At 57.6% G+C, this 54,637-nt stretch carries 60 protein-coding genes and 1 tRNA gene (1 of these 61 cut by a window edge); 20 read left to right on the forward strand and 41 right to left on the reverse strand.

The annotated features are described in order from the left end of the window. The 11 genes from B9Z33_RS00005 to B9Z33_RS00055 form a co-directional block, all read right to left on the reverse strand. Window positions 1–190 (reverse strand): hypothetical protein (locus B9Z33_RS00005; RefSeq protein ID WP_146183802.1); only part of this gene is annotated, 190 nt, incomplete at its 3' end. 190 nt (window positions 191–380) lie between these two features. After that, window positions 381–2,195 carry an aspartate--tRNA ligase gene (aspS, locus tag B9Z33_RS00010; protein WP_108285026.1) on the reverse strand — a complete coding sequence of 605 codons (1,815 nt, stop codon included), beginning with the start codon at window positions 2,193–2,195 and terminating at the stop codon, window positions 381–383. Window positions 2,196–2,248: 53 nt separating this feature from the next. Then, on the reverse strand, window positions 2,249–2,923 hold the full coding sequence (locus B9Z33_RS00015; RefSeq protein WP_108285027.1) for a DUF502 domain-containing protein: 675 nt from the start codon (window positions 2,921–2,923) through the stop codon (window positions 2,249–2,251). Window positions 2,924–2,945: 22 nt separating this feature from the next. Then, window positions 2,946–3,281, reverse strand: coding sequence for an FmdB family zinc ribbon protein (locus B9Z33_RS00020; RefSeq protein ID WP_108285028.1), 336 nt, complete (start codon window positions 3,279–3,281; stop codon window positions 2,946–2,948). 86 nt (window positions 3,282–3,367) lie between these two features. Next, entirely contained in the window at window positions 3,368–4,813 is a 1,446-nt protein-coding gene (locus tag B9Z33_RS00025) for a sodium:solute symporter family protein (RefSeq protein ID WP_108286034.1), read from the reverse strand. A 41-nt stretch (window positions 4,814–4,854) separates the two neighbouring features. Beyond that, on the reverse strand, window positions 4,855–6,420 hold the full coding sequence (gene ubiB / locus B9Z33_RS00030) for a ubiquinone biosynthesis regulatory protein kinase UbiB (protein ID WP_108285029.1): 1,566 nt from the start codon (window positions 6,418–6,420) through the stop codon (window positions 4,855–4,857). After that, window positions 6,417–6,983 (reverse strand): hypothetical protein, encoded by a 567-nt coding sequence (locus tag B9Z33_RS00035; protein ID WP_199220251.1) that lies wholly within the window; start codon window positions 6,981–6,983, stop codon window positions 6,417–6,419. Before B9Z33_RS00035 ends, ubiB begins: the two co-directional genes overlap by 4 nt. A gap of 46 nt (window positions 6,984–7,029) precedes the next feature. Continuing rightward, on the reverse strand, window positions 7,030–8,007 hold the full coding sequence (locus B9Z33_RS00040; RefSeq protein ID WP_108285031.1) for a Tim44 domain-containing protein: 978 nt from the start codon (window positions 8,005–8,007) through the stop codon (window positions 7,030–7,032). Between the two features lie 39 nt (window positions 8,008–8,046). After that, a complete protein-coding gene (gene ubiE, locus B9Z33_RS00045) occupies window positions 8,047–8,778 on the reverse strand; it encodes a bifunctional demethylmenaquinone methyltransferase/2-methoxy-6-polyprenyl-1,4-benzoquinol methylase UbiE (protein ID WP_108285032.1) in 732 nt (243 codons plus the stop codon). A 22-nt stretch (window positions 8,779–8,800) separates the two neighbouring features. Next, window positions 8,801–9,217 (reverse strand): gamma-butyrobetaine hydroxylase-like domain-containing protein, encoded by a 417-nt coding sequence (locus tag B9Z33_RS00050; protein ID WP_108285033.1) that lies wholly within the window; start codon window positions 9,215–9,217, stop codon window positions 8,801–8,803. A 17-nt stretch (window positions 9,218–9,234) separates the two neighbouring features. Further along, a complete protein-coding gene (locus tag B9Z33_RS00055; RefSeq protein WP_108285034.1) occupies window positions 9,235–13,113 on the reverse strand; it encodes a DUF3683 domain-containing protein in 3,879 nt (1,292 codons plus the stop codon). A 272-nt stretch (window positions 13,114–13,385) separates the two neighbouring features. Between B9Z33_RS00055 and ugpB the strand changes: the two genes are divergently transcribed. From ugpB to ugpQ, 5 genes are all read left to right on the forward strand, one after another. Then, window positions 13,386–14,690: a sn-glycerol-3-phosphate ABC transporter substrate-binding protein UgpB gene (ugpB, locus tag B9Z33_RS00060; protein ID WP_108285035.1), complete on the forward strand. Its 1,305-nt coding sequence runs from the start codon at window positions 13,386–13,388 to the stop codon at window positions 14,688–14,690. Between the two features lie 131 nt (window positions 14,691–14,821). Continuing rightward, window positions 14,822–15,703, forward strand: coding sequence for a sn-glycerol-3-phosphate ABC transporter permease UgpA (gene ugpA / locus B9Z33_RS00065; RefSeq protein ID WP_100173693.1), 882 nt, complete (start codon window positions 14,822–14,824; stop codon window positions 15,701–15,703). 34 nt (window positions 15,704–15,737) lie between these two features. Then, the gene (ugpE, locus tag B9Z33_RS00070; protein ID WP_108285036.1) at window positions 15,738–16,592 is read left to right on the forward strand and encodes a sn-glycerol-3-phosphate ABC transporter permease UgpE; all 855 of its coding nucleotides are present in this window, start codon (window positions 15,738–15,740) and stop codon (window positions 16,590–16,592) included. A 110-nt stretch (window positions 16,593–16,702) separates the two neighbouring features. Further along, the gene (gene ugpC / locus B9Z33_RS00075) at window positions 16,703–17,713 is read left to right on the forward strand and encodes a sn-glycerol-3-phosphate ABC transporter ATP-binding protein UgpC (protein ID WP_108286035.1); all 1,011 of its coding nucleotides are present in this window, start codon (window positions 16,703–16,705) and stop codon (window positions 17,711–17,713) included. Next, window positions 17,713–18,456, forward strand: a complete 744-nt coding sequence (gene ugpQ / locus B9Z33_RS00080) for a glycerophosphodiester phosphodiesterase (protein WP_199220252.1) — start codon at window positions 17,713–17,715, stop codon at window positions 18,454–18,456. The genes ugpC and ugpQ overlap by 1 nt, the downstream gene beginning before the upstream one ends. A gap of 9 nt (window positions 18,457–18,465) precedes the next feature. Here the strand turns inward: ugpQ and B9Z33_RS00085 are convergent, their stop codons facing one another. Together B9Z33_RS00085 and B9Z33_RS00090 are read right to left on the reverse strand one after the other, a co-directional pair. Continuing rightward, window positions 18,466–19,443 (reverse strand): tripartite tricarboxylate transporter substrate binding protein, encoded by a 978-nt coding sequence (locus B9Z33_RS00085; RefSeq protein WP_108286036.1) that lies wholly within the window; start codon window positions 19,441–19,443, stop codon window positions 18,466–18,468. 43 nt (window positions 19,444–19,486) lie between these two features. Further along, window positions 19,487–19,777 carry a hypothetical protein gene (locus tag B9Z33_RS00090; RefSeq protein ID WP_108285038.1) on the reverse strand — a complete coding sequence of 97 codons (291 nt, stop codon included), beginning with the start codon at window positions 19,775–19,777 and terminating at the stop codon, window positions 19,487–19,489. Between the two features lie 112 nt (window positions 19,778–19,889). Here B9Z33_RS00090 and hemA point away from each other — a divergent pair, with 112 nt between their 5' ends. The 4 genes from hemA to grxD all read left to right on the forward strand — a co-directional run bounded on the left by hemA (window position 19,890) and on the right by grxD (window position 23,627). After that, a complete protein-coding gene (hemA, locus tag B9Z33_RS00095; RefSeq protein ID WP_108285039.1) occupies window positions 19,890–21,161 on the forward strand; it encodes a glutamyl-tRNA reductase in 1,272 nt (423 codons plus the stop codon). A gap of 108 nt (window positions 21,162–21,269) precedes the next feature. After that, on the forward strand, window positions 21,270–22,370 hold the full coding sequence (prfA, locus tag B9Z33_RS00100) for a peptide chain release factor 1 (protein WP_108285040.1): 1,101 nt from the start codon (window positions 21,270–21,272) through the stop codon (window positions 22,368–22,370). Beyond that, complete coding sequence (gene prmC, locus B9Z33_RS00105) at window positions 22,367–23,200, forward strand: peptide chain release factor N(5)-glutamine methyltransferase (protein WP_108285041.1); 834 nt, start codon at window positions 22,367–22,369, stop codon at window positions 23,198–23,200. Before prfA ends, prmC begins: the two co-directional genes overlap by 4 nt. A gap of 103 nt (window positions 23,201–23,303) precedes the next feature. Next, window positions 23,304–23,627 (forward strand): Grx4 family monothiol glutaredoxin, encoded by a 324-nt coding sequence (gene grxD, locus B9Z33_RS00110; RefSeq protein WP_108285042.1) that lies wholly within the window; start codon window positions 23,304–23,306, stop codon window positions 23,625–23,627. 111 nt (window positions 23,628–23,738) lie between these two features. Here grxD and B9Z33_RS00115 read toward each other — a convergent pair whose 3' ends face one another. After that, window positions 23,739–24,398, reverse strand: a complete 660-nt coding sequence (locus B9Z33_RS00115; RefSeq protein ID WP_108285043.1) for a cytochrome c — start codon at window positions 24,396–24,398, stop codon at window positions 23,739–23,741. A gap of 106 nt (window positions 24,399–24,504) precedes the next feature. Here B9Z33_RS00115 and B9Z33_RS00120 point away from each other — a divergent pair, with 106 nt between their 5' ends. The 4 genes from B9Z33_RS00120 to B9Z33_RS00135 are packed head-to-tail and all read left to right on the forward strand — an operon-like array spanning window position 24,505 to window position 27,397. Then, a complete protein-coding gene (locus B9Z33_RS00120; protein WP_108285044.1) occupies window positions 24,505–25,347 on the forward strand; it encodes a MoxR family ATPase in 843 nt (280 codons plus the stop codon). Window positions 25,348–25,356: 9 nt separating this feature from the next. After that, complete coding sequence (locus B9Z33_RS00125; RefSeq protein ID WP_108285045.1) at window positions 25,357–25,593, forward strand: hypothetical protein; 237 nt, start codon at window positions 25,357–25,359, stop codon at window positions 25,591–25,593. Further along, window positions 25,590–26,219, forward strand: a complete 630-nt coding sequence (locus B9Z33_RS00130; protein WP_108285046.1) for a GNAT family N-acetyltransferase — start codon at window positions 25,590–25,592, stop codon at window positions 26,217–26,219. The genes B9Z33_RS00125 and B9Z33_RS00130 overlap by 4 nt, the downstream gene beginning before the upstream one ends. Then, window positions 26,213–27,397: a VWA domain-containing protein gene (locus B9Z33_RS00135; RefSeq protein WP_108285047.1), complete on the forward strand. Its 1,185-nt coding sequence runs from the start codon at window positions 26,213–26,215 to the stop codon at window positions 27,395–27,397. The genes B9Z33_RS00130 and B9Z33_RS00135 overlap by 7 nt, the downstream gene beginning before the upstream one ends. Window positions 27,398–27,435: 38 nt before the next feature. Here the strand turns inward: B9Z33_RS00135 and B9Z33_RS00140 are convergent, their stop codons facing one another. After that, complete coding sequence (locus B9Z33_RS00140; RefSeq protein ID WP_158270148.1) at window positions 27,436–29,331, reverse strand: PAS domain-containing sensor histidine kinase; 1,896 nt, start codon at window positions 29,329–29,331, stop codon at window positions 27,436–27,438. A gap of 202 nt (window positions 29,332–29,533) precedes the next feature. Here B9Z33_RS00140 and B9Z33_RS00145 point away from each other — a divergent pair. Then, window positions 29,534–29,608 (forward strand) — tRNA-Arg (locus tag B9Z33_RS00145). A 34-nt stretch (window positions 29,609–29,642) separates the two neighbouring features. On the opposite strand, the gene B9Z33_RS00150 is transcribed toward B9Z33_RS00145, so the two are convergent. Continuing rightward, the gene (locus B9Z33_RS00150) at window positions 29,643–30,587 is read right to left on the reverse strand and encodes a cyanophycinase (RefSeq protein WP_108285049.1); all 945 of its coding nucleotides are present in this window, start codon (window positions 30,585–30,587) and stop codon (window positions 29,643–29,645) included. A gap of 401 nt (window positions 30,588–30,988) precedes the next feature. Here B9Z33_RS00150 and B9Z33_RS00160 point away from each other — a divergent pair, with 401 nt between their 5' ends. Both B9Z33_RS00160 and B9Z33_RS00165 read left to right on the forward strand, forming a co-directional pair. Then, on the forward strand, window positions 30,989–31,369 hold the full coding sequence (locus tag B9Z33_RS00160; protein WP_233252674.1) for a rhodanese-like domain-containing protein: 381 nt from the start codon (window positions 30,989–30,991) through the stop codon (window positions 31,367–31,369). A 16-nt stretch (window positions 31,370–31,385) separates the two neighbouring features. Continuing rightward, complete coding sequence (locus B9Z33_RS00165; protein WP_108285051.1) at window positions 31,386–31,733, forward strand: rhodanese-like domain-containing protein; 348 nt, start codon at window positions 31,386–31,388, stop codon at window positions 31,731–31,733. Between the two features lie 249 nt (window positions 31,734–31,982). On the opposite strand, the gene B9Z33_RS00170 is transcribed toward B9Z33_RS00165, so the two are convergent. The 16 genes from B9Z33_RS00170 to B9Z33_RS00245 all read right to left on the reverse strand — a co-directional run bounded on the left by B9Z33_RS00170 (window position 31,983) and on the right by B9Z33_RS00245 (window position 44,683). Beyond that, window positions 31,983–32,705 (reverse strand): DUF4395 family protein, encoded by a 723-nt coding sequence (locus B9Z33_RS00170; RefSeq protein ID WP_108285052.1) that lies wholly within the window; start codon window positions 32,703–32,705, stop codon window positions 31,983–31,985. A 24-nt stretch (window positions 32,706–32,729) separates the two neighbouring features. After that, window positions 32,730–33,728, reverse strand: a complete 999-nt coding sequence (locus B9Z33_RS00175) for an MBL fold metallo-hydrolase (protein WP_108285053.1) — start codon at window positions 33,726–33,728, stop codon at window positions 32,730–32,732. 74 nt (window positions 33,729–33,802) lie between these two features. Next, the gene (gene soxB, locus B9Z33_RS00180) at window positions 33,803–35,539 is read right to left on the reverse strand and encodes a thiosulfohydrolase SoxB (protein ID WP_108285054.1); all 1,737 of its coding nucleotides are present in this window, start codon (window positions 35,537–35,539) and stop codon (window positions 33,803–33,805) included. A 60-nt stretch (window positions 35,540–35,599) separates the two neighbouring features. After that, complete coding sequence (soxX, locus tag B9Z33_RS00185) at window positions 35,600–36,256, reverse strand: sulfur oxidation c-type cytochrome SoxX (RefSeq protein ID WP_108286037.1); 657 nt, start codon at window positions 36,254–36,256, stop codon at window positions 35,600–35,602. A gap of 18 nt (window positions 36,257–36,274) precedes the next feature. After that, window positions 36,275–37,018 (reverse strand): sulfur oxidation c-type cytochrome SoxA, encoded by a 744-nt coding sequence (gene soxA, locus B9Z33_RS00190; protein WP_369916494.1) that lies wholly within the window; start codon window positions 37,016–37,018, stop codon window positions 36,275–36,277. Between the two features lie 137 nt (window positions 37,019–37,155). After that, window positions 37,156–37,467: a thiosulfate oxidation carrier complex protein SoxZ gene (soxZ, locus tag B9Z33_RS00195; RefSeq protein ID WP_199220253.1), complete on the reverse strand. Its 312-nt coding sequence runs from the start codon at window positions 37,465–37,467 to the stop codon at window positions 37,156–37,158. Between the two features lie 48 nt (window positions 37,468–37,515). Further along, window positions 37,516–37,971 (reverse strand): thiosulfate oxidation carrier protein SoxY, encoded by a 456-nt coding sequence (soxY, locus tag B9Z33_RS00200; protein ID WP_108285056.1) that lies wholly within the window; start codon window positions 37,969–37,971, stop codon window positions 37,516–37,518. 68 nt (window positions 37,972–38,039) lie between these two features. After that, complete coding sequence (locus tag B9Z33_RS00205) at window positions 38,040–39,116, reverse strand: c-type cytochrome (protein WP_108285057.1); 1,077 nt, start codon at window positions 39,114–39,116, stop codon at window positions 38,040–38,042. Then, a complete protein-coding gene (gene soxC / locus B9Z33_RS00210; RefSeq protein WP_233252675.1) occupies window positions 39,100–40,464 on the reverse strand; it encodes a sulfite dehydrogenase in 1,365 nt (454 codons plus the stop codon). The genes B9Z33_RS00205 and soxC overlap by 17 nt, the downstream gene beginning before the upstream one ends. A 22-nt stretch (window positions 40,465–40,486) precedes the next feature. Then, the gene (locus B9Z33_RS00215; protein ID WP_108285058.1) at window positions 40,487–40,792 is read right to left on the reverse strand and encodes a helix-turn-helix transcriptional regulator; all 306 of its coding nucleotides are present in this window, start codon (window positions 40,790–40,792) and stop codon (window positions 40,487–40,489) included. A gap of 136 nt (window positions 40,793–40,928) precedes the next feature. Next, window positions 40,929–42,215, reverse strand: a complete 1,287-nt coding sequence (locus tag B9Z33_RS00220) for an OmpP1/FadL family transporter (protein ID WP_108285059.1) — start codon at window positions 42,213–42,215, stop codon at window positions 40,929–40,931. A 26-nt stretch (window positions 42,216–42,241) separates the two neighbouring features. Continuing rightward, the gene (locus tag B9Z33_RS00225; protein WP_108285060.1) at window positions 42,242–42,814 is read right to left on the reverse strand and encodes a DUF302 domain-containing protein; all 573 of its coding nucleotides are present in this window, start codon (window positions 42,812–42,814) and stop codon (window positions 42,242–42,244) included. Between the two features lie 127 nt (window positions 42,815–42,941). Further along, window positions 42,942–43,265, reverse strand: coding sequence for a hypothetical protein (locus B9Z33_RS00230; RefSeq protein ID WP_108285061.1), 324 nt, complete (start codon window positions 43,263–43,265; stop codon window positions 42,942–42,944). Between the two features lie 127 nt (window positions 43,266–43,392). Continuing rightward, on the reverse strand, window positions 43,393–43,701 hold the full coding sequence (locus B9Z33_RS00235; RefSeq protein ID WP_108285062.1) for a c-type cytochrome: 309 nt from the start codon (window positions 43,699–43,701) through the stop codon (window positions 43,393–43,395). Window positions 43,702–43,814: 113 nt separating this feature from the next. Beyond that, the gene (locus B9Z33_RS00240) at window positions 43,815–44,195 is read right to left on the reverse strand and encodes a rhodanese-like domain-containing protein (protein WP_108285063.1); all 381 of its coding nucleotides are present in this window, start codon (window positions 44,193–44,195) and stop codon (window positions 43,815–43,817) included. After that, window positions 44,192–44,683 carry a rhodanese-like domain-containing protein gene (locus B9Z33_RS00245; RefSeq protein WP_108286040.1) on the reverse strand — a complete coding sequence of 164 codons (492 nt, stop codon included), beginning with the start codon at window positions 44,681–44,683 and terminating at the stop codon, window positions 44,192–44,194. The genes B9Z33_RS00240 and B9Z33_RS00245 overlap by 4 nt, the downstream gene beginning before the upstream one ends. 81 nt (window positions 44,684–44,764) lie before the next feature. Between B9Z33_RS00245 and B9Z33_RS00250 the strand changes: the two genes are divergently transcribed. Next, a complete protein-coding gene (locus tag B9Z33_RS00250; protein ID WP_108286041.1) occupies window positions 44,765–45,382 on the forward strand; it encodes a bifunctional 2-polyprenyl-6-hydroxyphenol methylase/3-demethylubiquinol 3-O-methyltransferase UbiG in 618 nt (205 codons plus the stop codon). Between the two features lie 66 nt (window positions 45,383–45,448). Here the strand turns inward: B9Z33_RS00250 and B9Z33_RS00255 are convergent, their stop codons facing one another. Continuing rightward, the gene (locus B9Z33_RS00255; protein WP_233252676.1) at window positions 45,449–45,820 is read right to left on the reverse strand and encodes a hypothetical protein; all 372 of its coding nucleotides are present in this window, start codon (window positions 45,818–45,820) and stop codon (window positions 45,449–45,451) included. A 379-nt stretch (window positions 45,821–46,199) separates the two neighbouring features. On the opposite strand from B9Z33_RS00255, the gene B9Z33_RS00260 reads away from it, so the two are divergent. Further along, window positions 46,200–47,306 carry a YeeE/YedE family protein gene (locus tag B9Z33_RS00260; RefSeq protein WP_108285064.1) on the forward strand — a complete coding sequence of 369 codons (1,107 nt, stop codon included), beginning with the start codon at window positions 46,200–46,202 and terminating at the stop codon, window positions 47,304–47,306. Window positions 47,307–47,318: 12 nt separating this feature from the next. Here the strand turns inward: B9Z33_RS00260 and B9Z33_RS00265 are convergent, their stop codons facing one another. The 5 genes from B9Z33_RS00265 to B9Z33_RS00285 form a co-directional block, all read right to left on the reverse strand. Further along, entirely contained in the window at window positions 47,319–47,939 is a 621-nt protein-coding gene (locus B9Z33_RS00265) for a c-type cytochrome (protein WP_233252677.1), read from the reverse strand. Window positions 47,940–48,019: 80 nt separating this feature from the next. After that, entirely contained in the window at window positions 48,020–49,294 is a 1,275-nt protein-coding gene (locus B9Z33_RS00270) for an FCSD flavin-binding domain-containing protein (protein WP_108285065.1), read from the reverse strand. An 11-nt stretch (window positions 49,295–49,305) separates the two neighbouring features. After that, window positions 49,306–49,611, reverse strand: coding sequence for a class I cytochrome c (locus B9Z33_RS00275; protein WP_108285066.1), 306 nt, complete (start codon window positions 49,609–49,611; stop codon window positions 49,306–49,308). A gap of 44 nt (window positions 49,612–49,655) precedes the next feature. After that, complete coding sequence (locus B9Z33_RS00280) at window positions 49,656–50,066, reverse strand: DsrE family protein (RefSeq protein ID WP_108285067.1); 411 nt, start codon at window positions 50,064–50,066, stop codon at window positions 49,656–49,658. A 78-nt stretch (window positions 50,067–50,144) separates the two neighbouring features. Continuing rightward, complete coding sequence (locus tag B9Z33_RS00285) at window positions 50,145–50,438, reverse strand: helix-turn-helix transcriptional regulator (protein ID WP_199220254.1); 294 nt, start codon at window positions 50,436–50,438, stop codon at window positions 50,145–50,147. A 241-nt stretch (window positions 50,439–50,679) separates the two neighbouring features. Here B9Z33_RS00285 and B9Z33_RS00290 point away from each other — a divergent pair, with 241 nt between their 5' ends. Beyond that, window positions 50,680–51,258, forward strand: a complete 579-nt coding sequence (locus tag B9Z33_RS00290) for a rhodanese-like domain-containing protein (RefSeq protein ID WP_108286044.1) — start codon at window positions 50,680–50,682, stop codon at window positions 51,256–51,258. 94 nt (window positions 51,259–51,352) lie between these two features. Further along, complete coding sequence (locus B9Z33_RS00295; RefSeq protein WP_108286045.1) at window positions 51,353–52,675, forward strand: DUF3422 family protein; 1,323 nt, start codon at window positions 51,353–51,355, stop codon at window positions 52,673–52,675. Window positions 52,676–52,714: 39 nt separating this feature from the next. Here B9Z33_RS00295 and B9Z33_RS00300 read toward each other — a convergent pair whose 3' ends face one another. The 3 genes in view from B9Z33_RS00300 to B9Z33_RS00310 are tightly spaced (at most 20 nt apart) and all read right to left on the reverse strand, a layout consistent with a single transcriptional unit that may run on beyond the window. Further along, on the reverse strand, window positions 52,715–53,068 hold the full coding sequence (locus tag B9Z33_RS00300) for a carboxymuconolactone decarboxylase family protein (RefSeq protein ID WP_108285069.1): 354 nt from the start codon (window positions 53,066–53,068) through the stop codon (window positions 52,715–52,717). Between the two features lie 20 nt (window positions 53,069–53,088). After that, entirely contained in the window at window positions 53,089–53,379 is a 291-nt protein-coding gene (locus B9Z33_RS00305) for a rhodanese-like domain-containing protein (protein ID WP_108285070.1), read from the reverse strand. 20 nt (window positions 53,380–53,399) lie between these two features. Continuing rightward, window positions 53,400–54,637: the 3' portion of an NAD(P)/FAD-dependent oxidoreductase gene (locus B9Z33_RS00310; RefSeq protein ID WP_108285071.1), read on the reverse strand. It continues 37 nt past the right edge of the window; the window shows 1,238 of its 1,275 coding nt (coding positions 38–1,275); the start codon falls outside the window, past its right edge; its stop codon occupies window positions 53,400–53,402.

The following is a 54,637-nucleotide window of genomic DNA, read 5'->3' on the forward strand; positions in this document are numbered from 1 at the left end:
TCCAGCGGGCAAAGGCGGATGTCTTGGCCGCTTCGATGCTGACGTCGGCTTCGGCCTTGGCGGTCCACTCGGCCGTCGCAGCAGGCAGGTTCAGGGCCGGGGCCACGAAGCAGGCGGCCGCGGCGGCTACTAAGCCCTGCACCCCCTCAACGGCTTGACTGCCGTTGCAAAAACTCTGGCTCAGCTTCACGGCTGAGCGCAGACATCAAAGGCTTCACGACTCCGGTTTTGAGGCCTTTTTTGTGGGCGTCCCACAACGGCCACACCCGCGATGCGTTTGTGCCGTCTTACGCCCTGCAACGACGAATGCCCCCACATCCGATGCACAAACGACAACGCCACCCGAAGGTGGCGTTGTCGTTTTGCAGGTTCAGCGTGGGTTAAGCGGCTTTGACGGCATCCAGATTGCGCAATCGGATGTGCAGTTCACGCAATTGCTTTTCGTCCACAGGGCTTGGGGCTTGCGTGAGCAAGCACTGAGCGCGCTGTGTCTTGGGGAAAGCGATCACGTCGCGAATGGATTCAGCACCGGTCATCAGCGTCACGATGCGGTCCAGGCCGAAGGCCAGGCCACCGTGTGGGGGCGCGCCGTATTGCAGCGCGTCGAGCAAGAAACCGAATTTGAGTTGGGCCTCTTCGGGCGTGATCTTCAAAGCGTCAAACACTTTTTGCTGCACATCAGCGCGGTGGATACGCACCGAGCCGCCGCCCATTTCCCAGCCGTTCAACACCATGTCGTAGCCCTTGGAGATGCACTTCTCGGGGGCTGTGACCATCCAGTCTTCGTGACCGTCTTTGGGCGCCGTGAAGGGGTGGTGCACCGCGGTGTAGCGCTGGTTCTCGTCGTCGTATTCGAACATCGGGAAATCCACCACCCACATCGGAGCCCAACGGTCTTCAAACAGGCCATTGGCTTTACCAAAGGCGCTGTGGCCGATCTTGATGCGCAGCGCGCCGATGGCGTCGTTGACGATCTTTTCCTTGTCGGCACCGAAGAAAATCAGGTCGCCATTTTGGGCACCCGAACGCTCCAGCACGGCCGTCAATGCGGCGTCATGGATGTTCTTGACGATGGGCGATTGCAGACCGTCACGGCCCTTGGACAGGTCGTTGACGCGGATGTAGGCCAGGCCCTTGGCACCGTAGATCTTGACGAACTCGGTGTAGGCGTCGATTTCGCCACGGCTGATGCCGCCGCCTTCGACCGAACCATTGGGCACACGCAGGGCGACCACGCGGCCACCTTTCATGTTGGCCGCGCCCGAGAAGACCTTGAAGTCCACATCGCCCATCACGTCGGTGACTTCGGTGAACTGCAACTTCACGCGCAGATCGGGCTTGTCCGAGCCGTAGAGGTGCATGGCGTCCTGGTAAGTCATGACCGGGAACTCGCCCAGGTCCACGCCGATGGTTTTCTGGAACACGCGCTTGATCATGCCCTGGAACATGTCGCGGATTTCTTCTTCGGTCAGGAACGATGTTTCGATATCGATCTGTGTGAATTCGGGCTGGCGGTCAGCGCGCAAGTCTTCGTCGCGGAAGCACTTGGTGATTTGGTAGTAACGGTCGTAGCCCGCCACCATGAGCAGCTGCTTGAACAGCTGGGGCGACTGGGGCAGCGCGAAGAATTGGCCATCGTGCACACGGCTGGGCACCAAATAGTCACGCGCGCCTTCGGGCGTGCTCTTGGTCAGCATCGGGGTTTCAATGTCCACAAAGCCGTTTTCGTCGAGGTACTTGCGCACTTCCATCGACACCTTGTAGCGCAGCATCAGGTTGTTTTGCATGTACGGACGGCGCAGGTCCAGCACGCGGTGCGTGAGGCGGGTCGTCTCGGACAGGTTTTCTTCGTCGATCTGGAAAGGTGGCGTCACCGAAGCGTTGAGCACGATCAGTTCGTGACACAGCACTTCGATCTTGCCGCTTTTCATGTTGTCGTTGGTCGTGCCGTCAGGGCGGGCACGCACCACGCCTTTGATCTGCACGCAAAACTCGTTGCGCACGTCTTCAGCCACCTTGAACATCTCAGGACGGTCGGGGTCACACACGACTTGCACATAGCCTTCGCGGTCACGCAAGTCGATGAAGATCACACCGCCGTGGTCACGGCGACGGTTGACCCAGCCGCACAGGCTCACGGATTGGCCTGTCAGGGCTTCGGTCACCAGACCGCAATAGTGGGAACGCATGGACATTTTTTTGACTTTCTAAATACTGGGGTCGACCGGCCAACTGGCTGCCACCCGATTCACGAGGATTGTTGAGCGGCGACTGGCGCAGCCACCGGGAGTTGTTCTGGCCCACCTGGCACAACCACCCCCATGGAGATGATGTATTTCAGGGCGTCGTCGACGCTCATGTCGAGCTCGATGACATCGGCTTCGGGCATCATCAGAAAGAAGCCCGAAGTCGGGTTGGGTGTGGTGGGCACATACACGCTGACCATGGGCTGGCCCAGGTGTTTGGCGACTTCACCGCCAGGTGTGCCGGTCAGAAAAGCGATGGTCCAGGAGCCTTGGCGAGGGTACTGAACCAGCAAAGCCTTGGAAAACGCATTGCCGCTGCCCGAGAACAAAGTGTCAGCCACCTGCTTGACGCTGGTGTAGATGCTGCGCACCACCGGGATGCGGTTCATCAGGCTGTCCCACTGGCGCAACCACCATTGACCAAACATGTTGGCCACAAAAACGCCAGTCGCAAAAATCACCAAGGCCACCAGCATCACGCCCAAGCCGGGGATGCCGCGCAGCAGTTCGGCCACCTTGTGCATGCCAGGGATCAGGGTATCGGCAGCCAAGAGCACGGCCAGGAAAATGCCGTCCAGCAAACCCACCAGCCAGTTCAGCACCCAAACCGTGATGCCCATGGGCAGCCACACCAGGAGACCGGTGATGAAATACTGTTTGAAGCTGCGTTGTTTCATGGGGGCAATCAATGTGGACAGGTCAGTGGCAAGCGCAAGACGGCGCGCAGCCACCCGAGGCGGCCGGAGCGCTCGACTCGGCAGCCCCTGAGCTGGCGGCGCTGGAGGCGTCAGACGTGGCCGGTGCTGCGGCATCGGAGGCCGTTGCGGTGGAAGCGGGTGCACCCGTGACACCGCCACCCTTGAAATCGGTCGCGTACCAGCCTGTGCCCTTGAGCTGAAAACCAGGGGCTGTCAGTTGTTTGCTGAACTTGGGCGCACCGCAGGCGGGGCATTCGGTCAGGGGTGCATCGGACATTTTTTGCAGCACATCCTTAGCATGGCCGCAGGCGTCGCACTTGTAGGCGTAAATGGGCATGAAGAGGGCTCTTTTCAGGTGGAAAACACAGAACCCTCAATTATAGGCGGGGGCCACCGCTTCAAGGCCCCGGCCTTCACAGCCGCTCAGGCCAGGCCGACCACTTTGTGGTGTGAAGCATGCTGGTTGCGAATGGCTTGACGCCCCACGGAGCCCAGCACCATGCCCGTCAAACTGGCCAAAACGCCCGCCAATTGGCCGGGGAATTCCTCTCCAGCCGGTGTCAACATGAACAACAACCATGTCAGCAGACCCAACACAATGGAAAACAGCGCCCCCTGTGTGGTGGCTTTTTTCCAGTACAGCCCAAAGACCAAGGGCACAAACGCGCCCACCAGAGTGACCTGATAAGCCCCGGAGACCATTTCATAAATTGAGGTGCCTTGCATGGCAATGGCATAGCCCAGCACCAAGATGCTGAACACCAGGACGGTCACCCGCATGGCCTTGAGCTCTTGCCGGTCGCTTTGATGCGGGAAAAACTGACGCCAGATGTTTTCGGTGAACGTCACGCTGGGGGCCAGCAAAGTGGCCGAAGCACAAGACTTGATGGCAGAAAGCAAGGCCCCAAAAAACAAGACTTGCATGATGAAGGGCATCTGGGTCATGACCAGCACAGGCAACACTTTTTGCGGGTCGTCCTTGATCAGCGCCGCCGCTTGCTCCGGCATGATGATCATCGCGCTGACCACCAAAAACATGGGCACAAAGGCAAACAGGATGTAGAAGACCCCACCGATCACCGGGCCTCGGGTCGCGGCGTATTCGCTGTTGGCCGACATGACGCGCTGAAACACGTCTTGCTGGGGAATGGAGCCCAGCATGATGGTGATGGCCGAAGCAAAAAAGAAAAGAATGTCTTTCAGGTGGGGCTCGGGCAAGAACTTGAACATGTCCTGACTCACGGCCAGGGCCAGCACTTTGTCGGCCCCACCGGCCTGATTGCCGGCAAACACCGCCAGCACGGCCAGGCCCACCACCAAAATGATCATCTGGATGAAATCGGTGATGGCCACGGACCACATACCGCCAAACAAGGTGTAGGCCAGGATGGAGACCACGCCAATCACCATGCCCACGGGCAGGCTCACCACGCCGTCTGACAGCACGTTGAACACCAGGCCCAAAGCCGTGACCTGGGCCGACACCCACCCCAGATAGCTGACCATGATGATGACGGAGCAGATGACCTCGACACTGCGCCCATAGCGCTCTCGAAAGTAGTCGCTGATGGTCAGCAAGGTCATGCGGTAGAGCTTGGCTGCAAAAAAGAGCCCCACCAGGATCAGGCAACTGCCCGCACCAAAGGAGTCTTCAACCACGCCATGCAGCCCACTGTTGACAAACTTGGCCGGAATACCCAGCACCGTCTCGGAGCCAAACCAAGTGGCGAAGGTGGTGGTCACGATCATGGCCAAGGGCAAATGCCTTCCGGCAATGGCGAAGTCGGCGGTGTTTTTAACGCGCTTGGCGGCCACCAGGCCAATCGCGATGGTCACCAAAAGGTAGGCGATCACGAGGGTCAACAACACGGCAATGTCTCCTGTTTTTTTTGGGGGGGTGAAGCGGGCAATCAATACAACTGCATGTGCGACCAGACCTGCAAAGCCAACAAACTCAAGACGAAGCCCACGCCCATGTAGAGCAGGACTTGCAGCAGGTTGTTGGTGCGGCGCTGCTCGGCCAGCAATTGCGCGATCTGGCGGTTGTCGTTTGAATGTGTTTGCTTCAGATACTCATGCAACAAACGCGGCAACTGGGGCAGCAACTTGGCGTAATGCGGGGCCTGGTCTTTCAGCTGCTCGAGCAATTTTTTGGGGCCAATCTGGTCCAGCATCCACTTTTCAAGGAAGGGCTTGGCCGTGCTCCACAAGTCCAGTTCGGGGTCGAGCTGGCGGCCCAAGCCTTCGATGTTGAGCAGGGTTTTTTGCAACAGCACCAGCTGGGGCTGGATCTCGACCTGAAAGCGGCGCGAGGTCTGGAACAGGCGCATCAGCACCATGCCCAGCGAAATCTCCTTCAACGGCCGGTCAAAGTAAGGCTCGCACACAGCACGAATGGCCGACTCCAGCTCGTCCACCCGGGTGTCGGCAGGCACCCAGCCTGACTCAATGTGCAGCTCGGCCACGCGTTTGTAGTCGCGGCGGAAAAACGCGGTGAAATTTTGCGCCAGGTACTCTTTGTCGTATTCGGTGAGCGTGCCCACGATGCCGAAATCGAGCGAAATATAGCGGCCAAAGGTGTCCGGGGCCAGGCTGACCTGGATGTTGCCCGGGTGCATGTCGGCATGGAAAAACCCATCGCGAAACACCTGCGTGAAAAACAGCGTCACGCCATCGCGCGCCAGCTTGGGGATGTCCACCCCGGCTTCGCGCAGGCGATCGACTTGGCTGATCGGCACACCGTGCATGCGTTCCATCACGATCACTTCGGGCTGGCAAAAGTCCCAGATCATCTCCGGGATCAGCACCAGATCCAGGCCCTGCATGTTGCGGCGCAACTGGGCGGCATTGGCCGCTTCGCGCACCAGGTCCAGCTCGTCATTGAGGTATTTGTCGAACTCGGCCACCACTTCGCGTGGTTTAAGGCGCTTGCCGTCAGCGCTCAGGTTGTCGACCCAGCCTGCCATCATGCGCATCAGACTCAGGTCTTTTTGGATCACCGGCAGCATGCCGGGGCGCAACACTTTCACAGCCACTTCGCGCAACTCGCCCGACTTGCTGCGCAAGGTGCCAAAGTGGACCTGTGCGATCGACGCACTGGCCACCGGCTGGCGCTCAAAGCTTTCAAAAATGTCGTCCACCGGCTTGCGGAATGCCCGCTCGATGGTGGCCACGGCAATCTCAGAAGCAAACGGGGGCACACGGTCCTGCAATTTGGCCAGCTCTTCGGCGATGTCGAGCGGCAGCAGGTCGCGCCGAGTGGACAACACCTGGCCGAACTTCACAAAAATCGGACCCAGCCGCTCCAGCGCCTCACGCAGGCGCACGGCCCGGGGTGAGCGCAGGTCACGCCCAACCGACAAGATGCGGGCCAACAGGCGAATCCAAGGCTTTTGAAAGCTGGACAACACCAATTCGTCCAGGCCGTAGCGCAGGACAATGAAGACGATGAACGCACCGCGACCCAGGCGGCTCATGCGGCGCTACCGGATGAACGGGCCACGTCGGTGCCAGGGCGTGAAGCCACAAAGCTGCGCAAAGCGTCCATGGCTTTTCGGGCGGCCTGGGCCAGCGTGTGGGCCGGTGCGTCACCGATCAAGCGGGCCAGGTCTTCTTCGGCGTCCCAGCGGACATGGTCGATCAACCAATTGACCTCGGCGGCCAATTGCACATCGCCCTCGATGCGCACCTTGGGCTTGTCACCCTTGGCCAGGGCCGAGGCCAAGGAGACGGGCGACTCTTCTGTCACCGACAGGCGCAGATCAAAGCCGTCAAAACGGCCCCGCTCCAGCAAGCCCGCCGGTGTGGGGGTGAGCTGGAGTTGCATGCGGTCCCAGATCAGCTCAATGCGCTGGCCTTTTTGCCGAGCCAAGCGCGCCATGGCCTCGGGCTCACTCATCAGCACATGGTTGAGAAAGAGAACAAGCCGATTGACCGACTCGTCGACCACCCAAGCCGGGGGCTGAAAATTCGCGGCCATCTGATTGACCATGTCAGGGAGAGCCTGAGCGGCCCAAGAAAAAGGGGACTGTGTTGCCATAGTCCCCGATTATTCCCGAAAGCGGAGCCCCATCCGGGGCCAGGCTTTATTGGAGTGCTTGCACGCCTGCAACCAACCAACCGCCGCCTTGTTTGGATTTGGTCATGTTCCAGACTTCGCGGAAAGAGCTGGGGCCTGCCGAAGCGTCCTCGCGGATCATGCCGTTGAATTCGACACTGGCCAAATAGGCCTCAGCCTGTTCTTCGATACCCAGCAATTGGGCTTCGAGCATGACCACTTCGGTCTTGTTGGGCTGACCGGGGAACTGCGCTTCGCGCTCGGCCAACTGGCTGCGGATTTCGGCCACCATGGTGTCGGTCATCATGGAGCGCAAGGTGCTGATGTCTGAGCGGTCCCAAGCGTCTTGCAAAGTCACAAAATTGCGTTTGGCTGCCGTCACAAAGCTGTCGACGTCAAAGCCCGCAGGAATGCCCCAGGATTGGCTGCCGCTCAGGGCCGATCCAATCATGGAGCCACTGCTGGACTCCACAGCCGAGCTGTCAAAACGGGTATTTTGGGATTCCCATGGGCGGGCAGAAGCGTCATTGCCCACTTTTTCCGGGTTGTATTGCTTGAAAGACGCTGGCTGATCAGCCGATGCGCCTGCCCCTTGGTAAGCGAAGCCGCCCTGGTTGGCGGGTGCGCCATTGCGGCGCGAGCGCATGACCATGCCGATCACCGCCATCACAGCCACACCGATCAACAAGAACATCAAAACGTTGCCAAAGGCGCCGCCCATGCCCAGCGAATGTGCCAACCAGGCCAAGCCGAGACCAGCGGCCAAACCACCCAACATGGCGCCCCAAGGCTTTTTGGGAGCGGCAGCAGCAGGCGCAGCCGCGGGCTTGGCGGCATTGGCAGCGGCTGCGTTTTGCGCAGGGGCTGCAGGCGCAGCCTCGCGCTTGGTGACCTGACTCGATTGCTGGCCAATCGACTTGCCACCGCCCATGCGTCGGGCAGCTTCGGCATTGAGGCTACCCAAGGCCAATACGCCAGCGAGTATCAGTGTCATCAACTTGTTCATGGTGTCTCCAACTCCGGTCCAAAAGTGTTCAGATGGGCATCAACATTTGATACCCATATGCAAGGCTACCACCCCGGCCGACAAGTTGTGAAAGTCCACATGGCCAAATCCGGCATTTTTCATAAGGGTTTTCAGCTCTTCCTGGCCGGGGTGCATCCGAATGGATTCGGCCAGGTAGCGGTAGCTGTCAGCGTCACCCGCCACCAGCTTGCCCAGGTTGGGCAGGATGTTGAAGCTGTACCAGTCGTAGACCTTCTCCAACGGTTTGGCCACTTTGGAAAACTCGAGCACCAGCAATTTGCCACCGGGCTTGAGCACACGGCACATCTCTTTGAGGGCCACATCCTTGTGGGTCATGTTGCGCAGGCCAAAGGCCACGCTGACCACATTGAAGTGGTTGTCGGGAAACGGCAGCTTTTCGGCATCGCACACCAGCGTGGGCAGGGCCAAGCCGTGGTCCACCAGGCGGTCGCGCCCGGTCGACAACATGGCTTCGTTGATGTCGGTGTGCACCACGCGGCCCGTGGCGCCCACTTTTTTGGCAAAGGCCATCGACAAATCGCCCGTGCCGCCTGCGATGTCGAGCACCTGGTCGCCCTCTTTCAGGTTGGCCACCTGCACGGTGTAGGCCTTCCACACGCGGTGCAGGCCCATGGACATCAGATCGTTCATGACGTCGTATTTGGACGCCACCGAGTCGAACACGCCACGGACGTGTTTGGCTTTTTCTTTTTCGTCAACGGTTTTGAAACCGAAATGTGTGGTGCTCATGGCAAGTCTTTCAACCGGGTGTTCAATGGTTGTGACCGCAGCTGCTGCCCGCTTTTTCAATCATGGGTGCATCGCGGCTCACGCCGGCAGCTTGCAAACGGTCTTCGTATTGTTTCCAGAGCGCGTCTTGCTCGGAGCCCAAAAAGTACAGGTACTCCCAGGTGAACAAGCCCGACTCGTGGCCGTCCGAAAACGTGGGCTTGACCGCGTAGTTGCCCACCGGTTCGATCTCGGCGATGGACACATCGCGCTTGCCGGTTTGCAGCACTTCCTGCCCGGGGCCGTGGCCTTGCACTTCGGCCGAGGGCGAATACACGCGCATCAGCTCAAACGGAATGCGGAATTGCGCCCCGTCAGAAAAGCCGATTTCCAGCACCTTGGTCTGGCCATGCACGGTCAGCGACTCGGGCGTGGGTGTTTCTTTTTTCAATCCGGCCATGTTGTTCTTTCAGGGGGTTAAACCAGCACACGCTCAATGCCGCCAGCGTTCGCTGCGCTGACATATTCGGGCATCCAGTTCTCACCCAGGATGTGTTTGGCCATTTCGACCACGATGTAATCGGCTTCGAGCAGGCCGTTTTTCATGTCATCGCCATAGCGCGACAGGCCTTGCAGGCAACTCGGGCAGCTGGTCAAAATTTTGACGTTGGCTTGCGGGGCCAGCGCGCCGCTGGCACGCAAAGCGGCTTCGCCTTTGAGCAGCTCTTCTTCCTTGCGGAAACGGACCTGCGTCGAGATGTCCGGACGCGTCACGCCCAGCGTGCCCGACTCGCCGCAGCAGCGCTTGCTCTCGATCACGTTGTCGCCCATCAAGGCCTTCACGGTCTTCATGGGCTCTTGCAGCTTCATGGGGCTGTGGCAAGGGTCGTGGTACAGGTAAGCACCACCGGCCTCCAGCTTCATGCCTTTTTCCAACAAGAACTCGTGGATGTCCACAATGCGGCAACCGGGGAAGATCTTGTCGAACTCGTAACCCTGCAACTGGTCATAGCAAGTGCCGCAGCTCACCACCACGGTTTTGATGTCGAGGTAGTTGAGCGTGTTGGCCACGCGATGGAACAGCACGCGGTTGTCGGTGATGATTTTTTCGGCCTTGTCGAACTGACCTGAGCCTTTTTGCGGGTAACCGCAGCACAGGTAACCCGGTGGCAACACGGTCTGCACACCCACATGCCAGAGCATGGCCTGGGTGGCCAGGCCCACCTGGCTGAACAAGCGCTCGGAGCCGCAACCGGGGAAGTAAAACACCGCCTCGGACTCGGAACTTGTGGCCTTGGCGTCACGGATGATCGGCACGTAGTCGTTGTCTTCGATGTCGAGCAGCGCCCGCGCCGTTTTCTTGGGCAGGTTGCCGGGCATCTTCTTGTTGATGAAGTGGATCACCTGCTCTTTGATGGGCGCTGCGCCCACCGTGGCTGGCGGCGCGCTGGTCTGCTTGCGGGCCACGCCCTTGAGCAAACCGGCCACAAACCGCTGGGCCTTCATGCCCACTCCCACCATGGCCATGCGGGCCAGCTTGATGGTTTCGGGGTTGGTGGCGTTCAGCATGAACATGGCTGCGGCATTGCCGGGCCGGAAGCTCTTTTGCCCCATCTTGCGCAACAGGTTACGCATGTTCATGGTCACATCGCCAAAGTCGATGTTCACCGGGCAAGGCGTCAGGCACTTGTGGCAGACGGTGCAGTGGTCGGCCACGTCTTCAAATTCTTGCCAGTGCTTGACCGAGATGCCCCGGCGGGTCTGCTCTTCGTACAGGAAGGCCTCGACCAACAGCGAAGTGGCCAAAATCTTGTTGCGCGGGCTGTAAAGCAAGTTGGCGCGCGGCACATGCGTGGCGCACACCGGCTTGCACTTGCCGCAGCGCAGGCAGTCCTTGACGCTCGCCGCAATCTCGCCAATGTCGGACTGCTGCATGATCAGCGACTCGTGGCCCATCAGGCCAAAGCTGGGGGTGTAAGCATGCGTCAGGTCGGCCGCGTGCACATCGTCGCCCAAGCCCGTCAGGGCGGCGCCGCGCAGCAGCTTGCCCTTGTTGAAGCGGCCTTCGGGGTCCACTTTGGCTTTGTAGGCGGTGAAATTGGCCAGCTCGGCGTCGGTCAAAAACTCCAGCTTGGTGATGCCAATGCCGTGCTCGCCCGAGATCACGCCGTCCAGGCTGCGCGCCAGCACCATGATGCGGGCCACCGCTTCGTGCGCGGTTTGCAGCATCTCGTAGTTGTCGGAGTTGACCGGGATGTTGGTGTGCACATTGCCGTCGCCCGCATGCATGTGCAGCGCCACCCACACGCGGCCCTTGAGCACGCGCTGGTGAATGGCATGGACCTCGTTCAGGATCGGCAGGAAAGCCGAGCCCGAGAAGATGTTCTGGAAAGCCGGACGGATTTGCGTCTTCCAGCTGGCGCGCAAAGTGTGGTCTTGCAACTGAGGGAACAGCGCGTCGACATCGGTCAGCCAGCCTTGCCACTGCGCCTGCACCTCGCGCACCACGGCCAAGGCTTGCGCCACGCGGTCTTCCAGCAGCTCGGCCGAAGCGATCTCGTTGGCGTCGTCTTGTTTGCCCAGCGGCAGATTGCCCCGCTCCAGAAAGTCTTCCAGCTCGCGGCACAGCTTGAGCTTGTTGCGCAAGCTCAACTCAATGTTGATGCGCTCGATGCCGTCGGTGTACTCGGCCATGCGCGGCAAGGGGATCACCACGTCTTCGTTGACCTTGAAGGCATTGGTGTGGCGCGAAATGGCGGCCGTCTTCTTGCGATCCAGCCAGAATTTTTTGCGTGCCTCGGGGCTGATGGCGATGAAGCCTTCGCCGCTGCGCGAATTGGCGATGCGCACGATCTCAGACGTCGCCTTGGCCACGTCGTCTGCGTTGTCACCGGCAATGTCGCCGATCAACACCATCTTGGGGAACCCGCCACGCTTGGACTTGGTGGAATAACCCACGGCCCGCAAATAACGGTCGTCCAAATGCTCCAGACCCGCCATCACGGTGCCGGTGCGCTTTTGCTCGGCAAACATGAAGTCTTTGATCTCGACGATGCTCGGCACGGCGTTGCGGGCATGGCCAAAAAACTCCATGCACACGGTGCGGGTGTGCGTGGGCATGCGGTGCACCACCCAGCGGGCGCTGGTGATCAGGCCGTCGCAGCCTTCTTTTTGCACGCCGGGCAGGCCCGAGAGGAACTTGTCGGTGACGTCCTTGCCCAAGCCTTCCTTGCGGAAAGTCTTGCCGGGGATGACCAGGGTCTCGGTGCGGATCGGGGTTTTGCCGTCGGCCTTGAAGTAACGCAACTCAAAGGTGGCGACTTCGGCGTCGTGGATCTTGCCCATGTTGTGGTCCATGCGGACCACGTCCAGCCATTCGGCATCGGGCGTGACCATGCGCCAGCTGGCCAGATTGTCGAGCGCAGTGCCCCAGAGCACGGCCTTTTTGCCGCCGGCGTTCATGGCGATGTTGCCGCCAATGCAAGAGGCTTCGGCAGAGGTCGGGTCCACCGCAAAGACAAAACCGCCGCGCTCGGCCGCATCGGCCACGCGCTGGGTCACCACACCGGCTTCGGTGTAGATGGTCGGAATCTTGTGGGCAATGCCCGGCAGATCGACCAGGTCGACCTCGGTCATGGCTTCGAGCTTTTCGGTGTTGATGACCGCGCTCTTCCAGGTCAGCGGGATCGCACCGCCCGTGTAGCCGGTGCCGCCACCGCGCGGGACGATGGTCAGGCCCAGGTCAATACAGCCTTTGACCAGACCCGCCATCTCGGTCTCGGAGTCGGGCGTCAGCACCACAAAGGGGTACTCGACGCGCCAGTCGGTGGCGTCGGTCACATGGCTCACCCGTGACAGGCCGTCAAACTTGATGTTGTCTTTGGCCGTCAGGCGCCCCAGGGTCTTTTGCACCTGGCTGCGCAGTTTGGCCATGCGCGTGAAGCGCTCGTTGAATTGGGTGACGGCCTGCGTGGCCAGGGTCAGCAACTGGCCCACCAGCGCATCGCGTGCAGCATCGGCCTGCGGGGTGCGGCGCTTTTGCACCTCGCCCAAACGGTGCTGCAAGGCGTCCACCAACAGCTTGCGGCGACCCGGGTTGTCCAACAGGTCGTCTTGCAAATAGGGGTTGCGCTCAACCACCCAGATATCGCCCAACACTTCATACAGCATGCGGGCCGAGCGGCCTGTGCCGCGCTCCTGGCGCAACTGGTTCAGCAAACCCCAGGCGGGCTCACCCAGCAAACGCACCACGATCTCGCGGTCCGAGAAGCTCGTGTAGTTGTAGGGGATCTCGCGCAAACGCGGCGCGTCGGCGTCGGCTTGCATCAAATGTTGGAGCGTGGTGGGTGCATTCATAGGGATGGGCGCGGTCAAATGCGTTCTGAAAACGCGGTCAGCCAGACCTGGACGGAGGCGTCAAACCGGCTGAGGCTGAATGTTACCGCAGTGCAGCAAACACGCGCCGGAGGGAGGGGCACCTGTCACACAAGGCTCCCGGCGTCATGGAAACCCCGGGTTGTCACACAATGGTCATGCCGTTTTAATGCCTTAGCCATGAAGCAGTGCCACACTCGCTCTGGAATTTGCTTATTTTTTAAGCAAAAAGACATGTTTAATCAGGAGTAGTCATGAAAATCAAACTCACCCTTTCCGCATTGGCCCTGGGCCTGGCGAGCCTTTCAGCCCAAGCCCAGACCGAAATCCAATGGTGGCACTCGATGGGCGGCGCTTTGGGCGAGTGGGTTAACGACCTGGCCAAAGACTTCAACGCCAGCCAGAAGGACTACAAAATCGTACCCACCTTCAAGGGCAACTACGACGAGTCCATGACGGCCGCGATCGCCGCCTACCGTGCGGGCAACGCCCCCCACATCCTGCAGGTGTTTGAAGTGGGCACCGCCACCATGATGGCCAGCAAGGGGGCCATCGTGCCCGTGGGCAAGGTCATGACCGACGCGGGCCTGAAGTTCGACCAGAACGCCTATGTGCCTGCGGTGGCCGGTTACTACACCGCCCCCAACGGCCAGATGCTGAGCTTCCCCTTCAACAGCTCCACCCCCGTCTTCCACTACAACAAGGACGCTTTCAAGGCCGCAGGCCTGGATGCCGAGAAACCGCCCACCACCTGGCCTGAGGTGGCCCTGGCGGCCGCCAAGCTCAAGGCCAGCGGCCACAAGTGCCCCTTCACCACCAGCTGGATCAGCTGGACACAGCTGGAAAGCTTCTCGGCCTGGCACAACACCGAATTCGCCACCAAGGGCAACGGCATGCGCGGCATGGATGCCCGCTTGTCCTTCAACACCCCGCTGCATGTGCGCCACATTGACAACCTGGCCAACATGGCCAAGCAGGGCCTGTTTGTCTACAAAGGCCGTGGCAACGCAGCCGATGCGACCTTTGTCTCGGGCGAATGCGCCATGGCCACAGGCTCCTCGGCGCTGTACGGCAGCGTGGTGCGCAACGGCAAGTTCGGCTACGGCATCGGCACCCTGCCCTACTACCCCGATGTGAACGGCGCACCCCAGAACACCGTCATCGGCGGCGCCAGCCTGTGGGTGATGAGCGGCAAGAAGGCCCCCGAATACAAAGGCGTGGCGCAGTTCTTTGCCCACCTGTCCAAGGCCGACGTGGCTGCGGCCAGCCACCAGCGCACAGGCTACCTGCCCGTGACCAAGGCCTCTTTCGAGTTGACCGAAAAAGCCGGTTTCTACAAAAAGAACCCCGGCACCGATGTGTCGGTCACCCAGATGATCCGCAAAACCACCGACAAGTCGCGTGGCGTGCGCCTGGGCAACTTTGTGCAGATCCGCACCATCATTGACGAGGAACTCGAAGGCGTGTGGAGCGGCAAAAAGGGCACCAAGGAAGCCCTGGACATGGCCATCAAGCGCGGCAACGAGCAGCTCGAGCGCTTCGAGAAAGCCAACAAGTGATGCATGGCTGATGCCTCAGCCCCAGTTTGGGGCGGGCATGGCGCAAAAGCAGAGGCACAGCCTCTGCTTTTGCGCATTTTGGCCAGCGCCTTTTGCGCTGACACTTCACACTCAGGCTTTGCAAAGCATTTATGGAAAAACGCGTCCGTTTCAAATCCCGCTGGCTGCCCTGGCTCCTGATTGCGCCGCAGCTGAGCATCGTGCTGGTGTTCTTTTTCTGGCCAGCCGGGCAAGCGCTTTACCAAAGCGTGCTTCAAGAGGACGCTTTTGGCGCTTCCCGAGAATTCGTGGGTCTGGAGAACTTTGCACGCCTGTGGAACGACAGCGGTTACCTGGACTCATTCAAGACCACCGCCGTGTTTTCACTGCTGGTGGCGGTGACAGGTTTATCGGTGTCGCTGCTGCTGGCCGTGATGGCCGACCGGGTCGGGCGCGGCGCGGGCCTCTACAAAACCTTGCTGATCTGGCCTTACGCGGTGGCCCCCGTAGTGGCAGGCGTGCTGTGGCTGTTCATGTTTGCCTCGCCCATGGGCGTGGTGGGTTATGCGCTCAGGGCCGTGGGCATCGAGTGGAACCACTTGCTCAACCCCAACCACGCCATGGCGCTGATCGTCATGGCCGCGGTGTGGAAGCAAATTTCCTACAACTTCCTTTTCTTTCTGGCAGGTTTGCAGTCCATCCCCAAATCGCTGATCGAGGCGGCCGCCATCGACGGGGCCAGCCCCTGGCGGCGCTTTTGGACCATCGTGTTCCCGCTGCTCTCGCCCACCACGTTTTTCCTCTTGGTGATCAACATCGTCTACGCCTTCTTTGACACCTTTGCCATCGTGGACGCCACCACCCACGGCGGCCCCGGCAAGGACACGGCCATCCTGGTCTACAAGGTTTATTACGACGGCTTCAAGGCCTTGGACATGGGCAGCTCGGCCGCGCAATCGGTGGTGTTGATGGTCATCGTGGTGTCGCTCACCGTCTTGCAGTTCAAGTTTGTCGAAAAGAAAGTGCAGTACTGATGTTGCGACCACCCATTCACTTCAGAGGCCAGCCATGATCGAAAGACGCCCTGGCCTGCAAATTCTGAGGCACGTCATCTTGCTGATCGGCGTGGCCATCGTGGCCTTTCCGCTGTACCTGACTTTGATCGGCTCCACCCAAACCGCCCAACAAATCAACCAAAGCGTGCCCATGTCCATGCTGCCGGGCGGCCACTTTTGGGAGACCTACCGCTTGACCTTGTTTGGCGGCCCCAACTCGCAAGGCAGCCCGCTGCCCGCCATGTGGCCCATGATGCAGGTCAGCCTGATCAGCGCCCTGGGCATTGCCATTGGCAAGATCGCGATTTCGCTGCTCTCGGCCTTTGCCATCGTGTATTTCCGCTTTCCGCTGCGCAACCTGGTGTTCTGGATGATTTTTGTCACCCTGATGTTGCCGGTTGAAGTGCGCATCAGCCCCACCTACGAAGTGGTGGCGGGCTTGGGCCTGCTCAACAGCTTTGCGGGCCTGACGGTGCCGCTGATCGCATCAGCCACGGCCACCTTTTTGTTCCGGCAGTTTTTTCTGACCATCCCGGATGAACTGGTCGAAGCCGCCCGCATGGACGGTGCCGGGCCGATGCGCTTTTTCAAGGACGTGTTGCTGCCCCTGTCGGCCACCAACATCGCGGCGCTGTTCGTCATCCAATTCATCTACGGCTGGAACCAGTACCTGTGGCCGCTGTTGGTGACCACCAACGAAGACATGTACCCCGTCGTGCTGGGCATCAAGCGCCTGATTTCAGGCGAGTCCTGGACCGAGTGGAACGTGGTCATGGCCGCCGCCATTTTGGCCATGCTGCCCCCGGCGCTGGTCGTGGTCCTGATGCAAAAATGGTTCGTCAAGGGCCTGGTCGATACGGAGAAATAAATACCCCGGGGACAGACCAATGCGAAGCGTTGCTCTGTCCCCGTCTGAATAGAAACCCGGGGACAGACCCATTTGAAGCGTTGCTCTGTCCCCGTCTGATCAAAGAAACCATGGCATCCATCACCCTCTCCCACATCCTCAAAACCTATGGCGCTGGCGCCAAGGCCAACACCGTCATCCACGACCTGAACGCCAGCATTGCCGACGGCGAGTTCGTCGTCATCGTCGGGCCTTCGGGCTGCGGCAAGTCCACCCTGCTGCGCATGGTAGCGGGCCTGGAAGACATCTCGGGCGGCACCATCTCGATTGGCGAGCGCGTGGTCAACGAGCTGGAACCGGCCGAGCGCGACATCGCCATGGTGTTCCAGAACTACGCGCTCTACCCGCACATGAGCGTGTTCGACAACATGGCCTACGGCCTGAAGATCGCCAAACGCCCAATCGAAGAAATCAAGGCCCGGGTGGACAAGGCGGCGGGCATTTTGGAACTCTCACACCTGTTGCAGCGCAAGCCGCGTGAGCTTTCTGGCGGCCAGCGCCAGCGCGTGGCCATGGGCCGCGCCATCGTGCGCCAGCCGCAGGTATTTTTGTTTGACGAGCCGCTGTCCAACCTCGATGCCAAGCTGCGCGCACAGACCCGACTTGAAATTCAAAAGCTGCACCGCGAGCTGGGCATCACCAGCCTGTTTGTCACGCACGACCAGGTCGAAGCCATGACCTTGGCCCAGCGCATGATCGTGATGAACGGCGGCCACATGGAGCAGTTCGGCACGCCCGAAGAGGTCTACAACCGCCCGGCCAGCACCTTTGTGGCCAGCTTCATCGGCTCGCCGCCCATGAACCTGCTCCAGCACGCGCCGGGCACACCCGCCGGGCAAATTCTGGGCATCCGGCCCGAGCACCTGGACATAACACCTTCAGGTGGCTGGACGCTGAGCGTGGACACGGTGGAACTGCTGGGCGCCGAGCGCCTGGTGCACGCCCGTCTGGGCCACGAAACGCTGACCCTGAGGCTGGACGAATCGCTGCCCGCGCCACAGCCGGGCAGCACTTTCAACGCCACGCCACGCGCCGACCGCGTGCACTGGTTTGACGCGAAAACACAAAAACGCATCGCCTGATGAACCGCATGAAAGCCTGGCCCTACCCGCGCTGGATCGCCCACCGAGGCGCTGGCAAGCTCGCCCCCGAAAACACCCTGGCCGCCTTCCGGCTGGGGGCTGCACACGGCTACCGCATGTTCGAGTGCGACGCCAAGCTCAGCGCCGACGGCGTGGTGTTTTTGATGCACGACGCCACACTGGAGCGCACGACCAACGGCCATGGCGTGGGTGGCGAACAAGCTTGGCATGCCCTGTCGCAACTGGACGCAGGCGGCTGGCATTCACGCGCTTTTGCAGGCGAGCCCCTGCCCACACTCGAAGCTCTTGCCCGGTTTTGCCTGGCCAACCGCTACCTGCTCAACATCGAGATCAAGCCCACACCCGGCGCTGAAGCAGCGACTGGCAAAGCCGTGGCGCGTCTGGCCGCGCAACTGTGGGCTGGGGCAGAAGTGCCGCCACTGCTGACCTCCTTCAAACCCGACGCCTTGGCCGCCGCCCAAGCGGCTGTCCCCGAGCTGCCGCGCGGCTTGCTGGTGGACACACTCTGGGAAGGCTGGTTCGAGAAAGCCATGGCGCTTCAGTGTGTGGCCGTGGTCGCCAACTACGCGCTGTGGGACACCAGCACTGTGGCCCAAGTCCACGGCGCGGGCATGCGGTGCCTGAGCTACACCGTCAACGACGACTGGGCCGCCCAGCACCTGCTGGCCCTGGGCACCGACGGCATCATCACCGACCGGGTGGATTTGTTCAGCGCGGCTTGAGCCTTCTCTTCAGTCGAGCTTGGCGCCCGATTTCTGAACCACGGCCGCCCAGCGAGGCATTTCAGCCGTCAGAAACTTTCCAAAGTCGTCCGCGCCCAGAAAGGCCGGATCGGCCCCCTGCGCCACCATGCGGCTCTTGATGTCAGGCTGGTTCATGACCGCCTTGAAAGCGTCGCTGAGTTTGTTCACCACGTCTTTGGGTGTGCCTGCCGGTGCCAAAAAGCCATAAAAGCCCACCACTTCGAAATTCTTGATCCCGGTTTCCATCACGGTCGGGATGTCGGGCAAGGCCGGGTTGCGTTCGCGGCTGGTCACGGCCAGGGCGCGCACTTTGCCCTGCTTGTGATACTGCGCGGCCTGCGGAATGCTCTCAGCCATGAACTGCACCTGACCCGCCATCAAATCGGTGAAAGCCGGCGCGCTGCCCCGGTAGGGGATGTGCACCATGAACAGGCCCGTGGCCGCCTTGAACATTTCGGGCACCAAGTGGCTGCTGCCGCCGTTGCCGGCCGAACCGTAGTTGATTTGCCCGGGCCGGGCTTTGGCATAGGCCACAAATTCGGGCAGGGTCTGCGCGGGCACTTTGGGGTTGACCAGCAGCGCTAGCGGCTGCATGGCGGTGCGGGCCACAGGCACAAAGTCTTTAAGCGTGTTGTACGGCAGTTTGCTGTAGAGCGCCGGGTTGATGACCATCACCCCGGTGTTGGCCAGCATCAGGGTGTGACCGTCGGGCGCGGCCCGCATGACTTCTTGCGCGCCCACGGTGCCGCCCGCGCCCGCTTTGTAGTCCACGATGATGGGCTGGCCCAACTGGGCTTGAAGGCGGTCGGTCAGCAGCCGGGCATGCTGGTCCAGCGGGCCACCGGCCGGAAAGCCCATCACCACGCGGATCGGCTTGGTGGGAAAGGCCCAAGCGCTGCCCGCGCAGGCCAAAGCCAGGCAGCCCAGCAGATGAATGAATGGTCGGTGGTGAATCCAGAATGCCATGGTGGCCTCCCCGTGGGCAGCCACGCCGGGCTGCGGTAGATGTTTATGAATGTGTTGACTGCAGCTTCCAGCCCCGGTGCATGGCCCATTCGGCCGTGGCGGCCACCAGCAACAGCGCGGCATAAGTGGCCATTTCGCCGTCATGCCCCTGCACGACCAGCCCTGCCACCAGCACCCCCACGCCACACATGGCATGCACCGCCATGCGCCTGCGCACCGGCACCGCACCCCGCGAACGCATAACCCATCGCCCGGCCCAGGGCATGAATGCCGCCATGGCCAGTGCGGGCAACACAAAGTTCAGCAGATGAAGGATCAATTGCCAGACGGTCATGACAGAGGCGGCGCTTGGGTTATGTGGAAAAAGGTTCGGCCATTGTGCCCTGAAAGTGCATACGCCTCGGGGCCAGCGTGCCCCCCAAGGGGGGGGTTTCTATAATCAGCGCATGGCTGTTTGGACCCTGGGCTTGAATCACACCACTGCGCCGCTGGATCTGCGCGGCCGGTTTGCCTTCGCCTTGGACCAATTGGCACCCACTTTGCAGGGTTTGCGCACCAACTTGGCCTTGAATTTGGACCAAACGCCCGAAGCGGCGATTTTGTCCACCTGCAACCGCACCGAGATTTATTGCGCCGCCGACCAAGCGGCCACCGCCGACACCTTGCGCTGGCTGGCACAAGCCGGCGGGGTTTCGCTTCAAGAACTGCAGTCCCACACCTATTTGCTCGAAGGCAACGAAGTCGCCCGCCACGCCTTCAGGGTGGCCAGCGGGCTCGACTCGATGGTGCTGGGCGAAGCCCAAATTTTGGGCCAGCTCAAGGACGCCGTGCGCGCAGCCGAAGACGCAGGTGCCCTGGGCACCACACTCAACCAGCTGTTTCAGCGCAGCTTTGCCGTGGCCAAGGAGGTGCGCACTGCCACCGAAATCGGCGCGCACTCGATCAGCATGGCCGCCGCTTCGGTGCGCCTGGCCAGCCAGCTGTTTGAGGATCTCAAAGACATCAAGGTGCTGTTTGTCGGTGCGGGCGAGATGATCGAGCTGGTGGTGACCCACTTTGCGGCCAAACAGCCCAAAGCGATGGCCATTGCCAATCGCTCGCTGGAGCGCGGCGAAAAACTCGCTGGCCGGTTTGGGGCCGAAGTCATGCGCCTGGCCGACCTGCCCGAGCGCCTGCACGAATTTGACGCCGTCATCAGCTGCACCGCCAGCACATTGCCGCTGATTGGCTTGGGCGCGGTGGAGCGGGCATTGAAAAAGCGCAAGCACCGCCCCATGTTCATGGTCGATCTGGCTGTGCCGCGCGACATCGAACCCGAAGTCAAAGCACTCGAAGACGTTTACCTCTACACCGTGGACGATTTGGCCAGCGTGGTTCAGGCAGGCCAGGCCCAGCGGCAGGCCGCGGTCGCCGATGCCGAAGTCATCATTGATGCCGGGGTGCAAAGTTTCAGCCACTGGCTGGTGCAGCGCGACAGCGTGCCGCTGATCCAGCAACTGCACCAGCAAGCCGACAGTTGGCGCGAGGCCGAACTGGCGCGTGCGCGCAAGCTGCTGGCCCGGGGCGATGACCCCGAAGCCGTGCTCGAAGCCCTGGCCAAAGGCCTGACCCAAAAGATGCTGCACGGGGCGCTGGCTGAATTGCGAAGCGCCGACCCAACCCACCGTGAGCAAACCATGCAGACGGTACAACGCCTGTTTTTACGGCACGAACGTTAGCGGCGGCCCGGCAACAGACCGGCCCGTGTCATTCCCAGCCCTTGGGAATGTCGACCTTTCAATGTCCATTGCCATGGATTCCCGCCAGCACGGGAATGCCCGACCAACGTGAAACCTTTCCTCATCCAACAACTTGAACGCTACGCCCTACGGCTGACCGAGCTGGATTTCTTGCTCTCGCGCGAAGACATCATGGGCGACATGACCCAGTTTCTGAAGCTGTCGCGCGAACATGCCGAGGTGAGCGCGGTGGCCTCGCGCTTTGCCCGATTTCAGCAGCGCAACGCCGACCTGGCTGCAGCCCAGGCCATGCTGGACGACGAAGACCTGCGCGACATGGCCGAGGAAGAAGTGGCCAGCGCCAGCACCGAGCTGCAAACCCTCGAAGCCGAACTCCAGCGCATGCTGCTGCCCAAAGACCCGGACGATGCGCGCCCTGCCTTTGTCGAGATCCGCGCCGGGACCGGCGGCGACGAATCGGCCCTGTTTGCAGGTGACCTGTTGCGCATGTATTCGCGCTACGCCGAGCGCCAAGGCTGGAAAACCGAGATCGTCTCCGAATCGGTCAGCGAATTAGGCGGCTACAAAGAAGTGGTGCTCCGCATAGAAGCCAACACATCTGGCGATGGCGTCTATGGCGCGCTCAAGTTTGAGTCGGGTGGTCACCGGGTGCAGCGCGTGCCCGCCACCGAAACACAAGGCCGCATCCACACCAGTGCCTGCACCGTGGCCGTGCTGGCCGAGCCGGACGAAGCCGAGGCCATCAAGATCAACCCGTCCGATTTGCGCATTGACACCTACCGTGCCAGCGGTGCGGGCGGGCAGCACATCAACAAAACCGACTCGGCGGTTCGCATCACCCACTTGCCCACCGGCATCGTGGCCGAATGCCAGGACGGTCGCAGCCAGCACAGCAACAAGGCCCAAGCCCTGAAGGTGCTGACGGCCCGCATTCAGGAAAAAGACCGGGCTGAGCGCGCCGCCAAAGACGCCGCCGAGCGCAAGAGCCTGATCGGCAGCGGCGACCGCTCGGACCGCATCCGCACCTACAACTTCCCGCAAGGCCGCCTGACCGACCACCGCATCAACCTGACCCTGTACAAGTTGCTGAGCATCATGGAAGGCGATTTGCAAGACGTGGTCAACGCCCTGCAAGCCTACGAAGCGGCACAGCAACTCGCCGAACTTGAGATCGGCGGAACCGCATGAGTTGGCCCCTGACCATCGCCCAAAGCCTGCAACGCGCCCAAACCATGGGCCTGGCTCGCCTGGATGCCCAATTGCTGCACCTGCACGCCCTGGGTCGCGACCCCCACGACCGCGCCTGGCTGTTGGCGCACGACACCGACACCTTGCCCCCCGCTGTGGCCGAGCGACTGGAGGTTGCGTTGCAACGGCGTATGGCGGGTGAGCCCTTGGCCTACATCACCGGGTTCAAGGCCTTCTTTGGCCTGAATTTGCAAGTGGACGCCCGCGTGCTCGACCCGCGCCCCGACACCGAAACACTGGTGGAATGGGCGCTGGAGAGGCTTACGACGGAAAGCACCCATCGGGTTCTGGATTTGGGTACAGGCAGCGGTGCCGTGGCCCTGGCACTGCAACACCAGCGCCCTCAAAGCCAGGTCACCGCCGTAGACGCCAGCGCCGACGCGCTGACCGTGGCCCAAGCCAATGCCCGGAGACTGCAGCTTCCTGTGCGCTTCATCCTCAGCGACTGGATGGCCGCTGTGCCCGGCCCGTTCGAGCTGATCGTCTCAAACCCGCCCTATGTGGCCGATGGCGACCCGCACCTGAGCGCCCTGACGCACGAGCCCCTGCAAGCGCTGACCAGTGGCCCGGATGGTCTTCAGGATATCCGCCAGATCATCGCCCAAGCCCCCAGCCGTCTCAGCCCGGGTGGCTGGCTGTTGCTGGAGCATGGCTGGGACCAAGCCCAAGCCGTTCAGGCCTTGCTGCGCCAAGGCGGCTTTGAACAAGTCCAATCTCGCCAAGACCTGGCAGGCGTCGATCGCTGCACCGGCGGCATGAAACCCCTGTGAAATCACGCCCAGAACGCCCACCAACAGCCCTCTGTCGAAAGCAGACTTTCAATCAGAGGGATAATCCATCCCATTGAAAACGGCACCATTTGGAGTAAAGACCATGAGCGACACCCAGCAACGCATCGACGAACTCGTCAAAGGCAACGACATCACCCTGTTCATGAAGGGCAGCGCCAGCTTCCCCATGTGTGGTTTTTCTGGCCGCGCCATCCAGATCCTCAAAGCTGTGGGCGTGGACCCCAAGACGGTCAAGACCGTGAACGTGCTGGACGATGCAGAAATCCGCCAGGGCATCAAGGAATACAGCAACTGGCCCACCATCCCTCAGCTCTACGTCAAGGGTGAGTTCATCGGTGGCTCGGACATCATGATGGAAATGTACGAGTCAGGTGAATTGCAACAAGTCATCAACGGCCAGGCCTGACCTGCCCCCAGAGCCCTCACGCTCTGCTTGACCGAGGCGTTGCACGCAACCCCCGGGACCATGAAAAAAGCCAGTCAAATGACTGGCTTTTTTTTTGCGGTTTCGCTGTGATCAGCGGAACTTCGACTGGGGAACCGTTTTGAGTTCACCGTCCAAGCTGGCCACGTAGCCGGCCAAAGCCTTGAGTTCTGCATTGGAGAACTGCTTGGCAATACCGCCCATGACACCGTTGCTGCGGCCCCAAGTGGCCTGGTTTTCAACCTTGTAGGACTTCAAAGCCACAAACAAGAAATCTTTGTGCTGACCAGCAATCTTGGGGTAGCTGGGGTCCACAGGCTTGGAGAAGTTGTCACCGTGGCAAGACACGCAAGCGCCTTTTTGCAACAGAGCAGCCACTTTGGCATCGGGTGTCTTGGGGGCAGCGGTCACAGCATCGGTTTTGCCATGCTGCTCGTAATAAGCCGCCACGTCAGCAATGTCCTGATCGCTCAGGCTGTCTGCAATACCGCGCATGGTGGGGTGCTTGCGATCGCCTTTTTTGTAAGCGCTCAGGGCAGAAGCGATGTATTTGGCGTTCTGGCCGGAGATCATCGGAACACGATAAACCTCTGGAAAACTGGCTTGGTAGCCCTTGATACCGTGGCAGCCGATGCACATGGCAATCTTCTGCTCCGCGGCTTTGGCATCGCCCTTGATCTCTTGGGCATGGGCAGAGATGGCGGTCACGGAGGCGACAGCCAAGGCAAACATTGAGGTCAACAGCTTGTTCATTTTGCTTACACAATCCAAATGATTGATAAAAATCAAATGCGGATTATATCGGGCTGGCCCTCATAATCCTGACAAGCTTCTTTCCTGTTTTTGAGAACTGCCCACCATGAAATTCCAAGGTACCGAAAACTACGTCGCCACGCAGGACCTGATGCTGGCCGTGAACGCCGCCATCACCCTCAAACGCCCCCTGCTGGTCAAGGGCGAACCAGGCACCGGAAAAACCATGCTGGCCGAGGAAGTGTCCGAAGCCCTGGGCCTGCCCCTGCTGCAATGGCACATCAAATCGACCACCAAGGCCCAGCAAGGCCTGTACGAATACGACGCCGTCAGCCGTTTGCGTGACAGCCAATTGGGCGACGAAAAGGTCAAGGACATCGAAAACTACATCGTCAAGGGCGTGCTCTGGCAAGCGTTCACCTCTGAAACACCTGTCGCCATCCTGATCGACGAAATCGACAAGGCCGACATCGAGTTCCCGAACGACTTGCTGCGCGAAATCGACCGCATGGAGTTCTATTGCTACGAAACACGCCAGCTGATCAAGGCCAAGACGCGGCCCCTGGTGTTCATCACCTCGAACAACGAAAAAGAGCTGCCCGACGCCTTTTTGCGCCGCTGCTTCTTCCACTACATCAAGTTCCCCGAAGCGGACACCATGCGCCAGATCGTGGATGTGCACTTCCCCACGCTCAAAAAAGACCTGCTGGCCTTGGCCCTCAAGACCTTTTACGATGTGCGCGGCCTGCCCGGCTTGAAGAAAAAGCCATCCACCAGCGAACTGCTCGACTGGCTCAAGCTGCTGGTGGCCGAAGACATTCCGCTCGAAGCCTTGCAAAGTGCCGACCAGAAGGTGTCGGTGCCCCCGCTGGTGGGCGCTTTGCTCAAAAACGAGCAAGACGTGACCTTGTTTGAAAAGCTGGTGTTCATGAACCAGCGCAACCGCTGAACCACCGCCATGTCTTCACCCAACCCCTTGCTTGAAGGTCTTTCAGACGCTGTCGGTTTTGTCGGCGGCGCACTGCTGGGCTATTGGGCGGGCAAACTGCTGGGCTGGAACATCTTCAGCGCAGGCTACGACAACGCCAGCATCGGCGGCATCTTGCTGGTGGGCCTGGGCGGCGGCGGCGGTTTGCACTTGGCGCGTTTTTGGCGTGCCAAACAAAAAGCCCAAGACACCGACACCCCCACATGAGCACCTGGATCGCCCCCACCAGCTTGACCGGTCAGCATGTGGCATTGGTGCAGCTGTCTGACCAGCACCATGACGACCTAGTGGAGGCCGTGCGCGATGGCGAACTCTGGCAACTTTGGTACACCGCCATTCCCTCACCCGAAAACATGGCTACCGAGATTGCGCGCAGACTCGACTTGCAAGCCAAGGGCAGCATGTGCCCGTTTGCAGTAATCGACCAAGCCACCGGACGCGCCGTGGGCATGACCACTTACATGAACATCGACGCCGCCAACCGCCGCGTCGAGATCGGCTCAACCTGGTACCGCCGCAACGTGCAGCGCACCCCCCTCAACACCGAGGCCAAGCGCCTGCTGCTGGCCCACGCGTTTGAACAACTGAACTGCATCGCGGTGGAGTTCCGCACGCACTTCTTCAACCACCAGAGCCGCCGTGCCATCGAACGCCTGGGGGCCAAGCTCGACGGCATACTGCGTAGCCACCAAATCAACCCGCATCCGCTGGCTTCCGGAGCGATGCGTGACAGCTGCGTTTACAGCATCATTGCCAGCGAATGGTCCAGCGTACGTGCGCATCTGGACTTTCAATTGAGCCGCTCAAGCCTCAAGGACACCCGGTCATGCTGATCGATTTTTTCTACACCCTGCGCGCAGCCAAACTGCCAGTTTCGGTCCGCGAATACCTGACACTGCTCGAAGCTTTGCAGGCCAATGTGGTCGGCCCTGCTTCTGAGGCGTGCAGCATCGACGATTTTTACCACCTGGCCCGCACCGTGATGGTCAAGGACGAAAAGCACTTCGACAAGTTCGACAAGGCTTTTGGTGCCTACTTCAAGGGCGTGGAAATGTTGACCGACTTCACCAAAGAAGTGCCCCTCGACTGGCTCGAAAAAATCCTCCAAAAAGAACTCACCCCAGAACAAAAAGCAGCCATCGAAAAGATGGGCTGGGACGAGTTGATGGACACGCTCAAAAAGCGCCTCGAAGAGCAAAAAGAACGTCACGAAGGCGGCAACAAGTGGATCGGCACCGGCGGCACCTCGCCTTTTGGCAACGGTGGCCACAACCCCCAAGGCATCCGCATTGGCGGCAAAGGTGGCAACCGAAGCGCCGTCAAGGTGTGGGAGCAACGCGCCTACAAAGACTACGACGACCAGCAAGAGCTGGGCACACGCAACATCAAGGTGGCGCTGCGCCGCCTGCGCCGCTTTGCCCGTGAAGGCTCACACGACGAGCTCGACCTGGACGGTACCATCCGCAAAACCGCAGCCAACGCCGGGTACCTGGACATCCTGATGCGGCCGGAGCGGCACAACAATGTGAAGGTGCTGCTGCTCATGGACGTGGGCGGCACCATGGACGACCACATCGCCCGGGTTGAAGAAATGTTCTCTGCCGTCAAGGCCGAGTTCAAGCACCTGGACTTTTATTACTTCCACAACTGCGTCTATGACTTCATGTGGAAGAACAACAAACGCCGCTATGCCGAGAAGTTCCCGACCTGGGACATCCTGCGCAAATACAACAAGGACTACAAGCTGATCTTCATCGGGGACGCCACCATGAGTCCTTATGAGATTTTGCAAAAAGGCGGCAGCGTCGAATACAACAACGAAGAAGCCGGGGCCGAATGGCTGCAACGGCTGACACACACCTTCCCCAAGTTCGCCTGGATCAACCCCGAGCCGCAAGGCGTGTGGCAATACCGCCAAAGCATCGCCATCGTTCAGCAACTGATGAGCAACCGCATGTTTCCGCTGACCCTCAAGGGGCTGGAAGATGCGATGCGCTTACTCAGCAAGTGAGTTGCGTCCCCTGCATTTCCGGACAGCCGTGTGGCGATTCAAGCCTCGACTGACCAAGACGGAATGTTGCGCTGCAGAACTGCGATCAGGTCTTTGTATTCAAACGGCTTCATCAAATAATCGTTCATGCCCGCTTCAGCGCAGCGGTCTCGATCTTCGATAAAACCCCTCGCCGTCAAGGCCACAATGGGCAAGTCCTGGTGCGCAGGCTTTTGCCGGATGATTTGCGTGGCATCCAGCCCACCCAAAATGGGCATCTGCATGTCCATCAAAACCAGGTCATAGCGCACATCGTCGATCATTTGAATCGCCACTTGTCCGTTTTCAGCCAAGTCCACGCGCGCGCCCGCCAACTCCAGCAACTGCTTGAGCACACCTTGCATCGACAGGTTGTCCTCCACCAACAAAATGTGCACGCCCTGAACCTGTCTGGGCATCTCTTTTGTCTGCGCGCTGGCTGATTTGAGATGCGCCGATGGCACCGATGGCCCCACCGGCATTTGCACGGTGAACCAAAAGGTCGAGCCTTGCCCCTCTTGCGACGTCACGCCGACATCACCCCCCATTTGCTGGGCCAATCGCTTGCAGATCGACAAACCCAAACCGGTTCCACCATGAGCGCGGGTTTGCGCGTTGTCACCTTGCACAAAACCCTCAAAGACTTTGGCCCGCAATGCCGGGGCCAAACCGATCCCCGTATCTTGCACCTCAAAACGCAACTGTTCGGCTTGGCCCGGATCGGACAGACGACGCACCCACACGCGCACATGCCCCTGCTCGGTGAACTTGACCGCATTGCCCACCAAATTCAACAGCGCCTGAGCCAAACGCTGTGAGTCGCCAATCCGATACGGGCAGACGTCTTGTGCCATCTCAACGTCATAACGCAAACCTTTGATGGCGCAGGTTTCACTCACCAGATCACTGACTTGTTGCAGCACATCGTTCACATCAAAAGGCGCATTCGCCAGCTCCAACTTGCCGTTGTCGAGCTTCGAAAGATCCAGAATGTCATTGATGATGCCCAGCAACAAGCGCCCCGCACTTTTGCTTTTGTTCAGCAAGGACTGCTGTGACTCACTCAGCGGTGTGTTCAGCACCAGCTCTGTCAGCGACAAAATTGCGGTCATCGGCGTGCGAATTTCATGGCTGATGTGTGCCAAAAATTCGGTTTTCGCTGCATTGGATTTTTCTGCCATTTCACGGGCTTCCAGCAAGCTGTCTTCGTACAACCTGCGCTGACTGATGTCCCGGGTGACCCCCAATATTTCCACCAAGGCCCCGTTCGCGCCCATGACCGGAAAGGCCAGTACTTCGGTCCAGAATTTGGAGCCATCACGACGCCAATACTCCAGCTCGGATCGAAACTGAGGAGGCGTCACGCCCTGCTGCACCGCCGTCGCCACCTCAAAAAAGTAACGTATCACGGCATCGCGCGAATCAGGGGTCAGGGTTTCATCGATGGTTTGTGCCATCGCCTCACTGGGCGTGATCCCTCGCAGCTGCAGCACGGCAGGGCTCACATAAGTCGCCTGGCCCAAAGGGCTCATGGTCCAGACCACATCCCGCGCACTGTCCGTCAACAAGCGAAGACGCTGTTCACTGACTCGCAACTGCTCTTCAGCCAAGACCTGCTCTGAAATATCCTTGACCATCAGCACACATACCGCATGGCCCTGTCGGTCTGGAAACGTAGCCAACGCCGAGACTTCGACAAACACCTGAACGTCATCTGCACGCAGCAACCGATGGACGCGCGCATCTGCTGCCGAGATGGGATGCGTGAAACCGTGCGCATCTGTTTCGCCCGAAGGTGACACCGAACATGCCACCGTCGCCCAAGGCACATCGCGCAAATGGGCCTCGGATGTGCCCATCAATTTCGCAAAATGGCCATTGACCGAGAACATCACGCCAATTTGGGGATCGACCATGACCACCCCAAATGGGGCTTGCGCAAAGAGCGCCTGAAATTCATCACGCTTTGACGCAACGGTGCGGCGAAATAATTTTCGAATCGAATTGAGCATTTTTGGATTATCAGTCAGACCCACCAAGCTGAACACGACAACCGGGCGCTGATCGACAAAATGAACGATGAAGTACCGCTTTTTCGACCTGTAAAATGCCCGCACCGCCACCGTAGTTCAATGGATAGAACTCTCCCCTCCTAAGGGAGTGATACAGGTTCGATTCCTGTCGGGGGCACCAGGCTTTTGCCCTCTCGAAGCGCTTGCGGTTTTGATCAGGCCCGGATCGGACCCGCCGCCACCAAACGTTGAATGACCTGGCGCAACGAGGCCGCACGCGGCGTTTGGCCAACAGACTTCACGCTGTAACGGTGTCCTGCTGGCAAAAGGTGCAACTGAACGCCCAGCATTTCAATTTGCTCCAGACTCCCCAGCTCGCCCACGTTCGATTGCATCTGCGAAGGATCGACCAGCGTCACAGAGCCTTTGCCAATGACTTCAATGGCCTCGCCCCGCTCGATCACCAAAGCGGTGTCCTCGTCAATGCCCACGCCCAACAAGTCAGGGCGCATCGCCAAGGTTGAGAGCAAACGCGCCAGACGTCTGCGCTCCGAAAAATGCTGATCGACCACCGCCTGAGACAAAAAGCCCAAGCCGATGTCGGTGTCCACCGCTTCTTTGCTCGGTCGCAGCACGGCAGGCCCTTGGGCGATCATGTGGCGCGACATGACCGCAGCACCTGCGCTGGTGCCCCCAATGCAACAACCGTTCACGTGAAAGGCCTGGTGCATGGACTGATATGCCGGTGTATCCCACAAGATATCCATCAGCCTGGACTGGTCGCCCCCGCTCATGAAAATGCCATCGGCCTGCAGGATCTCCGGCTGCACTTGGGGTGAATGGGCACTGTTGCGGTCATCCAGCACCAGGCGCTGCACGTCTTCCACCCCCAAAGCCATGAAGACATTGCGGTAACTTTGCCAGACGCCTTCCGGGTCCCCGCTGGCTGCGGTGATGATGCGGATTTTGGCGGCGCTGCCACCGCAATAATCGACGTACTTGCGCAAGATGATGCGGTCCTGCAAGCGGTCCTCGGCACCCCCGACGATCACCAAGCGGGACAATTTGGGGCGCTGCGCCAAGGCAGGCAGACCCATCAGGGTGGCAAGCCCCACACCCGCGCTGGCCGTCATTCGGGCTAAAACATCTCTTCGGTTCATGTTTTGACTCTAACCCATGAACCGGCATTCGGCCAGTGCGCCAAGCCTTGTTAGAGGCTGTTTGACAAGCTCGAGCGCTTTGCAACAGATTAACCCCCACAAAGACGGTGAATGCTAGCCACCAAGGACTTAAAAAATGGGACTGCCCTCAATGCTCAAGGCCCGTGACACGAGGCAGTAGGTGCCAGCGACGAGGTGAACGATATATCAGGATTTCATGAGTTATCTGCAAAGGTTTATCTGAAGTTGAGGACATCGCAGACGTATGATCTCAGTGAAGCAATTTATATAAGACTCAACTTATTTACAATAGAGCTCGTCCGATCCCCATTCATTGAAAACCCAGTCAAGATTCATCTCAGAACCCTTGCACATCTTAAAAAGGGGGAATTCATATGATCATGAAAATTGCACTCTTACTTGTCTGCGCGCTCTTGGCTGCATGCTCCACGCCCGATGATGCAGATAAAGTGTCCTTGGAACAAGCTCGTACCGAACATCAAAGCGGCAAAGTGATTCTGATCGACATCCGGGAAAGCAGTGAACACTTAACCGGCGTTGTACAAGATGCAGTCTTACTACCGATGAGCGAATTGCCGCAAAAACAATCACTGATTCCCAAAGATCCTGCACAACCAGTTCTGTTGATTTGCAACACGCAGAATCGGTCAAAAGCAACACTGGTAAAGCTAAAAGAGCTGGGATATCAAAACATTCGTTACGTCGAAGGGGGCATGAGTCAGTGGGCGGCAAAGGGCTGGCCAGTGGTGGCACCACGCTGATCCAAGGAAAACTGTTATGAAATGGATTCAAGACTATTGGCCAATGATGGCCTTGGCCCTGTGGTTTGGCTACAAGTGGTGGAATGCCAGGCGCGTCATCGCTTTGTTGCCCCAACTCAAAAACGAAGGTGCCATCCTTTTGGATGTCCGTTCGGTCACTGAATTCGCATCCGGCTATGCGCCAGGCACCCGCAACATCCCACTCAATGAACTGGGCCTCCATCTGGACAGCATGCCCAAATCTTCGCCTGTGGTGGTGGCTTGCGCCAGCGGCACTCGCAGTGGCATGGCCAAATTGATGTTGAAAAAGAAAGGTTACCAGCGGGTTTACAACATCGGTCAATGGCGCAACTTCATGTCTTGAAGACACCTTAAGAGGTTCAAATCATGATGAACAGCCAGCAGCAAAAAGAGTTTTTGCAAGCCACCGCATGGTTAAGGCCTGTGACCCGTTGGGCTGCAGCATTCTCCATTCGATCCGTTGGCATTTTGCCCACAGGATTGAGAAACCTGCCCTTTAAAATCATCAAGCGCATCCTAACGAATTACCAGACACGCATGAACTCAGGCTGCAAGACGCACCGATGATTGCGCCAACATCAGCCTCGCGCGATCAACGGGGCTGACTGAAATCCAGGTTGTTGCACGCCTCGCACTCTTCTTTGAAAACACCCAGCTTCACCAGCAAGGCGTGGACCTCACAGCCCAGGCAATAGCCCAGCACAGCCTCGAGCCACATGAAACCCAGGCACACCCAGACCATCACGAGCGGTAACCAGCGGGGCAAGTACTGCTCGGTGGTGGGCAGCAAATCGCTGCGGAAGATGAAGTTGATGGCTGCGGCGAATTTTTCAGGGTGAAAAAACACCAAACAAAAACTGATCATGGAAGCACCAATGGTCCAAGCAAATCTTTTAGGTGCCAAGGGTTTCCAGACGGGACGTGCGCGCCGTGCCAAAAATGTGGACAACCAAATGGTGGGCGACAGATAGGCCGATCTCACACTCATGCCCGACAACATTTCAAACAAAGCATAAAACAGCAACCACGTCTGCACGGTGTAGTCGTAAGTGCGACGGACGGCTTCAACCATGTAAAGAATGCGGTTGTCAAAGTCGAGTTCGTACGTATCCTTGATCACATCGCCCGTCACAATCCAACGGCTGCCGTACACGATATCCCACAAAGTAAAGGCCATGAAGATCGGGATGGCCAGCATGATGCCCGCACGAATGCGAACAACGGTGTCATTGATGTAGGGCGTGACATCGTCACGGCTTCTGAACCAGAGCAAGGACCAAGAATTACCTGCCGTCATGCCATTCAAATCTGCCATGTCTCTCCCCTTATTTAGTCAAAATCAAAACGCTTCTTTTTCTGCTTCCAGATAAGCCAGGCTGGTGTATTTGCCGATGTTGCCTTCAAAGCCTTGCATGGTTTTGGCGCGGGACGTCACACGCCCGTCTTTGAGCACCATGTTGCGCGCCTCGGACTCGGACTTGCCATCCTTGACCGCTTGAAGGCAGGGCTCCCAGATACCCGCCATGAACTCGCCATAAGTCTTGAGCAGATCTTTGCTGCCTTGCCCATGGCCGGGCACCCAAAGCTGCTCACCCGTTGCCGCCATGAGGGCCTGGTAGTACTTGAATGTGCCCGGATAAGAGCCTTCGTCCATGTTGGCAATTCGATTGCCCATGGCGATGTCACCCACAGCTGTGAGCTTGTCTTGCACCACTTCCACACACAGGTCAGATGGCGTGTGGGCATTACTGTAATGGTGCATGCGGAATGTCACATCGCCAATCTGGATCACTTGGCCATGTTTGACGGCCGTGTTGGGCAAGACCACCTCGGTGCCCAAGGTGGACTGGTTGGTCCAGCGCTCCATGAGACTGCGCCAGAGGTTGCCTTCGGCTCCCTTGAGCTTGTCGATCGTGCTTTGCAGAGCGTATATTGGCAACTGCTTGCCATAGGCTTTGACAAAAGCGTGGTTGCCCAGCCAATGGTCACCGTGGTAGTGGCTGTTGAAGACCGCGACGACCGGCTTGTCGGTCACCTTGCGGATCATGCGCAGGGCCATCTGCCCGATTTGCAATGAGGCCCCCGAGTCAATCACCACCACACCGGCAGAGGTCACCACGAAAATCACGTTGGACATCATGCCGCGGTTTTCCGCAGTGGGGAAACCATCGGGTGAAAAGATCATCCAGGTATGCGCTGAAAGCTGCTTGGCCGGAATGTCCGCTACCGGAGGGCCTTCGATGAAGTCCTGCGTTTGTTGCGCCAACAATCGGGCTTCAGGCCAGAGCGCTGCGCCGCCGAGGACAGCACTGGCTGTCAACAAATGTCGTCGTTTCATGCGTTGTCACCTTTCGTGCACACGCTGATCTGCAAACCGGTTGCAGATCAGCCTTGTGCTCTCATGATTGAAGCTCAGCCCACGTAGCCCTGATTGGGCAAGCCACCCGTGATCTTGGGGGCATTGAGCTTGCGGGGCTTGATGCGGCCGCCAGGCTGCGTCTTGAGCCAGGTCTCAACCACTTCCCACACTTGCTTGTTGCCCTGGTTGCGGGCCTCTTCGGCCACAGGCGCCCAACCGGCCACCTTGTATTTTTTACCGGCCTCAATCAGCTGCCCATTGAGGCGCATGTCGCCGATGCGTGTGCCCATCGTTCCCAAAGGATTGCAGCTGTAGCTCAATCCGCCCACGCGCACCATGTCGCCACCTTGCTGGTAGTACGGGTCGGGGTTGAACAGGTTGTCACACACGTCTTCGAGCACGGTCTTGATGGTCTCGCCCGTCATCTCGGTCACGGTGGCATACGAGTAAGTGGTGGCCGTCATGTCGAGCAACCACTCGCGTGTGATGGCCTGGCCCGGCAAGAGCGAAGTACCCCAGCGGAAACCTGGCGAAAACGCGATCTCTGCACCTTGCACATCCAGCAAAGCATCGACCAGCAACTGGTCGCCCGTGCCGTTGAAGTTGCCACGGCGGTAGAGCAAGCCTTCCGAGATGCCCAGTTTTTCTGAGAGTTTGGCTTCGTAGGGCGCACGGATCTTCGTGATCAGGGCATCCATCTCTTTGTCTGCGGGCAGCATGTTCGAGAACACGGGCAGCAGCTTGTAGCGGAAATCACTGACCTTCTTGTCTTTGACATCGAAGTCCAGCACGCCCAGGAACTTGCCGTTGGAGCCAGCGTTGGTGACGATGGTTTTGCCGCTCTTGTTGGACACCAGGGTGGCCACGGGCATGCCGTCGTGTGTGTGACCGCCCATGATGGCGTCGATGCCGCTGACGCGACTGGCCATTTTCAAGTCCACATCCATGCCATTGTGGCTGATGACGACCACCACCTGCGCACCTTTGCCGCGGGCTTCGTCCACCATCTTTTGCATGTTGTCGTCCTGGATGCCAAAGGCCCAGTCAGCCACCATGTAACGGGGGTTGGCAATCGGGGTGTAGGGGAACGCCTGACCAATGATGGCGCAAGGCACACCGTTGATCTCGCGGATCACATAGGGCTTGAACACGGGGTCGCCGAAGTCGTTTGTCTTGACGTTTTGCGCGACAAAATCCACCTTGCCTGCAAAGTCTTTCTCAACGATTTCCTTCACACGCTCCATGCCCAGGGTGAACTCCCAGTGACCGGTCATGACATCCACACCCAGCAACTTGCAGGCGTCGACCATGTCTTGCCCATTGGTCCACAAGCAGGTGCCCGAGCCTTGCCAAGTGTCACCACCGTCCAGCAGCAATGCGCCTGGGCGGCTGGCTTTCATGCGTTTGACCAGCGTGGCCAGGTGCGCGAAACCGCCCACTTTGCCGTAACGGTTGGCTGCTTTTTCGTAGTCCAAATAAGTCAGCGCGTGCGCCTCGGCTGAACCAGGACGGATTTTGGCCACTTTGAGCAAATGCTCACCGACCAGATGCGGCAGATTGCCTTGCATGGAGCCAATGCCCATGTTGATGCTGGGCTCGCGGAAATAAATGGGCTTGAGCTGCGCATGGCAATCGGTCATGTGCAGGAAGGACACATTGCCAAATTTGGGGATGTCATACAAGCCATTGGCTGCAGTAGCAGCACCGGCTTCTGAAAATTGGCCCATGCTCATGCCGGCCATGGTGCCGGCGCCCATCACTTGGATAAATTCACGTTTGGTCAGATTCATATTTGCAATCACTGATGTATTGGAAGCAAAAAAACCCGGTCAGGCCGGGTTTTCAAAATGTCATTGGTTGACAGGCGATTTAGGGTCGAGCAACAGGCCCACAATGTGGCGCACTTGTGTTTCGTTCAAGATGCCCATATGGCCCGCACGAGGCATGTTGGAGCAGGCGTTGTACGCCTTAGAGTTCCAGATCTTGCCCCAGGTGTATTCCACGATGGCTTTGCTGGCCGGACTGTTGGGGTCGGTCACGCCACGGATCTTGCCGTAGTTGTAGAGGCTCGGTCCAATCGTGCCGTAAGAGATTTCTTCTTTGCTGATCTGGTGGCAGTTGTAGCAATTGCCGCCATTCACATCGCCCGCTTTGTCTGTCCAGGTCAAACCGCGTCCGCTTTGTGCAATGACTTCGCCTTGCTTCCAATCGCCAATGAATTTGCCGTCCGAAGGCCATTGAATGGCTTTCAAATTCATTTCTTCAATGGCCTTTGACGTCTTTTCGTCCAAGGGCTTGCCGGCCACATCGGCCTCGCTGCATGCGCGATTGGTTTCATCGACGTTCAGTACGCGATCGACTTTGACAAAGCCCTCATCGCGAAAAGAGGCCTTGACGATTTTGCTGGTCAGTTCATTGAGTTCGGCCACCGAGGGGCCAGATGCACAACCGACCATCAGCAAAGCTGCGGCAATACCAGTCCACACAAATTGGATGTTCTTTTTCATGGTGGTCACCTTCTTTCTTTAGCGCTTGATGGCCGGTGCAACCGATGCAGCACCTTTGGAATTGACACCCAAATAGGTGGCCAAGGCCAGTGTGGCATCGCTGCCAAAGCCCGGATAAGGAAAGCGCTGCTGGCGGTAGCAGTCGTTGAGGCGCAATTGCATGCCCCACATTTGGCCGTTGGACACACGGTATGCAGGCCACGCGGCAAAACCAACGCCGTCACCCGGGTTCTTGGTCAGCATGGGCAAGTCTTGCAAACGGATGCGCTTGCCCTCTTCGCCGTGGCATGAAGCACAAGAAAAGTCGTGTGGACCGCCGCGCTGGAAGAACAAACGCTTACCCACTTCGTAGAAAGTCTTTTCTTGAGCGTGCGCTTGCGACAAGTTGAAACGCATGCCTTTAGACTCTGCCGCAATCCAGGTAGCCAATGCCGTCACATTGTTTTGCTCACCTTTGCCAAACGGTGTCTTGTAGATTTCTGCTGCGTTGAAGCCTTGCAACGTTTCCATGCAAGTGACCAAGCGGGTTTCCAGATCCTGCACGCGTTGTGTGTCAGCAAAGTAACGGGGTAGCTCGACGAAGACGCCCTTGACCACACCCGGGCCTTTGCCCAAATCACACTTTTCCAGACTGGCATTTTTGGGACCGCGTTTTTGCGTCCACAAACCCTCCCCTTTGGCTTCAAACAGCTCCGAGGGGTTGCCATCTTGCAGCATGGCACGGTATTCATCGATGCCTTGGCTGGCGGTCTTTTGCGCCATGGCAGGAACAACAGACAAGGCCATCAGGGAGGCCAAGGTCATTGTGGTCGCGTATTTCATGCGTCACCTCTTGCGAATTCTCAAAACGAAAAAAGGGTGAAGTCATGTCCTTCACCCTTTTGGACTCATCCACGTTATCAGGAAACGGTGGCTTCGTCGGTACGGGTTTCACCCTTGTTGTCTTTCCAAGTCACAGCGACTTTGTCACCTGCCTTGGCACCCTTGATGGCGAATTGCATGAAGGGGTTTTTGGACACAGCAGGGCCCCATTCGGCGGCCAGCACTTGTTTGCCGTTCAAAGAGGCGGTGACTTCCTGGATGTACCAAGCGGGCACCAATTTGCCAGCAGCGTCTTTGCGCTGACCGGATTCCATCTCGTGGCTCATGAGCACGCGAACAGTGGCTTTGTCGCCGGAGGCTTGGGCACGAATGCGCATTGGATCTGCCATTTTTTTCTCCTGATCTTTCAATGATTTGGTTGAAAAGCAATCGGGCGATTAACCGCCGCAACCACCCAAAGTGACTTTGACTTCTTTCTTGGCGAAGAAAGCCTTGCCGTCAGCCATGATGGCCACAGCGTAAACGTCAGACGACTGGCCCATTTTGGCGCGGGTCGCAAAGTTGGCTTCAACAGCATCGCTCACGTGGAACATGGCCACCAGCGCTGCAGGGTTCTTTTCAACCAGGATCAGCAATTGCTTCACACCAGCCAAAGAAGTGCTGGCACCCAAAGGCACCACGGCACCGTTTTCAGCAATGTCCGGACCGGTGATGGTCACGTCCTTGCTTTCTGCCATGTTGGCTGCGCCAAAAGCCTTGGCCGCATCTTGCACAGATTTGGCGTCAAAACCAGCTTTGTTGAAAGCAGCTTGGGCGAATTGAGGGAAGCCAGCCGTAGCCAGCAAGCCTGCGACCACAGCGCTCTGCTTGAGTGTCTCGCGACGAGTTTGCATCTGATATCTCCTTGAAGTTGAATGATGCTAGTGAAATTGGTTCAGCAGTACAACGGATGAAACCCGAATTACTTGCTGGCCCCTTTTGAAATCCATTCGGCAATTTTCTTGGCGTCTGCGTCAGGCAGCGTCTGGGGTGGCATGGGGATCGGACCCCAAACACCCGAACCGCCGGCCTTGATCTTGCCCACCAAATAATCCACCTTACCTGAGTGCTTTTTAGCAATCTCGTTGAAGCCAGGGCCAACCACTTTCTTGTCCACACCATGGCAAGCCGTGCAGCTGTATTTGTTGAGCAATGTAATGGCGGCTTTGGCCTCAGCATTGTCTGGTTTGGCCGGGGCTGCCGCAGCAGGCGCAGCGACCACGGGCATACCAGCCTTGGCTTCTGGCTTGGTGGTGTCTACACCGTGCTGCTGACCCACCAGCCGGTTTTGCTCAGCCAGGTTGCCATGGGCATTGCGGGCAAAGTCAGGCAAGAAAGACGCCACTTTGGCTTCGGGTGTGCAGTCTTTCATGCACAGCTTGTTGTCGGTATCAGGCTTCTTGACACCACCAAACTCATTACCGGGCCACATGGCGTGCTTAGTCGTCATGCCATTGCGGTTGGGCATGCGGGCTTGAACTTCAGCGATGTTTTTATCGGACAGTGTGAAGTTTTCAGGCACCACGTTGGCCAGATTCAGTAAGAAGGCTGTGACCGAGTAAACCTCTTCAGTCGTCAATGACTTCGGAGCAGTCCATGGCATGGCGCGGTTGATGTAGTCCCACAAGGTCGAGACCGTCGCCACCTTCATGATGGTGGTGCGGCCCGGATAGTCTGAACGGTTCAAGTTGGCAACTCGGCCATTCTTGACGTCTTCGGCTGTGGTGCCGCCAATCAAGGGGCTGAAGACTTCACCAGACTCACCGAACACGCCGTGGCAGTGTGCGCATTTGCCTTCCCAAACATCTTGACCTTTGGCCACAGTCCCGGAACCAGCAGGCAAGCCTTTGAAGTCAGGACGCACGTCGATATCCCACTTGGCCACTTCTTTGGGCGTGGCATCACGGCCCACACCCGGATATTTGGAAGCTTGAGCCGAAGCCAAACCCGCCACCGCCAGCAATGCGGCAGTCAAAACGGCATTACGAAACCTGGACATTTTTCACCTCACCGTTTTCCTGAACCAACCAGGACTGGATGGCGTTGTTGTGATAAATCGAACGCGTGCCACGGACACCACGCAGTTGTTGGTATGTGGGCTGCACATGACCAGTTTCGTCTTGGGCACGACTTTGGATGATGGCGGGCTTGCCATCCCAGACCCAGTCAAGGTTAAAACGTGACAACGCCTTAGACAGCACAGGCGTTTCCAGACGCGCTTGACGCCAGTTGCGGCCGCCATCGGTGGAAACATCCACACGCTTAATCTTGCCCTTGCCCGACCAAGCCAGGCCCGTTATGTTGTAAAAACCCTTGTCCAGCAAAACCTGACCGCCAGAGGGCGTGGTCACCACGCTCTTGACTTCCTGGATGTTGGTGTACTGACGGTGCAAGCCACCGGGCTGCAAATCGATGTAGTGAATCGCTTCGTCTTTAGCTGCATAGGGCTTGTCACCCACTTCAACGCGGCGCAAGTACTTGACCCAGCTCACCCCTTGAACACCTGGCACCACCAAACGCAAGGGGTAGCCGTTTTCAGGCCGCAGCATTTCACCGTTTTGACCATAGGCCACGATGACTTCACCGGAAGTGATCAGGCTCATGGGGATGGTGCGTGTCATGGACGAACCGTCACCGCCTTCGGCCAGCACAAACTTGCCGTTTTTCAAGTCAGCACCCGCCAACTCGAGCAAGGTGATCAAGGGCACGCCTGTGAACTCGCTGCACGACAACATGCCGTGGGTGTATTGCACCGTGGGCACAGCCACGTTGCCCCAATCGACCGCTGTATTGGCCCCGCACTCAATAAAGTGAAAGCGCGACACCGATGGCAAACGCATGATCTCGTCCATGGTGAAAACCATGTTCTTTTTGACCATGCCGTTGATCATGAAACGGTGCTTGGATGGGTCGATGTCCCACCAGCCTTGGTGGTGACGCTCGAAGTGCAAACCGCTGGGCGTCACGATACCAAACAAAGACTGCAAGGGTGCGAACGACACTGAGGCCTGGGTTGTTTGTGTCAGACCCGGACTTTGACGACGCTGCAAGTTGGCTTCGAATTTAGAGGGTTTGCCGTAACCTTCGACTGCCACGCCCTGGCCCAGATTGGTCGCGTGCTCAGGCAGGTTCAGGATGTTGGGGTCACCACCCTCGGTAGGCACTGGGTTGCCCTGAGCCATCGCCATGGGCGCTGCGGCACCCGCAGCAGCGGCTGCAAATGCGTTGCGAATGAAATCGCGGCGGCCTTTTTTGCCTTCGGCAAAGACCTCCTTGATGCCACTTTGGGTCAGGAAGTTTTCCGGTGCTTTTTGCACCCTTCCCGAGTTGATGCTGTCTTCTTTCACACAAACTCCTCGTTTTGAGTTGTCAATTCACGTCCGCTTCAATGGCAACTTGTGTGCACACTGCACGACATACCACCACAGCTGTTTCGTCTGCAATCCGATAAAACATTTGAGCACCTTGGCGACGTTTACCCAAAACACCCGATCTGTACATGATGTTCAGATGCTGGGACATATTGGGTTGCGCCACACCGATGCTCTCGAGCAATTGCCCAACATTCTTTTCGCCCTGGCACAACTGGCTGATGATGCGCAGACGGATAGGCGTGGACAGCACGGCAAATAACTCAGCCGCTTTGTCAAAAACCTGATCGATCTCATCGCTCATGCACTGCTTGCTATTAGGTTCTTATATTCGAATGCGCGAATATATACGATAAATGATGAATCTGAATCAGGGATTACACGGGAAACAAATCCTGATCAGGACAAACCCTGATCAGGAACACGCACTCGGTCTTCGCTCAGAACTTCCAGCCGTACTGGATACCCAGAGATTGCTGGGACATACGAATGGTCTCAGGCGTGCCAGACAGTGCCGATGTACCGGTCACCGTATTTTTAGGGGCATACATGTACGCAAAAGTCAGGTCGGATTTGTCATCCAACTTGTACGTCGCACCCAAAGTGTAGTGGTCGGTGATGACCCCAGGGGCAATGATGTTGAACGTCACGTTCGCACCGCTAATGGGGTTGTTGGTGTGGTTGTAGCCTGCACGCAAGGTCAAGTTTTGGCTTTGCTTCCATTCCACCCCCAACTTGAAGACGTTCAGGTCAGACCATCCAAAGCCAGGACCATTGTCAGCGCCCAATGGTCCACCTTGCATCATCTGATTGCCAATCGCTTTGACATCACTGTAGTTAATGCGTTGGTAATCCAATGCCAACAGAACCGCAGGTGAGGCTTGAATGGTGACGCCCATCGCATAGTTTTCTGGTATGTCGAAATCGCCACCCTCTGCGAACAGCTGCGAATACTTCTTGAAACGACCCATGTTAATTTTGGGCGAATACGAAACACCCAAGCGAACGGCATCATTCACGGCAGTTGTGTAGCCAAGACGGACACCCCAACCCTTGCTGGAATCGTTACCGTTGTCAGTGGTGTTGGTTGCATATGTATTCTGGCCCGTCCATTGCGGGTTACCAGCAAATGCTTGCAAACCCGAAGCCTTGAACTGCTGGTAAACCAACAAGGGGGACACGCCAATGGCACTGGTCTCGGAAAGCTTGTACGCGAAGGTGGGTGCCACAATCAATTGCATCAAGTTGACACCCAGCTTTGTGTTGCCGCATAGCATGTTATTTCGCGGACCTGCACCTGTGCAATCAAAGCCGGTTGCGCCGTAATCTGTATTCATGCCGCCATTGCCGTAAACCGATAATCCTACAGCCATGTCCGACCCGATCTGTCGGTTGTAGCCGAATTCAGGGACGATGAATGTACTGCTACCACTCTCAACGCCACCATTCATCCCTGCCGTCATTCCCGAACCACCGGTACGCGTAGCCCCCCGTTTAGGCATAAACAGATTTGCACCCAGTTCATAACGATTGCCGGCAAATGCCGCCAACGCCGGGTTATTGGCCCCTGCAAAGGCATTGCCGGTCACGGCCACGGAAGCTCCTCCCATACCCAATGACTGCATGCCGTAGCCATGCGGGAAATATCCATCGGTCGCCCAAGCTGCAGAGCCCGTGGCCAAAACAGCCGCCACCACGGTGGCACGCAAAGTGTTGATTTTCTTCATGCTTGTCTCCTCGTTGTTTCAGATGATCAGAATTCGCCTTTGGAGCCGCGCTCCATCATTTCCCAAATGGTGTCGCGAACTGCCTGAGCTTCTTCTTTCAAAGGAGAAGGCAGCTTGCGCCCCATCTTGACCATCATGTCCATATTGAGGGTGTAAAGCCACAAACCATCATCTTTTTCAACCACAGAAATCCGGCACGGCAAATAGGCGGCCATGTGAGGACTGAAGTCAACCATGCGTCGCGCCGTTGTTGGGGTGCAGAACGAATACACCGTCAGCAATTTTTGCTTTTGACCGGTACGGGCCTCAAGCTCTTTGGACAAAGGCAAGGTACCCACGTCTTTCATGTTGCGTTCACTTGCAACCTGCTTGAGTACTTGCTCAATGTCATTAGCTGTAACACCAGATTTGACTTTGCGTTCCCAAGTGGTAGCCACAGCGATGTCGCCATTGCCATCAACCCAGCGATCCCACATGCGACTGGCTTCTGCGCCAGCACCCGATTCAAGCTTGCCTAACGTGCTGATGGTGCCGCAGCCAGTCAGCCAAACCGAACTCGCCAATACGGCCCACTTCACCCAGGTCCACGATTTGCGCATGTGTATCTCCTTTAAATTTGTTGCAATCAAACTGGGTCTCATGACAAAAGCCCTGATACCGCTTGATACAAATCATCGGGGATATCGATGGAAACTAATATAGGAGATACCCTATATAAGCAATGGTTTATTTAAATTTGTAATGGTCTCTGTTCAATACTGCAGCCACAGCATTGACCTCTTCAGGGAACATGCCCATGTTCAGTTCGGTATTGCATTGCTCCACCATCCCACGCAACAAGCCTGGTGTGTTGATGCGCCCTTGGGGTTTGTAGATGGCACTGCCATCGCCCGGGACTTTGGTGGCATGGCAAGCGACGCACTTGTTGTCATCGATCAACTTTTGCCCCAAGCCTAAGTCTGCGCCATGAAAAATGGCGGGTTGTGCATGGGCGCACGCGAAAACGGCAGACAAAAAGAACACAAACGTCCATTTAGGGGATGTCATCATGGGTTCACCTCAAAAAAAACCGCTCTTCGGTCACCCGAAGAGCGGAAGAAAAAAGCCACGAGTACCAATCGAGCTTTCACAACTTGAACATCCAATCGATCACCCACTGGGGATCGGGATGTTTGAATTATTTGGCGCCAGCCAAAATCCATGCCGCCAGCGTATTGGCATCGGCATCGCTCAAGGCTGCTTGTGCAGGCATGGGAATGGGCCCCCACTTGCCAGAGCCACCAGCTTTGATGCTTTTTGCCAACGTGGCTGCTGCATCTTTTTGGCCCGCATACTTTTTGGCAACGTCCTGGTAAGCCGGGCCCACCACTTTTTTGTCAACGCCATGACATGCCATGCATGCGTTCTTCTTGGCCAGATCCAAATTGGCGAAAGCGGGGGCAGCGAATGCAGCAGAGGCTGCGATGAGTGCGGAAATAAATTTCATGAAAAGGCCTTGGGTTAAATATCAATGGCGGCTAATTTAACGCAAAAAGCAGCCTCAGTGTTGACGAAAAACATCCGAAAGATCAGTGGTTTCACTGATGTCGGTGTGGCTTCTTAATCGAAGGATGGTTGTTCTGGCTTGACCACAGGCTTTCCCTCGGCCATCCATGCATCAAAGCCCCCGGCAATGGATTGCACATTCAGGTAGCCCATGGCTTGCATGGTCTGTGCGGCCAGTGCGGCGCGGCCACTGGTCTTGCAATACAACACCACCTGGATGTCACGCGATGCCAAAGCGGGCATGGCGCTGAGCTTGAACTCCAACAAGCCACGAGGTATCAACACAGCGCCAGCCAAATGGCCTGCAGCAAATTCGTCGGCTTCACGCACGTCAATCAAGACATCGGCTTGTCTGATGGCTTGTTCAGCGTCTTTGAGTGCGATTTCTTGTGTGCAGCTTTTGGCTTCAGCCACCAAGTCGTGTGCGGTTTTCATGGACTGTCCTTTCCGTGTTGCGGGGTTGAAGTGGCTTTCAGGTTGGCGTCTAGGCCGCCTTTGGCTTTCCACTCGGAAAAACCACCTTGCAAGATACGTACATTGTCCCAACCGGCCACACGCAATGCAAACCCGGCCTGCGCAGACAGCGTGCCTGTATTGCAGTAAATCAAAACTGGCTTGCTTTTGGGAATTTGCGCTGATTTGGACAAGACGTGTCGCCATTCGATGTTGATGGCACCCGGAATGTGGTCTTTGGCAAATTGATTCGCATCGCGCGCATCGATGATCAGCATCTTGGCGTATTCGGCCTTGGGAATTTGCTCAGGAAAAATCGTACCGCCGCCGTAATCCACGAATTCAAGGTAAGCAGACATCTCGTCCACAGCCACGGCCTTCGCATCTGCCGCCGACACCGACTGACAGATCAGTGAGCCACACAGAGCGACCACCACGCCAAAGGCCCGGAGAAATTGCGCAGTCTTCATTGTCATTTCCATAAGTTTTCACGAATATACTCAATTTTCAACCCAACAGCCCCACCGCACTTGCACAGCAACCCCAACACCATGACGGCATTCAACAACCCGCGCAACACTTGGAACCAGAGATTCGCCTCGGAGCAATACATTTTTGGGGAAGAACCCAATGCCTACCTGCGCAGCCAGATGGCGCACCTGCAAACAGGTTCCGCCCTGGCCGTCGCAGACGGTGAAGGTCGCAACGGAGTGTGGCTGGCCGAGCAAGGACTTCGCGTTGAGGCATTTGATTTTTCAGAAAATGCCGTTCAAAAAGCGCGTCTGCTGGCGGAGCGCCGCAAGCAATCGGTTGAATGGCATTGCAGCGACTGGCAATCGTTTGACTGGAAAGCAGCGCACTACAACAACGTGGTCGGCATCTTCTTTCAATTTGCCAACCCGGCAGAACGCACAGCCCTGTTTGCCAAGATGGACGCCAGCCTCCAATCCGGTGGCACGCTGGTGATACAAGGCTACACAGCTGCGCAATTGAACTTCAACACCGGTGGCCCCGGCAAACTGGACCACATGTACGATGAAACGATGATGCGCGAAGCATTTGCCAGTTACGACATCATCGACTTGAGAACCTACGAAGCCCACATTGATGAAGGCAGTGCCCACAAAGGCATGTCCGGCCTGCTGGGATTAACGGCTCGCAAGCGCTGAACCTGAGCCTTGGGTGGCGGTTTGCACAACCATGAGGCTTCACATGCACGCCGTCACATCGCGCGGTCAAAGGGCTTGTCGACCTTTGGCCATGCGCTCTTCAAGATAAGGGCCATAAAAATCTGGCAAGTATCCACCCTCCATGCGCTCGGCCACTTCTTTGCCCCCAGGACCAAAGAACAGCAAGGTAGGTGCGATGGAAATGCGCCATTGTTTGATCAGTTGATCGTGCGTGGTCTTGCGCCCTTGAAAATCCAACACCGATTGGCTGCTGCGCATGTCCAACTGAACAATGGCTGTGCCCGCCTTTTGCATGGGAACCAAATGGCTGTTGCGGGCGATGCGACAAAACGGACAACCCTCAAGACTCACCATGACGGTCAAGACCTGTTTTTGCTGAATGGCCTTGGACAACTCGTACTGCAAAGACTGCGGCATCGGCAAGAGGGAATGGGCACCCGATTGCGCAAATACACCAGAAGCCGACGCAAGGCATGCCAGTCCAACAAAGTTTCGACGCTGGATGAGCGCAGTCATGCAAGGTTCAGTCATGGGATTCGATCAATGGGGAAAGCGCAAACGTTTAAATAAGTAACGATGAAATTATCAAAGATCACTGGACAACATGCAAGCTTGTCCGGTCAGCACAGTCGCCTTGGCATCGCCACTCTTGCCAAGGCACGCACCTGGAACTGAACCCATGATTGCTTGCCCAAGGTGACTCAATTGCACGGAGTCGCTTGACTTCCATCAAGAGCAGCCAAGATTTCAGGCATTAGGATATACATCACTTATCCCTGAAGTAACGGAGCACCGCATGTCCATGACCCAATGGCTCGAAGCCTATGGAAACCCCACAGTTTTGGCCAGCGGTGGCGCTGTCATTGGTGGTTTGTTTGGTTTTTTTGCACAACGTTCGCGATTTTGTTTGCGCGCAGCAGTCATCGAATTTTGGCATCGCCGCTTTGGCGACAAATTATCCGTGTGGCTTCTGGCATTTGCATCAGCAGTGATTGCTGTACAAATCATGGTCTTGGCCGGCTGGCTGGACACCAACAACGCGCGCCAAATTTCAGCCACCGGCAGTCTCTCAGGTGCACTGATTGGTGGGCTGACCTTTGGCATCGGCATGGTCATGACGCGTGGCTGCGCCAGCCGCTTGCTGGTCCTCTCAGCCAACGGCAATTTACGGGCACTGCTTTCAGGCCTGATCTTTGCGGTCACGGCCCAATCGGCGCTTTCTGGAGTTTTGTCGCCCTTGCGCCTGGCCATCAGCAGTTGGTGGACCGTGCCGGGCGGTGCCGCGCGTGATTTGCTGGCTATCACCGGCCTCGGCCATGGTGCTGGCCTGGCCATGGGTGGCGTTTGGCTCATCGCTGCTTTGTATTTTTCTTTGCGCTCCCCCAACCGCAGCTTCTGGATGTGGGTGGGTGGTATCGGCACGGGGCTGATGGTGGCTGCCGCTTGGGGCTTTAGCCAATGGGTGGCGCGTGAATCCTTTGACCCCGTTCAAATTCAGGGTCTGACCTTCAGCGGCCCGTCTGCCGAATGGCTGATGCGGGTGATGCAATGGCCTTGGCCGCCCATTGGTTTTGATTTTGGCCTGATGCCGGGTGTTTTCCTGGGCTCGCTGATCGGCGCACTGATCGGCAAAGACTGGAAGCTCGAAGGGTTCATTGATGGCTACAGCATGCGGCGCTACATTGGCGGCGCTGTATTGATGGGCTTTGGCTCGATGCTGGCCGGCGGCTGTGCTGTTGGCGCAGGTGTAACAGGCGGTGCAATTTTCGCAATCACCTCATGGATCAGCCTGGTGGGCATGTGGCTGGGTGCGGGTCTGACGGATCGCTGGCTCGACGGCGGCACATCAGCCCAAGTCAAACCCTTGCAGGGCATGCCCCTTTCGGGGCTGACTGCACCTTGAGCAGAATCGCCGTCATTTGCCGCTGAGGTATTCCGCCACGGCCACCATTTCAAGTGGCGTCATTTTGCTGACGATGGCATGCATCACCGCGTTGTCGTTGGTTCGCTCGCGCTTGTTGAACTGCTGGAGCTGGGTGGCGATGTAATCGGCATACTGACCGGCCAAGCGCGGCAGTGCCGTTGTGCCCTTGCCCTCCGCCCCATGACAACTGGCGCAGGCAGCTAGGCCGCTGAACTTGTTGCCCTGGTGATAAATGTATTTGCCAACGGCAGCCAGCCCCTGATCTTTGGCGGGCTCCGTCGGAACGGCTTGTTTTTCAAAGAACTTGCCCAAGGCCACCATCTCATCGGGTGTCAGCTTGGCCACCATGTCGGCCATGGCCGTGCTCTTGCGCTTGCCTGTCTTGAAGTTTTCAAGTTGCTTGGCGGTGTATTCCCAATGCTGACCTGCCAGACGAGGAAAAACCTCACTGGATGACTCGCCTTCTGCACCATGACAGACAAAGCAAACACCACCCACAATTTTTTTAGCGCGCGCTTCGTCAGCCTGAGCCATGACCGAAGTACCCAGAGCAGCAATGCCCAGTAGCAAAGCCGCTTTCAAAAGACGGCGCGGTGTGATTTGTTGAACCATGAAAGACCTCGACTTGTAAAAAATAATGGTCGTAAAAAAACGCCGCGAGTCTGGCGACTGCGGCGTTTATCAGGTGAACCTCACGCCAGCGTATCGGCCCAGATGTTGCGAGCCCACGCGTGGGCATAGCGACCTTCCAACTCATTGGCAGCGCTGGAAACACCACCAGAGCCTGGCACCGTCAGCATGGTCTTCTTGTCTGCGTCATAACGGTGCACGCTGGCCACATGGACCACATCTTCCGAGCTGACAAAGCTGTAGCAGGTGTTGTTGTAAATCGGCATGGGGTTGACTTCTTTGCCCATCAACAGAGCCACCACGGCGGCCGCACAGGTTTTGCCGTGCTGGTTGGCCATGTGACCCGACTTGGGCATGCCCGGTGCGATCTGGATCGAGTCACCCAACACGTGCACGTTTTTGGCTGCCTTCGATTCAAAGGTCAGGAAATCAACCTCACACCAGCGCTTGTTGGCCGTGGCCAAACCCGCGTTGAGGGCGATGTCACCGGCGCGCATTTCAGGAATGACGTTGAGCACGCTGGCCTTGATGTCGTCATTGAATTCAAACTTCAAGGTGTTGGTGGCGGCATCGACATCGGTCACGCGGTGTTTGCCACGGTACTCGACGATGCCCTTGTAACGCTCGGCCCAGGCCTTCTTGAACAAAGGACCTTTGGAGGTCACATCGTCGTTGGCGTCCAGAATCAGGACCTTGCTCTTGGGTTTGGCCTTGGTGAAATATTCGGCCACTTGGCAAGCACGTTCATACGGGCCGGGAGGGCAGCGGTAAGGTGCCAGCGGGATCGACATGGCGAACACGCCACCATCGGGCATGGCTTCGAGCTGCTTGCGCAGGGTGAGAGTTTGCGCGCCCGCCTTCCAGGCGTGCATGACTTTGTCTTTGGCATCCGCCTTGGCCATGCCGGGCAAAGTTTCCCACATGAAGTCCACGCCGGGCGAGACGATCAGACGGTCATAGGCCAATTCGGTGCCACCGGCCAGTTTGACGATGCGCTTGTCGGCGTCGATGGTGTTGACGCGGTCCTTGATGATGGTGACACCGTGACGCTTGGTCAAGTTGTCATAGGGTGTGGTGATCTCGGCGATGGTCTTGCTGCCGCCAATCACCAAATTGGAGATGGGGCAGGAAATGAACGCATCGTTGGGCTCGACCAAGGTGACCTGAATTTTATGCTCAGACCACATGCGCAAGTATTTGGCAGCTGTCGCGCCGGCATAACCACCGCCAATGACCACCACTTTGGGGCCGCTGCCGCCACCCATGGTGGCACAACCCGAAACCAAACCCATGGCTCCCAATGCGGAACCTGTCTGCAAAAAATGACGACGTTGCATGGCTGTATTCCTTATTTCTTTTGGGCGGCAAAGTAGCCAGCGATTGCGACGATTTGGTCGTCGGAATAGCCTTTGGACAGCTGGTGCATGATGGTGGCAGGTTTGCGACCTGACTTGAAATCCAACATTTTCTTGACCATGTCATCTTTGTTGGCTCCGGCCAACGACTCCATGCCCAACTGTGCATGTCCATCGGTGCCGTGGCAAGCTGCACACGATGCAGCCCAGCTGCGCACATGCAGCGGATCAACCTGAGCTTGCGCCAAGCCTGAAAGTGTAAGCAGCGCAGCGGCGCTCAAAGCATGTTGAATTTTCATGAAAACTCCTCAAAAAACGGATTGATGACGGTCAAGATGAACCTTCATGGGCGCAAATAGACAAAGCCTTCTTTGGCTTGCAGTTTGGCCACTTCAGCGACACCCGAAGGAACCACCTTGGCTTCCATCTGGACCTTGTCTGTAGATATTTTGCGTGAGACCAATGTGTTGTTGCACACACGGAACTCCACCCCTTTGCCCACCAGCTCGCTTACGCTACCTGCAAAAGGTTGGTCCATCTGGTTGGTTGCTCCGTCGAGCAAAAAGTCGATCCCCAAGCCGTGAGTTACAACGACAATCTTGGCTGTCGGATCTGCATTGAGGTGATTTCGAATGTTGCCTATCGCGCGCGAAGCCTGAGGAATGCCCTCACTCAAGTGATAGACCACCTTGATTTGCGCCATGGTCAAGGTACTGGCCAGCAGGCCTGAAATCAAAAACAACCAACGTTTCATTCGTGTCTCCTGATAGACGGATATTAGCGCCTTGAAGTGCATGGGCACGACAGTGGAAACCCGACTCGAAACTGACGCTCAACTTTCAATATCGGTTTGCTTACATACGGCTCGGCAAATGTTCACTATGTTGTTGTTGACAATGCGGTAATAAATTTGAACGCCATCACGGCGCTTGTCCAGCACACCCGCCTGATATAGGGTATTCAAGTGTTGCGACATATTAGGCTGGGTCGTGTCGATCTCACTCAACAGTTCACCCACGTTTTTTTCACCGCTGCACAGGCAACTGATGATCCGCAGTCGCATGGGGGCCGACATCACACGAAATACTTCTGCAGCCTTTTCTATTTGCTCGTCCGAAACTGCCATGGACTTATCTTGAACCGATTTTTTGGCCGTAGTGACCATATTTTTTCCCGTCTAATTTCAGAGTTAGATCTTGATTGTCCCCGAAAACGAAAGGCAGCAGGATCGCCCCCCGCATCAGTTATGGCAACAATCAGTCGACACGCAAGGGTTAACCCTGGCTCGGACCTTGATCCATGTCAAGGCCATTTGCAGCCCCAAAAGAGATCATGATTTCACCTTTTTATCTTTTTACACACTGATCATGAAACGCATTTCAGCTTGGATTCTCGGACTGGGTTTTGTAAGCGTGGCTTTTGGCCAAGCCGCCGTCATTCCCGTTGGGACAGCATTGAATATTTTTGACAATCAAAAGTCTGTCATTGTGAAGACGGCCAAAGGCGCGGTGGAAATTACCCGCGTAATGACGGTGGCTGCCAAAAACGGCGGAACACTCCAGCCTCTGATCCCCGTGCCTGGCGTGCATCCTGTCGGCGAGATTGAAATCCTGGAGGCCTTAAGCGACCGCAACGCCCTGGTCGTGGACATGCGAGACACCAACGACCGAGTCAAAGGCACGATTCCGGGTTCAGTGGGCATACCATACACTGAGGTCGCATCTCGCCTGAATGAGCTGGGTTGCCAAAAAACAGGCTCACAGTGGAACTGCTCCGCAGCCAAAAAGGTATTTGCCTTCTGCAATGGTCCTGTTTGCCCCCAGAGTCCCGCTGCTATCCGCGCCATGACACGCGACGGATTCCCGGCAGACAAAATTTATTACTATCGCGGTGGCATGCTCGACTGGGATGCACTGGGTTTGACGATAGTAAAAGACGAGTTCTGATCTCACAGTTGAACAACCCTTTCACAGTATAAAAATCCAGCCACTGCGGCCCCTTCAACTGGGGCCGCAGTCATTTGGTGAAAGCGAAATGCGCATGAACGCTCGATTTCTACCCACGGACGACGACTTACGTTTTGAATTGCACAACGAAGTGCACGCCAGACCATCGGCACGTGTGCGTTTGCCAGCACTCATTACCTATGTCGCGGTGCTCAATGAGGGGATCAGTCGAGAAATAGAACGTCATCACCTGAGCACATTGCCCGGGCAGGACGGGGTGACAGCGGAGCAGACCAAAGGTCATTTTTTGCGACTGAGGTGCGCGGACTTTACCGTCAAATGGGAACGGCATACCGAATTCACAAGGTACTCGATCGTCCAAGCGCTGCCCGCGAATGCCACTTCGGTAAATGATTTACCCGCAATGGCACAGCAAGTGGCAACCGGAACGACGTGGCTGCGTGAAATTCCAGGAAGAACTGTGGTGGCCATCCAACTGGCAATGTTGACCGAAAACATTTCTAATACCGCACTCATTGAAAAAGCACAGCAATGGCTTGGTGACGGAACCATCATTGGCTCACGAATGGGCAACCTCAATGAGCACCAATCCCACTCCATGCTGCTGACCAACTTGCGCATTGGTACAGATGGTTTTGAGCGCATGCTGGTGATGGCCCCCCCCGACACACCAGACGGCCGGGCTGGGCGAATTTCACAACGCGTTCTCGAGTTGGAAACCTACAGACTCATGGCACTGCGAGGTCTACCCATTGCCAAGCAACTGTCCAGCGCGCTGGCTCAGGCTGAGAACAGACTGGCTGAGATCACGGTACGTCTGGAGTCCAAACGCGAAAACGACCAATCCCTGTTGGACGACTTGGTGGCGTTGGCTGCACACGTGGAGCGGGCAACAGCCGAGCATGGCTATCGATTTTCAGCGACACGCGCCTACAACGCCATTGTTCAGGAGCGCATTGCCGAATTGCGAGAGCGACCGATCGCAGGAACCCAAACCGTCGGCGAATTCATGCAAAGACGTCTGGCCCCAGCCATGGCCACCGTTGCGGCGACATCTCAAAGAATGGCTGCCTTGGCAGAGCGCATCACACGCACGAGCGCACTGCTGCGCACCCGTGTCGACATCGCAGCAGAAATACACAACCAAGAACTACTGGAAAAACTCACACGCGGCCAAGACCTTCAGTTGCAACTGCAGTCCACAGTTGAAGGGCTTTCCATCGCGGCAATTTCATACTATGTAGTGAGCTTGGTGCTTTATTTTGGTAAAGCACTCAAAGCCGCTGGCCTGCCTATTCATCCAGAAATCATGGCAGGTCTGCTCACGCCCGTCGTACTCTGGCTAGTCTGGAAAACTGTCCAACGCATTCACGCGCGCTTGAATACAGCGCACTGAGTCATGGATGTGCACGGGACACATCCATGCAGTGAGTGGTCAAGCCTGAACAGGCGCAAACGCTTCCCAGGCCGCCAGTGCTTCAGCGGTGTACATCAAGGCGGGCCCCCCACCCATGTACACGCACACGGCCAGCATTTCTTCCAACTCCTGACGTGTGCAGCCCAAACGGCGCAAAGCCTTGACATGAAAGCCGATGCAGCCAGAGCAATGCTGGGTGATGCCGATGGCCAAAGCGATCAGTTCTTTATGCTTCTCACTCACTGCCCCTTCGGTCATGGCCGCCTTGGCCAACTGGCCAAAGCCCTGCATGGCCTCGGGCTGGCCTTTGCGCAAGCCGCCCAAAGACTGGTTGATGTTCTGGATCAGTGCTGGATGGTCAAATGTACTCATGCTGTTTACTTTCGAAAAATTCAAAGCCGATCAATTGGTAAGCCAAATTGCATGGACACCGCGCCAGCTGAACCGCCATTGCTAACCTGCTGGTAGCCCAGTTGCTGCATGAAGTTGCAGGCCATACCCGAGCGACCGCCCGAAGCACAACACAAAATCACTGCAGTGGCTTTGTCTGGCACATGTTGGGGGATTGCTTCGGCAAAGCGGTCGAGCGGAATGTTGATCGCACCACGCACATGGCCCATAGAAAATTCGCCAGGCGAGCGGACATCAATGATCAAAGGGGTTGAAGTATTGGCTTGTGTCATGTGTCAAATGGTGTGAGGTTTTATTTTTCCAAGCGCAAAATGCCCAAAGCCTTGAGCACATATTTTTCATACACGGGCTCTGAATTACCGCTCTTCATCTTGCGGAGGAAGTACTTCTCAAACGCAATCTTGGCCAAATGGACCCACTTGCCTTTCTTGAACCAATTGACGTTGCGCGGCGGAATTTGGGGCAGCGCCACAAAGGCGGCACCGGTGTCACCCATGTCGGCCAGGCAAATGGCATTCCATGTGCCCTTGGCGGTGGCAGGCTGGCCCGACAGCTCGGCCGCGATGTTGTGCGCGATCGCGGTCACCATGGTCTCGATCATGTAGCCGGTCTTGGGTGCGCCGGTGGCCACGGGCGTGACCTCGACGGGCGGGATGGCCACGCACACTCCGGCAGCAAAAATGTTCTTGAATTTCTTGCTGCGCTGAAACTCGTCGATCATCACAAAGCCACGCGGGTTGCACAGCTCGGGCACTGCGGCCACGGCATCGATGCCTTTGAAGGCGGGCAGCATCATCGACAACTTGAAGGGCAACTCGTGCTCTTTGTATGTGTTGCCCAAATCGTCCACCTGGGTCACAAACATCTTGCCCGCTTCCACCTGGGTGGTCTTGGCGTTGGTGATCCACTTGATGTCGTTGTTGCGGAACTCGCTCTCCAGCATCGACTTGCTGTCCCCCACCCCACCCAGGCCCAGGTGCCCAATGTAGGGTTCGCTGGTCACATAGGTCATCGGCACTTTGTGGCGCAGCTTGCGGCGGCGCAAATCGGTGGCCAGGATGAAGGCAAATTCATAAGCCGGACCAAAGCAGCTGGCCCCGGGCATGGCACCAATCACCACAGGGCCGGGGTTCTCCAGAAACACTTGGTAGTCCTTCCAGAACTGCTCGGCATGGTCGACCGTGCACACCGAATGGGTGTGACCACCGTGCGGACCTGCGCCAGGCACTTCGTCAAAACTCAGCTTGGGACCGGTGGTGATGACCAGGTAGTCGTAAGCGATGACTTGACCATCGGCCAAGGTGATCTGATTGCCTTCGGCCTGAATATGGGTCACGGGCTGGGCAATGAAAGCGATGCCTTTGCGTTCCAGCAAAGGCGCAATCTTGAGGGTGATGTCATCGCGCTTGCGCCAGTTGACTGCGATCCACGGGTTGGAGGGCGTGAACTGAAAATAGTCCACCGCGCTGACCACGGTGATCGTGTGCTCTTTGGCAAGCAGCTCACGCATTTCATAGGCAGCGGGCATGC

This window comes from Limnohabitans sp. T6-20 (genome assembly GCF_003063505.1).
In the GTDB taxonomy this organism is placed as follows: Bacteria; Pseudomonadota; Gammaproteobacteria; order Burkholderiales; family Burkholderiaceae_C; genus Limnohabitans_A.

Excerpts from the sequence above, each read along its gene's own strand:
- ugpA (WP_100173693.1), top strand. The coding sequence starts at position 14,822 with ATGGAAAAACGCGTCCGTTTCAAATCCCGCTGGCTGCCCTGGCTCCTG.
- B9Z33_RS00175 (WP_108285053.1), bottom strand. The coding sequence starts at position 33,728 with ATGAAACGACGACATTTGTTGACAGCCAGTGCTGTCCTCGGCGGCGCA.
- B9Z33_RS00160 (WP_233252674.1), top strand. The coding sequence starts at position 30,989 with ATGAAAATTGCACTCTTACTTGTCTGCGCGCTCTTGGCTGCATGCTCC.
- B9Z33_RS00255 (WP_233252676.1), bottom strand. The coding sequence starts at position 45,820 with ATGCCGCAGTCTTTGCAGTACGAGTTGTCCAAGGCCATTCAGCAAAAA.
- B9Z33_RS00215 (WP_108285058.1), bottom strand. The coding sequence starts at position 40,792 with ATGAGCGATGAGATCGATCAGGTTTTTGACAAAGCGGCTGAGTTATTT.
- hemA (WP_108285039.1), top strand. The coding sequence starts at position 19,890 with ATGGCTGTTTGGACCCTGGGCTTGAATCACACCACTGCGCCGCTGGAT.
- B9Z33_RS00280 (WP_108285067.1), bottom strand. The coding sequence starts at position 50,066 with ATGAAACGTTGGTTGTTTTTGATTTCAGGCCTGCTGGCCAGTACCTTG.
- B9Z33_RS00220 (WP_108285059.1), bottom strand. The coding sequence starts at position 42,215 with ATGAAGAAAATCAACACTTTGCGTGCCACCGTGGTGGCGGCTGTTTTG.
- prmC (WP_108285041.1), top strand. The coding sequence starts at position 22,367 with ATGAGTTGGCCCCTGACCATCGCCCAAAGCCTGCAACGCGCCCAAACC.
- B9Z33_RS00170 (WP_108285052.1), bottom strand. The coding sequence starts at position 32,705 with ATGGCAGATTTGAATGGCATGACGGCAGGTAATTCTTGGTCCTTGCTC.
- B9Z33_RS00295 (WP_108286045.1), top strand. The coding sequence starts at position 51,353 with ATGAACGCTCGATTTCTACCCACGGACGACGACTTACGTTTTGAATTG.
- B9Z33_RS00245 (WP_108286040.1), bottom strand. The coding sequence starts at position 44,683 with ATGAAGACTGCGCAATTTCTCCGGGCCTTTGGCGTGGTGGTCGCTCTG.
- B9Z33_RS00205 (WP_108285057.1), bottom strand. The coding sequence starts at position 39,116 with ATGTCCAGGTTTCGTAATGCCGTTTTGACTGCCGCATTGCTGGCGGTG.
- soxY (WP_108285056.1), bottom strand. The coding sequence starts at position 37,971 with ATGCAAACTCGTCGCGAGACACTCAAGCAGAGCGCTGTGGTCGCAGGC.
- B9Z33_RS00150 (WP_108285049.1), bottom strand. The coding sequence starts at position 30,587 with ATGAACCGAAGAGATGTTTTAGCCCGAATGACGGCCAGCGCGGGTGTG.
- B9Z33_RS00230 (WP_108285061.1), bottom strand. The coding sequence starts at position 43,265 with ATGATGACATCCCCTAAATGGACGTTTGTGTTCTTTTTGTCTGCCGTT.
- B9Z33_RS00250 (WP_108286041.1), top strand. The coding sequence starts at position 44,765 with ATGACGGCATTCAACAACCCGCGCAACACTTGGAACCAGAGATTCGCC.
- soxA (WP_369916494.1), bottom strand. The coding sequence starts at position 37,018 with ATGGCGCAAAAGACCGCCAGCCAAGGCATCGATGAATACCGTGCCATG.
- B9Z33_RS00140 (WP_158270148.1), bottom strand. The coding sequence starts at position 29,331 with ATGGTCGATCCCCAAATTGGCGTGATGTTCTCGGTCAATGGCCATTTT.
- B9Z33_RS00225 (WP_108285060.1), bottom strand. The coding sequence starts at position 42,814 with ATGCGCAAATCGTGGACCTGGGTGAAGTGGGCCGTATTGGCGAGTTCG.
- B9Z33_RS00055 (WP_108285034.1), bottom strand. The coding sequence starts at position 13,113 with ATGAATGCACCCACCACGCTCCAACATTTGATGCAAGCCGACGCCGAC.
- B9Z33_RS00300 (WP_108285069.1), bottom strand. The coding sequence starts at position 53,068 with ATGAGTACATTTGACCATCCAGCACTGATCCAGAACATCAACCAGTCT.
- B9Z33_RS00285 (WP_199220254.1), bottom strand. The coding sequence starts at position 50,438 with ATGGCAGTTTCGGACGAGCAAATAGAAAAGGCTGCAGAAGTATTTCGT.
- ugpB (WP_108285035.1), top strand. The coding sequence starts at position 13,386 with ATGAAAATCAAACTCACCCTTTCCGCATTGGCCCTGGGCCTGGCGAGC.
- B9Z33_RS00235 (WP_108285062.1), bottom strand. The coding sequence starts at position 43,701 with ATGAAATTTATTTCCGCACTCATCGCAGCCTCTGCTGCATTCGCTGCC.
- B9Z33_RS00040 (WP_108285031.1), bottom strand. The coding sequence starts at position 8,007 with ATGAACAAGTTGATGACACTGATACTCGCTGGCGTATTGGCCTTGGGT.
- B9Z33_RS00085 (WP_108286036.1), bottom strand. The coding sequence starts at position 19,443 with ATGGCATTCTGGATTCACCACCGACCATTCATTCATCTGCTGGGCTGC.
- B9Z33_RS00015 (WP_108285027.1), bottom strand. The coding sequence starts at position 2,923 with ATGAAACAACGCAGCTTCAAACAGTATTTCATCACCGGTCTCCTGGTG.
- ugpQ (WP_199220252.1), top strand. The coding sequence starts at position 17,713 with ATGAACCGCATGAAAGCCTGGCCCTACCCGCGCTGGATCGCCCACCGA.
- B9Z33_RS00050 (WP_108285033.1), bottom strand. The coding sequence starts at position 9,217 with ATGGCCGGATTGAAAAAAGAAACACCCACGCCCGAGTCGCTGACCGTG.
- B9Z33_RS00265 (WP_233252677.1), bottom strand. The coding sequence starts at position 47,939 with ATGGTTCAACAAATCACACCGCGCCGTCTTTTGAAAGCGGCTTTGCTA.
- soxX (WP_108286037.1), bottom strand. The coding sequence starts at position 36,256 with ATGAAAAAGAACATCCAATTTGTGTGGACTGGTATTGCCGCAGCTTTG.
- B9Z33_RS00165 (WP_108285051.1), top strand. The coding sequence starts at position 31,386 with ATGAAATGGATTCAAGACTATTGGCCAATGATGGCCTTGGCCCTGTGG.
- B9Z33_RS00270 (WP_108285065.1), bottom strand. The coding sequence starts at position 49,294 with ATGCAACGTCGTCATTTTTTGCAGACAGGTTCCGCATTGGGAGCCATG.
- B9Z33_RS00125 (WP_108285045.1), top strand. The coding sequence starts at position 25,357 with ATGTCTTCACCCAACCCCTTGCTTGAAGGTCTTTCAGACGCTGTCGGT.
- B9Z33_RS00260 (WP_108285064.1), top strand. The coding sequence starts at position 46,200 with ATGTCCATGACCCAATGGCTCGAAGCCTATGGAAACCCCACAGTTTTG.
- B9Z33_RS00115 (WP_108285043.1), bottom strand. The coding sequence starts at position 24,398 with ATGAACAAGCTGTTGACCTCAATGTTTGCCTTGGCTGTCGCCTCCGTG.
- ubiB (WP_108285029.1), bottom strand. The coding sequence starts at position 6,420 with ATGAGCCGCCTGGGTCGCGGTGCGTTCATCGTCTTCATTGTCCTGCGC.
- B9Z33_RS00275 (WP_108285066.1), bottom strand. The coding sequence starts at position 49,611 with ATGAAAATTCAACATGCTTTGAGCGCCGCTGCGCTGCTTACACTTTCA.
- soxZ (WP_199220253.1), bottom strand. The coding sequence starts at position 37,467 with ATGGCAGATCCAATGCGCATTCGTGCCCAAGCCTCCGGCGACAAAGCC.
- B9Z33_RS00130 (WP_108285046.1), top strand. The coding sequence starts at position 25,590 with ATGAGCACCTGGATCGCCCCCACCAGCTTGACCGGTCAGCATGTGGCA.
- B9Z33_RS00135 (WP_108285047.1), top strand. The coding sequence starts at position 26,213 with ATGCTGATCGATTTTTTCTACACCCTGCGCGCAGCCAAACTGCCAGTT.
- B9Z33_RS00240 (WP_108285063.1), bottom strand. The coding sequence starts at position 44,195 with ATGAAAACCGCACACGACTTGGTGGCTGAAGCCAAAAGCTGCACACAA.
- grxD (WP_108285042.1), top strand. The coding sequence starts at position 23,304 with ATGAGCGACACCCAGCAACGCATCGACGAACTCGTCAAAGGCAACGAC.
- ugpC (WP_108286035.1), top strand. The coding sequence starts at position 16,703 with ATGGCATCCATCACCCTCTCCCACATCCTCAAAACCTATGGCGCTGGC.
- ubiE (WP_108285032.1), bottom strand. The coding sequence starts at position 8,778 with ATGAGCACCACACATTTCGGTTTCAAAACCGTTGACGAAAAAGAAAAA.
- B9Z33_RS00020 (WP_108285028.1), bottom strand. The coding sequence starts at position 3,281 with ATGCCCATTTACGCCTACAAGTGCGACGCCTGCGGCCATGCTAAGGAT.
- aspS (WP_108285026.1), bottom strand. The coding sequence starts at position 2,195 with ATGTCCATGCGTTCCCACTATTGCGGTCTGGTGACCGAAGCCCTGACA.
- B9Z33_RS00035 (WP_199220251.1), bottom strand. The coding sequence starts at position 6,983 with ATGGCAACACAGTCCCCTTTTTCTTGGGCCGCTCAGGCTCTCCCTGAC.
- B9Z33_RS00305 (WP_108285070.1), bottom strand. The coding sequence starts at position 53,379 with ATGACACAAGCCAATACTTCAACCCCTTTGATCATTGATGTCCGCTCG.
- B9Z33_RS00090 (WP_108285038.1), bottom strand. The coding sequence starts at position 19,777 with ATGACCGTCTGGCAATTGATCCTTCATCTGCTGAACTTTGTGTTGCCC.
- B9Z33_RS00290 (WP_108286044.1), top strand. The coding sequence starts at position 50,680 with ATGAAACGCATTTCAGCTTGGATTCTCGGACTGGGTTTTGTAAGCGTG.
- soxB (WP_108285054.1), bottom strand. The coding sequence starts at position 35,539 with ATGAATCTGACCAAACGTGAATTTATCCAAGTGATGGGCGCCGGCACC.
- B9Z33_RS00120 (WP_108285044.1), top strand. The coding sequence starts at position 24,505 with ATGAAATTCCAAGGTACCGAAAACTACGTCGCCACGCAGGACCTGATG.
- ugpE (WP_108285036.1), top strand. The coding sequence starts at position 15,738 with ATGATCGAAAGACGCCCTGGCCTGCAAATTCTGAGGCACGTCATCTTG.